Genomic DNA, 57,671 nt, shown 5'->3' on the forward strand with positions numbered 1-57,671 from the left:
ATGATTTCCTTTGCCTTTGGACCAGGTAACGGTGTTACGATTTTCGGTAATGCTTCTCTTAACATTTTGTTTCCTCCATAATATACTTCAAAATTATCAATTGTAAGTAACAATCTAATTTTATCCTACTTTGACCTGAAACGCAAGGTATATAGCAAATTTCTCATTTTTTAAAATGGTCTGAATACTTCTGTTTGCCCTTATTGCAGGACACCTTTGTTTTCCATGAATCTAATATTTGATTTAACGTCTCGTTTTCAAGAAATTCGGCTCAGGATTTGTCCATGCGGCTTTTGAGGCCATATTGGGCGATCTTTCGTGAGACAGTAGATTGATTGACTCCCAGCACTTCAGCCGCTTTGACCGTGGTGCCGTATTCGTCCAGCGCCATTTTGATCAGATCTTTTTCCAGTTCCTCGATAGCGGCATCCAGCCTGGTAATCTGATTGACTTTTACTTTTTTTTGAAATTCTTCTCCTTTAAAGACCGGCGGAAGATCATCAATGGTAATCGTCGGCTTGGGCGTGGTCAGAACCAGCCTTTCAATGGTATTTTCCAGCTGGCGGATATTGCCCGGCCACGGATATTCTTCCAATGCAGAAATGGCATTGTTGGAAAGCTGCATTTCTTTGTTGTAAGCAGCGCAGAACCGTTTGAAAAAATGTTTTGATAATAGGGGCACGTCTTCTTTTCTCTCCCGCAGAGGCGGAATGCTGATGGGAATCACGTTTAACCGATAATACAGATCCTCACGGAAATTTCCCAAAGCCACCTGCTCTTCCAGGTCTTTGTTGGTAGCCGCGATGACGCGGATATCCAGATCGATCTCCTGGGTGCCTCCCACTCGAATCAGCATTTTTTCCTGCAGCACATGCAGGAGTTTTACTTGCTGTTCAATGGGCAGTTCACTGATTTCATCTAAAAATAACGTACCGCCGCTGGCCGCCTCTACCAATCCAATTTTTCCGCCTTTATTGGCTCCTGTAAAAGAACCCTCTTCATAGCCGAACAACTCGGATTCTACGATAGACGGCGAAATCGTTCCGCAGTTGACTTTGACAAACGGCTGATTTTTGCGGTCGCTGAGGCTGTATATATACCGGGCAATCACTTCTTTTCCAGTTCCGGTCTCGCCGTTGATCAGCACCGTAGCCTTTGTAGGCGCAATCATTTTTACCAGAGTCTTAATCTCAAACATGGTGTCGTTGCAAGTTACGATCTTGTCTTCTTTCTCCCTGAGGATATTATCAAAGGCTTCGCTTTCGCCCAGCTCGGCGATCATTTTGCTGATCTTCATCTGTGTTGAATAGTCTCTGGTGACGGATATTACCTTTTCAATTTCTCCGTCCTTATTCAAAACAGGCGCGCTGACGGAAACCAGTTCTTCGCCGATTCGAGTCCGCTGTATGACCACCTGGGATTGCTTTGATTCCAGTACCTTAACGCTTACCGATGGGACAAATATACCCTCTCGCTCCACATCGTACACATTTTTGCCTACGAAATAATTGGACGATACCCCGCAGGTCTGGGAGATCTTCTCCCCTGCGAATTCAATGTTTCCTTTGCCGTCGGTCACCATCAGCGTATCGTCGCCGTATTCATTAAAAACGCTGATCAGCTCCCGGTTCAGTTCCAGCGTCTTTTGGGACAGATTTTCCACCCGGATTACATCTGTAAAGTCTACAATGAAGAACCAGATGTAATCCTCTTCAACCGCACAGTTGATTTTGACCGGCATGCCGTTAATCTCTGTGTTCAGCAGCTCCCCCTCCATCAGACGGCCAAGCTCTTCACTCTTTAAGATACTTTTAACGCTGCCGGCCTTCTCAGCCGGGTCCAGATCCAAGAGCATTTTCGCATTGTTGTTGATCATTAAGATTTTAAAACTTTTCTTTTCGCACAAAATCAGACCGTCGCTGCATCCGCAAATAAGCCCCACATACAGCCGATTCTCCACAATCGCCTTTTCAGCAGAGCCTTTTAGCTCAAATTCCTTTTCCATATTTGGTTCTCCTCGTTGTTTACACACCCACCCGTTCAAATGTACTACATTTTGCTTAAAATCACTACAATAATTCTGTAAAAATTCTTGTTTGCTTCCGAATAGTAAAAGAGCACTTGAAGCTTTATTACCCCAAGTGTCCTTTTACAAAAGATTAAAATGTCAGAACTAAAGTTGTTCTGTGACTTTGGCAAATACATGCACGTTTCTCTTTTCCAGCTCCCTGAAATAGATATCAGTATTCAGAACCTGTTCGCCGGTAAAGAAGCCTTTTTCTTTGACCTGCCCTCTTGCCAGCATTTTAGCGGTAATCGCCCCCGGAAAACCTACTGAGAAATGTCCGTTGGATAAACCCCAAGGATGGTGGTGGAGATCCGTCTCCACTTCATACGTGCATTTCTTCCCGTCCTTTGTGCCCGTAACAATGACACGCAAAAGTTTCATATCATCCGGCGTTCCCATCTTTGTTCCCGGTTTGGTCTCGAACACTTCCAGCAGAAAATCTCTAGGTGCGATCGCCGTGCCTTTTACGTTGATCTTTTCCTGACTGCCCAGTCCATTTTCGATGAGGAAACGCAGACGTTCTTCAAACAGTGTGGGCAGCGCCAGCTTAAAGGCTACGTTCTTAATGCCTTTGTCTTTATATGCAATGGGCATGGTAGCTACTTCCGAATGAATCATGTTATACAGATTCAATGTTCCGTAGGGCTCTGGAAAATCCACCGTCATTTTGCCGGAAAAAGGCGGCAGCTCCACATGCTCTCCGTCCTTATATTCAAAATTGTTCATTGTGAATTCTTCAATAATGGTGTTTAGAGCATAGGGCGGAACAAAGCCATATCCAGACGCACTGCGATTGATGATCGCATCCAGAATCAAAATATCCTCTACTGTATCCAAACGATCCGTCGCATATTTAGTCAATACGTTTACGATTCCCGGAGCGCTGCCGGATCCCACGATTCCGGTAATTCCCGCTCGTCTGAAATCCTCGTCTCGTCCCATCTGTTCCACCGCCCAGTGAAACAGGCCGCCGAAATCCGTGTAATTGGTCTTTGACTCGATGCAGGCGTCCATCACATCCATATTGAACACATGGGATGAACCGTTGATGACAACATCGTATTCTTCCAATGCTTGAGCCAGTGTCTGCGTATCCTTGAGATCGATTGCCTTTGTCTCAATCTTGGGCGAACCGACCAGTTCCTTTCTGGCCTTCAATGCCTCTTCATTGATATCGATCAATAAGACTTTTTCCACATCCTCCGTTTCTACAAAATCATAGATTGCAGATAAGCTCTGCCTTCCTGCTCCACCTGTTATTGCCGCTTTCATCGTTTTACCTCCTAAATTAATCTGCTCCTGCCGATCACTACGTTTAAATATTTGCACTTATTTGTAACGCAAACGGTGTGCCAAAAGCGAAAATATTTTTTATTATATTTCTGATCCCTTGTTTTTCAACGTTTTCCCGCCTCTTGACAGTCGGGCAATCTTTTGCCGTTCAGCTATGGTCTGCCGCCGCCATGCACCTGCGCATATTTTTTATGTTCTCTGGCATAGCGGCAGCCCCCTTCCTTCAAGCTTATTCTTCGTCCTCTTCTACCCGGAAGACCCCTCGTTTGATTTCTATCAAGTAGAGAACCAGACAAATAGGTCCGCAAACAAAATTAGCAATGATTAAAAAGTAGAATATGGGCGTATTTCCTACCGTAAACCCATACAAAATCAGCAGGCTTATGATTACGACGACAACCGAAAAAATATTTCCGATTCGATTATTTTTATCAGACATGACGTTCTCCTTTCTTTCTATGCTCCCAGCTTATCCTTTTCTTTTTGTGCCTTGTAAGTCATGGGGCAGGCGGTAAAGTAAACCACAAAGCTGATTACCCAGGTAAATACATTGGATGGTATTCCATAGGGTGCTTTTAAAGCAAACTCCCATATCGCATAGGCGACAATGCCGCAGAGTACTGCAATAAAACCTCCGTTGGCGGTCTTTCGCTTATAAAAGAACCCAGCTACAATGGGAATGAAGAACACCGCGACCTGGAATCCGCCTATGTAGTACCAGGCGTTGGCAATGCCGTCGCTCCAAAGATACGTCCCCAGGATAATGAACAATCCCACAAATACGATCATTACCCGGCTCAATTTGAGAACTGCCGCATCCTTCATACTCGGCTTTATTAAATCTTTGCACACATCCTTTGCCAAAATACCTGCACTGATTAAAATATCGGCGCTGGAGGTGGACATGACAGCCGCTACCAGGGCGGCTACAAAGAGCCCTCTCAAACCGGTGGGCAAAACGGTGAATACCGCGGCCCAGAATCCCTGGGAGATGGTCTCTGCTTCGGGGAACATGACAGATGCTGCCATACCGCCGAAGACCATGATTGCGCTGAAGGAGATTCCGATTCCCAACATAACCGAATAAGCGACTTTAATTTCGCCTCCGCCCTTAGCCGCACCGAATCTCTGATAACTCTGCGCATTGACATATAGGGCCGCAGCTCCAATTACCCATGCCACCACATCCAGGGCCGAGTTATGTCCCAAAGGCGTGAGCAGTACTGGGTCGGTAGCCGCAATGGAATCATAGACCGGCTGCAATCCGCCGAAATGGAGCAAGAGACCGAGCCCCAGTGCTCCGGCCGCAATGGTCATAACCGCGAACTGAATCATGTCGGTTACTGCCAGCGCCCACAGACCTGCCATTGCCGTGTAGAAAATAATTCCCACTCCCGCAATGACCACGGTGGCATAGATAGGAAGCCCGGATACCATATGGAGCACATCGCCCACCGCGAACAGCAGCGCCGCTGAATACAGCACGGAGAAAATCGGGACAATGGTAGACAAAGCTTTCGTTTTCTTATCGTAAAAGTATCCGACCAAATCCGGCAGCGTCACCACATAATCGGGAATCTTGTCCCTTGTAAAAGGTCCAATCCAGATAGCCAGAGGCAAACGCATCAACCCGGTTGGCACTACATAAATAAATAAAATAGAAATTCCCATGGTCCAGCCGCATTCAGCCAGACCGACGATGGTCCACGAGTCATACCACCCGGCCATGGCCACACCAATGAGGACGGGAATGGTCAGCCGGCGCGAAGCTACGAAAAAGCTCTTAAAGCTCTTGCTGGCCCTGCTGTGCATAACGAACCCCACACCCAGGACAGCCACAAAATAAACTACCAGTATGATCCAATCCAGCGATGACCACAATTCGTTAAAATCAATCATTTTTTTCTCCTTTCCTGAAAAAAGCTTTTACTGTTTTAACTATCCAGTCTTACCTTTAGTCCGCTAATATGTTCTGATGATAAGGCGTATTGATCCAAATAAGCGTATTTCACCATCTCTTTTCCCCTGGCAGCAACGACCATTTCAACCGCGGGACGATAGAATTCATTTTTCTTCCTTAGTTTAATTTCCGATCTCCCTCTGGAGATCCGCTGCAAATATTTATAACGTATCATGTCGTAGCATTTTTGTTCCATCTCCTGTTCCGTACAGTTTTTTTGCAAAAGTTCGAAAGGCTGGTCAAGCTCCGATAAATTATTGCTCTTTGTACGGAAACGTTCTTTTTCTACTAAATCAAAATGAAAACCGTGTACCTCGTTGGCGTCGAAAATGATCGCGATTTCTCCTTGTCTGTTGAGAAATTTTGTTTTTTGCGGCCCCTTTTGCATGGAATAGTAATAGATCAACATGTTGTAGGGCACTAATACCGGTCGGTACGAAACCATTTCATACGGAACCGGATTGAAAAGTCCCAAAAACTTCACATTGAGGCTTTTCATTTTTTCCGCGACAGCTTGGTCGATGGTTTTACTCCTTTCCGTAATTCGTACTGTTTTATTCTTCATATTGCGGCCCTCCTTTTCATCAAAACGGTTTGTGCTGTCTGCCTACCAAATAGAGCAATATCCGTGCCACTGCACTTTTTTCTCTATATTGGCGCATTTTTCAGCGCTCTTTATTTTTATTGCTGTTTTTTTATGAATTTTCAGTTATTTTTTATGCTCTCCCGCATATGGTTTTTGCAGCTGTGCATACGCTTAGCCCTCTTCATAGGTTTTTTGGAACAGCTCAATATATTTTTCTTTATTTACCGGTCTGGCATTACTGGGGGTGGATACATTTACCATGCAGACCTCCGCCAGCATATCGAATTTATCCGGCTCTACATATCCCAGAGAGCGCAAAGAGGGAATTTCAAGATCTTTTGAGAGCTGCCGGATCCATTGGGCACCGCACTGCGCGATTTCCCGATCAGATTTTCCTGTCGGATCGATCCCCAGCGCCAGGGCTGCATCCCTATGTTTTTTCACATCCGCAGGGATATTGTATTCAAATACCACCGGCAGAAAGATCGCATTGGCGACCCCATGGGGCGTATCGTAATATCCGCCGATTGCTTCTGCAAGGCAATGAACAGAGGCAATGTCAGAAAAGCCGAAAGCCAACCCGGCCAGCAAACTTCCCATCATCATCCCATACGCATGTTCATCGCCTTTTTGATACATCATATTTCTTAAATTGGCAGCGATCAGTTTAATGGCAGCCAGGGCAAAGGCATCCGTAATGGGACTGGCGCATTTGCAGGTATAAGCCTCTAAGGCGTGGGTTAAAGCATCAACCCCTGTAGAGGCGATGATCCCCTGCGGAAGCCCTTTCAAAAGCTGCGGATCAAGCAGAGCGATATCGGGCCGTATTTTATCGTCAAAAATACAGGTTTTCTTTTTCTCTGCATCCAGCGTCAAAACCGCAAAAGATGTGACCTCGCTTCCCGTTCCCGCTGTGGTGGGTATGCACATGAGGGGAATGGGTTTTTCCTTGACTTTATTGGGTTTGAGGATGTTGGCGATGGGTCCCTGATTGGTCACCAGACAAGCGATGGCTTTGGCGCTGTCCATACTGCTTCCGCCGCCCACGGCCAATACAAAGTCCACCTGTTCCGCAATGGCTATGTTTCCCGCCTCCACGCAATGGATATCCCTTGGGTTGGGCATGATTTGATCGAAGATCACGTAAGAGATTTTCGCTTTTTTTAAAGACGCTTCCACCCTTTCTGTAATGCCCGCTCTGCGGATCCCTTCGTCGGTGACGATCATGACTTTTTGGGCCCCCTGCTCTTTTACCAGTTCTCCTGCCCGGTCCACATACCCGTTTCCAAATTCGATTCTCGTCGATAAATTAAAACTTACTCCTTTCATAAGCACCTCCTGATTCGTCAGAAATATCGGACGATTATTTATAACGCAATGTTCATGCCAACCCGTTCGCCGCGGGCTGCAATGGAAGCTTGTCAGAAAAATGGTATAGGATTTGCATTATTTAATAACAAAGTCTAGATCATGAAGGAGGTACAATATGATTATCAAGCACACGTTTGCGTTCAACCATCGCACAAGAATTTGTTTTGGGCCTGGTATATGTTCAGAAACAGGAAAGGAAGTGGGCAGTTATGGGACCCGGGCATTGATCGTCACAGATCGCGGTGTACGCAATGCCGGTATCGTTGATAAAATTCAAATCAGCCTTAGACAAGCAGGCGTTGAGTATGCCGTTTATGACAAGATTCTTCCCAACCCCAGAGATACCAGCTGCGATGAAGCAGCGGAACTGGGTAAGGATTTTGGCGCTGATGTGATTCTCGGTATTGGCGGCGGCAGCAGTATGGACAGCGCCAAGGCGGTGAGCGTTCTCATGAGCAACGGCGGCAGCTGCTCCCATTGGGCAAAGGTCAGAAAATTTGACAAGGAGCTGTTTCCCGTCATCTGCGTACCAACAACTTGCGGAACTGGAAGCGAAGTAACTTTTGAAGCGGTCATTACCGCTACTGAGTTGGGCATGAAAGTCTCCATGTCCGATGGTTTTAAAATGGCTCCCAAAGTGGCGATCATGGACCCGGAGTTAACCATGACGGTACCGCCGCTGGTAACAGCTTCCACTGGTATGGATGCGCTTACTCATGCACTGGAAGCTTTTACTTGCACCTACTCGCATCCCATTTCTGATGGCATCGCCATGTATGCCATGAATAAAATCGCCGGCAGTATTGTCACGGCGACAAAAGAGGGGTCTAATTTGAAAGCCAGGGAAGATATGATGGTGGGAAGCCTGATGGCTGGAATTGCTTTTACCAACACCTTTCTTGGGGCTGTCCATTGCTTTTCTGAGCGGCTGGGTGGTTTTTACGATATCCCTCACGGTATCGCCAATTCCATCTTCCTGCCCTTTGTCACGGAATATAACATGCGTGCAGATTATGAAAAACATGCCATTGCAGCTAAATGCCTGGGGATTGAAACCTTTGGACTGTCCGATGAGGAAGCTGCCGCAGAAGGGGTCAGCAGACTCTTTGATTTAAATGATGTACTGGGCATTCCAAAATTCAGTGAGCTGGAGGTGGTTGATCCCAAGGACTTTGAAGAAATTGCCGCTCTGTGCGACTCCCACGCCTGCAAAAAAGCAAATCCGCGCCCCATCGGCCATAAGCAGTTCTTGGAAATCCTGCAGAAGGCCTATGACTTTTAGAAAGAGGAAGTCTGTTTTCTGCTTAGAGGACCATCAGCAAAAAGGTATCACCACTTTTGGCGATACCTTTTTCCTTTTGACAAAGTATTCGTTCCTTTTAACGGTGCGTTAAACGCCCTTTTTATGTTTAATGGATTTCACTTCTGGCGAAACAATATAGGGAGCATTTTGTAATTTCCGTTTGCCTTCTTTAAACTTGCTCCAAAAACTGATGTCCGCCTTAGGATTGACGTAATCAGCCTCAGCCTTCAGGGCGGCCCACCTTAATCAATTCAATTTCTTTTGCCCTGGTCAAAGCAGAAAGCCATTCATCCTCTGCTCCACTCTGCTCTACAATAAATACTTTCACCCTTTTTCCTCCTCATAAACAATTCTGCCGTCTACCATGGTCAGAAGCGGCTTAACATGGAACATTTGGTCTCTGTCATGGCAGATCTGAAAAATATTTTTATCCAGCACGACCATATCCGCCAGTTTGCCTGCCTCCAAAGTACCTAATCGCTCCTCCATTCCGGCGGCGAAAATGCCTCCGTATGTATAAGCCTTTACCGACTCCTCCACGCTCACCCGTTCTTTTGGATTCCATCCGCCCTGTGGCTGGAGCTGATTTGTCAATCGATTGACCGCACGAAAGATGCCTCTCCACGGATCCAGCGGTGCCACAGGGCTGTCCGTGCCGTAGGCCAAAACGCCTCCCCCTTTGCGGATCGATTCAAAAGGCCAGGAATAATTCATCCGGATTGGCCCTAATTTTTTGTGAAAAGGGTGCTCCACAAAATCATATTTGGGCAGATGCTCCGGCTGAACGGAGGCAATGACACCCAGTTCTCCGAACCTGGGTATATCTTCCGGCGTCGTAACTTCGATATGCTCGATGCAATGGCGCAGATCCTTTCTCCCGTACAAGTTTTGAGCAGTTTCAAAGCAGTCAAGGCAAAGACGCACCCCCGCATCACCGCAGGCATGAATACGCATTTGGACATCACCTTTATGAAAGGTTTTCACCAGCTCTAAAAATCGATCAGGATCGATCATGGGCGTTCCCTTTTCTTTCGGATTGTCCCAGTAGCCTTCCAGCATATACCCCGAGTCACCTTGGGGCGTTCCATCGATAAAGGCTTTCACGCCGCAGCATTTGAGCATCGAAGACGAATATTTGCGCTGCAGCTCATGAACCTCCTTGAGTGGCTTCTCAAGCTCCACATAGAAAAAAATTCTAGCATTAAGCCCACCGCTGTCCTCAAGGTACTTATACGCTTCCGGCCGAATGGGACAGACGCCTACGACATCCCCGAGAGAGGTGATACCACAGCGGTTGGCGGTTTTAATAAAGACCTTGGCGTAGTTGGCGACCTGTTCATCCGACATCCGCTCAAATATTTTTTTCTGAACCTCAAACATAGCCGTTTCATGGAGGTATCCGGCGGGGTTCCCCTCTTCATCTCTGCTGATCCTCCCATTGGGCGGGTCCGGCGTCTCCTTTGTTATATGGAAGATTTCCAGCGTCTTACTGTTGACCCATGCTCCGTGACACTCTTTATTCAATGCAAAGACCGGAACGTCGGGGAAATATTGGTCAAGAGCAGCCTTGCTCGGCTCTTTGCTGGTATTCCACAGAATGTCGTCCCAGGCGCCTCCCAGGACCCATTGTTCTTTTGTCTTACTTTTATTTCTTTCCCACAGCATCCGGGCGGCTTCCTCTTCAGAGGCTGCCGTTCGCAAATCGCCATCCAGCTCAATGGTTGCGCTGTTGATCAAGTGAACGTGAAAATCACAAAACCCCGGCAGCACCAAGTTATCCGTAAAATCGTAAACGTCCTCTGCTTTCATCAACTGTGGAAAATCTTCACGCTTTTCATAAGGAATCAGCTGATGGATCGAATTGCCGTCTATGCAGACATATCCATCGATCCACTGGCCTTCTTTGTTGGTATATATATATTTACTTCGGATTGTGATCATAATCAAATCCTCCTCACTTCTATTTGCCCTCCAGCATCATCTCTACTTGAGCCATCTTTCCCCGGGCCATCTCTTCTGTTATCAATACCTGGCCGCATTTGGGACAGCAGGGCATGACGTGGTTAAATTCCCTTCCTAAATAAGTAAATCTAACCGGTTTTTCAACCAGCCTCTGCCGGCACTTACAGCAGACCACTTCCATCTCTTCGTCCATCATCCTTCTCCTTCTTCAAACGCCATTCGATGACAATAAGCGTTGATCAGTTCATAGGAGGTCTCCTTCTCCACATATTCGGCCCAATAGGTCATAAATCCGATTTTCAAAGATCCCAGAGTATGCCCGTTGGTCTGATTGCGCATCTTATGCTCTGTCCTTTCACAATGAGAAATCACGTGAAACAGATCGTCCTCCAAAATATAATTGTGATCCAATTTTTGTTTCAATGCCTGGCTAATATCAATTGGTTTCCCTTTGACAAGACGGTCGGCGGTAAGGCCGGAATTTTCTTTTTGATCATCGCTTTTTTGCAGCTGATGTTTCAGCGCTTCCCGGTTTTGCCTCCGCTGCGTCTGTGTCGGTGCCGTGCGGTTCTGGCAGTTTAAAGAAAATACCAGATCCAGCACATGGACAGCATCTTTTCCCTCCGCGGCTAACAGATCTCTGCAGTTGCTGCAGTAGGTGATATACGGGACCGGACTCTGTGCCGCCCGCCTTTGTGTAACTTCCTTCGTGTACTGAGAATTGACAATCGCCGTATGGCCCCCATATCCGCAGCACCGGGCTCTGCTTTTTTCCGCAGGTATTGGCAAAAGCTCTGCACCTGCCCGTTCCGATAGACTGCGAACAGCCTGCTGGACGGCATCGTCGTGTCTGGCGCTGCAAGGATCAAAGACAGCATAGGACGCATGATTGAGCTGCTGTTTCATAGGAGTCCGCCATTTTTCCAGCAGCGTATAAACCATCTCTCCCTTCAGCCCTCCAATATGCTCCTCCATCATTTTTTTACAAGTGGCGCAGGCAAAAATCACCTTGGGCTGACCCAGCGCCTCCCACTTTTTCTGGAAATCCCCAAACATGCGGCCTTCCCTTTCCTCATCGCCTGACCAGAGAGCAGGTGCGCCGCAGCAGTCTACAAGCAGCGCCACCCGGCCCACATGGGAGCAAATCCGCTGATAGGTTTTTAAAACGTACTGAGGATCCGATGCTCCCAACTGACATCCAGGGAAAAACAGCCAGCTGGGGTTTTCCCTCCTGTCCCAAAGAAACACGCTGTTTTCCCGCGCATGGGTCATATCCCGCAGAAAGAAGTCATGGAATGCCCAAGGCATACGGCCTTTCTTATGAAGAATGCGCCGGGCTTCCAGCAAATATGACTGAAAATCGATGCCCTCCGGGCAGCATCTAACGCAGTATCCGCACTGACTGCAGGATGCAATCAGCTTGGTGGCCACCGTTATATCCGATAGCACCCCTTTCACTTGGGTTGTTCCCCTTACTTCTTCGATCATTTTAAGCGGGGATTTCCGATAATAACGGAGCAGATCGCAGTTTTTCTTACAGGCATCGCAGGAACACCGCAGACATCTGCCGGCTTCCTGCATGACCTGTTCTTTTTCGGCAGGGCCGTCTCCTGTGAGAAACGACCCCTGCCGCAGGATTTCTCCCAGATCGGGAAAAGGAATCGTTGTGGAAAACGATTTGTGTTCATGAGTCATTTTACCTGTTAAGAAATAGGTTTCGATGGCCACAGCACCCTCGATTCCCTGGGCAATGGCCTGGATTGTATCCGCTCCCAGGATGGAACCTCCTATGAAAACGCCTTCCTTTTCCTCAATCCCCAAATTTCTTCCATTCCTTCCGGTGGCTATATAGACCGCATCAAAGTTTTCCTCAGCCAGTTCTGGCAGCGACAGGATCTCAGAATTTAATCGCACATCCAGCTCTTCATACTGAAACTGTCTTTGTATATCGGTGAGAAATATGCTTTCCGGCAGCAGTTCCCACAGATGACCGCCCAAACGAGCATCCCGTTCAAACACCACAACTTGGTATTTTTTCAGGCAGAGCTTGAGCGCGCAGCTGAGGCCGCTGATCCCGCCGCCGATCACAGCTGCCCGTTTTCCCTTTAGCGGGACATTGTAGTCGATGGGGTCTAAGTTTTTCGTCAACCCGATCACAGCCTCTTCCAGCCGGCGCATATCAACAGCCGCATCAATTTCGTTTCTGGGGCATGCTCCCCGGCAGTACTCCGGGCAGAGGGCAGATACCACCAGCGGAAACGCCACTGAGTTTTGATAAAGCTTATAAGCGGCGCGGAAGTTGCCCCGCTGTATCTTGTTCATAAAATCCGGTACATCCAGGTGAAAGGGACAGGCTGCGGAGCAAAAAGACGGTTCGTTTTCTTTACAGGTCTTAACGTATTCTCTCATGGCCAGACGTCTCTAAAACTTTCCGGTATCGCGTATCTTTTGGATTTCATCGTACATGTCCGGACCCAAATAATATTTTTTAGGCGGTTCAACCTTTTTTCCGGCTGCGATGGCCTCAAGGCCGGCTTTCACCTTTTCCGGTTTTGCCGGAAGCTCGTAAATGCGCACGCCGCAGGCATTGCTTATGGCGTTGATCACTGCCATATGGCCGCTGGACTGAAAGGCTTCCGATGCTCCCGATGAGCCGAAGGGTCCGTTCTTTCTCCTGGTTCCCATATGGATCAGCTGAATGTCATCCGGAATATCTTTGATATATGGCACACCACAGGAGAATGGGTTGTTATGCTTCCTCACATCCAGATAATCTTCGCTGAGGGCGAATCCCATACTGTGGGATATACCGCCGTAGGCCTGGCCTTCTACTGCATGGATATTTCCAATCACTCCCACATCGTCGATACAGGTGAATTTGAGGATCGTAGTCTTTCCTGTCTCCGTATCGACTTCAACTTCCGCCATATATAGCGCATAAGTATAGTCGATGGACGGGTTTCCCTGGCCAGTAATTGGATCGGTCGGCACCAGACCAGGTACAGTGGCATTTTCATGCTGTCCCACATATTTGGTCGGAATTCCTTCTGCTGTCATTTCCTCATAAGTACGATACGTTCCATCCTCTTTGCGCATGGCTTTTATCAGTTTTTCTGCAGCAATGATCGTCGCTTTTCCGTTCATGTAGTGGGAACGGCTGCTGGCGGATGAACCGCTGTTGGGGCACACAGCGCTGTCGTTTTGTATTAGCCTGATCTGATCCAAGGTTACGCCCAGCGGCTTGAGCGCCTCTGCCGTTACCATCAGCGAACCAATATCGCCTCCCTGGCCCAAATCCTGCCAGGTATCATATTTTGTAAAGGTATTGTCCGGGTTCAATTCGATGGCTACGGTGCATTGATCAAAAGGATTATCGGTCACATTATAACCGCCCCAGGCCAGGCCGACGCCTCTTCGTTTCTGCGGCGTATCCTCAGCCCTGGCCTCTGCAACAGCCTTCTCATAAAGCGGTTTTAACCGTTTCATCATTTCTTCCATGGGGTAATCGACAAAATCAGATCCTGCCAGATTTTTGTCTCCTTTCCTGGCGATGTTTCTCCAGCGAATTTCAAAAGGATCCATGCCGATCTTTTCTGCCAGCATATCGATGACCGCTTCTCCCGCCGTATAAGCCTGGGGCGAGCCGTATCCCCGATATGCCGTGCCAAAGCCGTGGTTGGTAAAGGCAACCCGTGACAAGACTCTGGCGTTGGGAACAGAGTAGGGGAACAGAACAAAACGGATGACTTTGTTGGCCAGATCATCGCCCATTTCAGCATAAGCTCCGTGGTCAATACCGATATCAAACTCGGCGGCAGTAATCTTTCCGTTCTCGTCGCAGGCCAAGCGGGCATTGCTGTAAGCGGCGGACCGTTTTCCGCTGAAGTGCATGAATTCTTCGTAGGACATGGACAACGCAATCGGCATCTCTGTTGCCATGGCTGCTATCCCAGCCAGTGCAAAAGATGCAGCTGTAATGGACCAGCCAAAGCTGCCGCCTGCCGGATTCATAACCATGCGCACCCGTTCCGGCGGCAAACCGATGGATTGGGCAACATCGCTTTTATTCCAATAGATGGACTGGGATTTACAATGGATCGTCAAAACATCGTCCTCATCAAAGTACGCCTGTACAGTATCTCCTTCAATGGAAAGGTGAGGCTCTCTTGTGGAATAAAAACTGCCGCTCACTGCATACTCCCCTTCATCAATGAGCGTTTCCACATCCTCATCTCCCTTGACAAGGGGCCACTTTGCATAAATATTGGGGGATTCTTCATGGATGCGAATGGCATCGGGCATGGCCGCATCCAGATAGTTTACATACTCCGGCAGAGGTTCGATTTCGACCTTTACCTTCTCGGCCGCCGCTTTGGCTTGCTCTTTTGTTACAGCCGCCACCATGGCTGCCACATCGCCGTACATACGGATCCGATCTTCCGCTAGAATATGATGGGGCGCTTTCATGTTGGTGGAAAGGGGCGATGCTGTAAAGAGATCCATATGATTGGTGCCTTTTACATCTTTGCTGGTAATTACTTTGACAACGCCCGGCATCTTTTCCGCCTCTGTGCAGTCGATGCTAATGATGGCTCCATGACTTACTTTTCTCGGCTGAACCAGTGCTACATGCAAGGTGCCCGGAGGCATTTTCAGCTCCACGTCATCGCCGTAGTCCACCGTACCGCAGGCCTTACCCAATGCGGAAGGCCTTACAACAGGTTTTCCGTAGTATTCCTTAGTCTGGTCATCTGGCTTATACCAAATTTCCTCTATGGTCTTTTCACCCCGCATCACTTCTGCTGCCAGCATCACCGCATCTACCAGCTGTTTATATCCGGTGCAGCGGCAGACGTTTCGGTGTTTTTGGAACCAATCTCTGACTTCTTCCCGCGCAGGCGCTGGATTTTCTTTCAGCAGTCCATAGGCAGACACAATAAAGCCCGGTGTGCAGAATCCGCATTGAACGCCGCCGCAGTTAACCCAAGCTGCCTGAAGGGGATGGGGCTGGTTGGGCGTGCCGATTCCTTCTATCGTTGTCAGCTGACTGTATTCTTCCACTGTTTTGATCTTCTTTGTGCAGGAACGGATCACCTTCCCGTTGAGAATTACAGAACAAGCGCCGCAGACCCCGGTCCCGCACCCGACCTTTGTCCCAGTAAGACCCAGCCGGCGAATTACCGACGCCAGGGTATCCTTCTCTGGGTCACAAATAAACGTTCGATCCGCGCCATTCATGTTCAACGTCATTTTCTTTAATTTCATCATGAACAAATCCTCCTGTTCGCATCATAATAGCTAACCAGTATTCCTTTGATATCCTTTTTAATCCGCAATCTCTATGCCAATTTGAAAATGCTTATTTTCAACGATTTTCACTGATTCTTCAGACTTTCTATGCGCATGCGCATAATGCCTATGCGTCAACACCTGTTTCTCAAACGGCGAATCAGCTCTTCGTGCTTCGTTTTTGAAATCGGATAAAGCAGCACAAAGACAGCTGCCGTTAAAAATAAAATCCCTGGTACCACGGTCAGAGAAATCTGGATCCCCCATAGGGCGGTCCGGCTTTGCCGCAGCATATCGGGTTCATAGCCAAAGAAAAAAAGGACACCGGCCAGCAGCTGTGTAGCACAGGCATTGGATACTTTCAAAATGATTTTGGACAAAGAGAGAATCGTTGCTTCCCGGCGCCTGTGGTTTTGGTATTCATCCACTTCGCTGATATCGTAGAGCATGGGATAAATCAGCTGCCAATAGGCCGAACTGCCGATTGTAAAGGCGATTATATAAAGGCATAAAAAGAGCAGAGAGTTGATGCCGAATATACCAAAACCGATCGATAGAATACCGGCCCCAATGTAACATCCTGCCATGACGATCCGTTTATCACCTTTTTTGGTGCAGGCAGACAAGATTGGAGTCATGAGAATTCCAAAGCCGGTCATAACTGCAAACACAACGGATTTGCTCTCCTCTGAAATGCTTAGGTTATATTTCATAAAGTAGGCGATGCTGGAGCTGGAGAAAACATTGGCTATGCACACCAGCAGAGTCACGGCAAGGAGTAATCGCATCGGCTTTAATTGAAAAACTTCCCAATATTCTTTTATAACCGTCTTCTGCTGCTTTAGCTTCGGCGGCAAGCCGGTCGTTTTGCTGGAGAACCATCTGCATGTTGCAATCTGCGAAAGGGCGGAGAGAACGGCGATACCCAGTATGCTGGCCTGCCACGCCCTTTCCTGGCTCAAGCCCTCTGACTGAAGAAGCTTTACCAGTGGCAGCAATATGGCAATACTGGTCAGATTCCCCAACCCCATAAAAAATCTGGCGTAGCTTCGCAGGGATGTTCGTTCCCCTGAATCCGTCGTCATATCGGCCCCAAGAGCCTCATAGGGAATCATAAAAAAGGAGTGGGCTGTCATCAGCAGGGACATTACAACCGTATAGTAAATGCCGACAAACAGGGCGCTGCCTTTTACAACGGTAAACATCATCACCAGTGCAGCAGACATTGGCATAATGGAAGCCTTCATATACGGCAGCCGCCGGCCGCCGGCAAAGGAAAAGCGGTCGGAAAGATAGCCGATCAGTCCGATTGAAAAAGCGTTCCATATTGTGGAAATAAAAATGATATGGCCGGCCGCCAACGTTTCTACCCCTGCGATATCGGTCATAAAAAAGAGCGCATAAATCACCAATAAATTGTAAACTGCCGTATCGCCCAGTGAAGCGGCGCCATATCTGATTTTTTCTTTTAATGAAAACATTCTATCCTCTCCCCACACCTATATGTTCTACATATAGGAATTGCAAGTTCCATTCCACCACAATTATTGAAAAAACAAAAAATTTCGTCAATGGCACAAGAATTGCGTATTTCTTAGGGTAGATTGTGTCAATAATAAAAGGGAAGAAGATACTTCCATGCAAGTATGGGAAAGAATACTTTATCTTATAAGCTGGTTCTATGTTGACTTGCATAGCTGATATGCGGCCGTGCATTTCGACAGTCTGCCAGAGAAAAACATATTGGGGGATTTTTATGATTAATGAAAAGGAACATATTTCACATTTAATAAGAACGTTTATTGAAGAGATCATTCACCCTTACCGGGAACTGAATGTTCAGATGTCCGAGCAATGGATGCAGGCAGGAAGGGACGGCTTTGATTACAATGGTGTGATTCACGGCCTCCTTCATTTAAAAAAAGCGGCCGAGGAGCTGGCCCGTGATTCTGATAAGACGGATGTGCAGCCGGAGCAGCAAGCTCTATTCAACAAATGCGTCACCCTCTTCATCACAGCTGTGGAGCAGCAGATACAGACGCTTCGTACTCTGGGATATCAGGCTGCACAAACGATCGGCGCTGCTGCACAAGAACAAGACCAAAGCCAGCGCTATCTGGCTTCCATGAGCAAAAACCTGACAGCGCTGAAACAGAGTCTCAAAAAATAGGGATAGCCCCTTAGAAAATCAGAAAAAGCATACGCTGCCCAGCGCACTCACGCAAAAGGGCTGCTGCATGAAAAAGCAATTCATACAGCAGCCCTGTTTTCTATATTCTCTTAAAAATCTGTGCGAATCAATACCACATCAATCCGGTCAATATGTTATAACTTGCGAGCCAGGTTGAGCAAGTTTCACTTATTCTGCACCTCTCGGCAGCTCCGTATTAATCTGGTCAGAATAGTATACCTTGCAAGCCGCGTCGCAGCAAGATTCAGTAATTTTTACCCTGCGGCAACGCCGTATTCAATGGTAAAAATACTACACATTGATATCCAGCTCAGTGAGCTTACGGTACAAGGTTGCCCTGGAAAGGCCCAATTCTTTGGCAACTGTATCCTTCGCATTGCCGCTGCTGCCATACTTCTTAAGCTTACGGGTAATGATTTCTTTTTCGTATCGCTTGACCTGCTCCGACAGAGGCAGATTGGTATCCTGAAATTTCATGATGCTGTCCTCGTTGCGCAAAAGCCGGGTTGGGACTTCATCCATGCCAATAGTATCGCCGAAGGCCATGTTGGTTCCGTATTCCACTGCATTTTCCAATTCTCGGACGTTTCCCGGCCAGTCGTGATTGACGTAAAGCTCCTCAACTTCCTTGGTGAATCCGGTAATTTTGCGATTCATGAAAGTATTATATTTTTTCAAGAAATGGTACATCAAAAGCTTGATATCATCTCGCCGCTCTCTCAATGGAGGAATCATCAGCGGAATAACACTGAGCCTGTAATATAAGTCCTCACGGAACGTTCCCTCGCGGATCATACCTTCCAGGTCCTTATTGGTGGCCGCGATTACCCGAACATCAACAATAATATTTTTATTGCCGCCAACCCTTTCAAAGCGCATGTTCTGAAGAACATGGAGAATTTTAACCTGCAGGTGGGGCGGCATATCGCCGATTTCATCCAGAAAAATGGTTCCGCCGTTGGCCAATTCGAACTTTCCGGCCTTGCCTTTATCGCTGGCACCGGTAAAGGCGCCCTTTTCGTAGCCGAACAGTTCACTTTCCAGCAAATTTTCAGGAATGGCTCCGCAGTTGACCGTTACAAAGGGGCCTTCTCCTCTTGGGCTTGCATAATGGATGGCTTTGGCGAACATCTCTTTTCCCGTACCGCTCTCTCCAGTGATCAATACGGTGGAGTTGCCTTTGGCCGTAATCATAGCCTGCTTTTTGGCCCGTTTTATTTCGTCGCTGTTGCCGACAATATCGTCCAGAGTGTTTTTCAGTGCTCTGGTATTGATATTATAAACCAGTTTTTGTGCTTCTTCGATATCTCGGAAAGAGATGACCACTCCGCCTATGTCATCTCCTGACATGTAAGGCTTTGCCGTTACAATAAAATGCATCTGACCTCGGTCCGTCTTGAAAATCTCTTCGTTTTCCGTATAGCCCCGGCCGGTTTCTATGACCTCCAGTGCCGGTGTACCGAGCATAAACTCATTGATATGGGTTCCGATCAAATCTGCCTTGGTCGTTTTAAAAAGGGTGGCCGCCATATTATTGCAGTGTTTAATATATCCGCCTCTATCCAGCGCAAAGATGCCTTCGTGGGTGGTCTCCAAAACCGTAGACATCTCGTCCCTGGAGATTTCCACGTCCTCCAGTATCTCCTGCTGAGCAGCTTTCGCTGCTAAAAGGTCGGCCATCTTCTCAACAAAGGTAACCATGCTTCTTTTTTTATCCAGTAGAATCTCCCTCTGCTCTTCCGTAAAGGCTACCAGTCCGATGACTCCTATGATATTTTCACCCATTTTAATGGGCGTACAGATCTCTGACAGTTCTCCGAAATGGGTCTGTCCGCTGCCCATGTCATCGTAGTTTTCTTCTGCTTTTGCATCTTCTATGTATTCTGTTACGCCGCTTCTGAGAACTCTGGCATACAGATAATTGCTATCCAGTCGGCCGCTTTCTTCCTTTTGGCCGATCATCGCAGCGTAAATGCCCGTTCCGCCTAAAATCGTCAAATCCGTATCGACGATCTCAACTTCCACACCAATGGCGATACTAATAGCCTCCGCCACCTGGGTGACACTATTGGAAATTTGTTTTAATATGGACATCGCTCTCTCCTTTATCATTTACGTATAGCTCCACCAATATTATACCATGGAAGTTAAGATTTTAATATGGTTTTTAAGATTTTTTCTCATTCATAATACGATTGAATATTCACAACAAAGAAAATCTTCGGCCTATGCAGTATGAATATCCCCCAAAGGCCCCGTTGAGGCCAGAGTCAGGGATAAGTCGGTTCCTAAAAGGGGCGGCTGTAGGCATTGAAAAAGCGCAGCCAATATTTATCGCAAATGAACGATTTTAGCTGTGCTTAATCCTTTCGATCAATTTTGACTTTCCGTATGAATGTCCATATGGTTATCATCTTCTTCCGTTACCGCAGATCCGAGATTTACCGAATATTTCTCCAATTCTAAGACAATATTATTGATCTCGGCCATCTTTTCAGGAGACATTTTCTCACTTACGGCAAGATGGGTGTTGTACAAAATTCCTTCCAGTCTCCTGTGGATATCGGAAATATTCTTTTTCATATTTTCCATGGCTTCGCTGTCCATCGCATCCTGTATGGCCTGTTCTTTATTGACGATTTCGTCCTTTTCCAGAATGAATTCTGAATTTCCGGAAATAACGATGGGTTCATACCCCAGCTTCTCCTTTACGGTTTTGGCAAAATCATCTTTTGATTCCTGTTCGCCGTGTACCAAAAAGATATGTTTGGGCTCCCTCTGAAAACCACTGAGCCAGGTTAGCAGTCCATCCCGATCCGCATGTCCTGAGAAACCTTCCAGATTATAGATTTCAGCGTTTACCTTGATCTCCTCGCCGAAGAGGGTTACTTCCTTCTCACCTTCCACCAGCCTCCGTCCCAGAGTTCCCTCCGCCTGATAACCGACAAAAATCACGCTGGCCCTGGCATCCCAAAGGTTATGCTTAAGATGGTGGCGTATCCGGCCGGCGTCGCACATGCCGCTGGCGGATATGATCACTTTTGGATGACGGTCATTATTTAAATATACCGACTCTTCCGTGCTGCGCGTAAACTTGAGATTTTTAAAATCCAGAGGGTTATCCCCTGCAGTAATAATTTCTTTCATTTCTTCGTCAAAGACCTGAGCATTTTTACGAAATACTTCGGTAGCAGTCGTGGCCATTGGGCTATCCACGTAGACCATCAGATTTTCCAAATCCCGGCGATAATCTTCATTGTTGTAAAACCGGCTGAACTCGTAAATCAGCTCCTGAGTCCGGCCTACAGCAAAGGACGGAATTACCGTTGTTCCGCCTCGTCTGGCCGTCTTGACCACAATGTCCATCAAGGTTTTTACATCCATGGAATTTTCCGGGTGGAGCCGGTTTCCGTAGGTCGTTTCCATGATCACATAATCTGCTTTTTTGATAATCGTCGGGTCCCTGAGAATGGGCCGGTCCATTACGCCCAGATCGCCGGAAAAAACGATTTTGGAAACATTATCTCCTTCTGTCACCCATAGTTCAGTAATGGCGGAACCCAAAATGTGTCCGGCATCGTTGAATACGATCCGCATCTCCGGATTCAACTCCACCAGCTGGTCATAGAGCACCGGTTTGACATATTTGAGGGACTCTTCCGCATCGCGCACTGTATAGAGCGGTTCCACCGGCGGCCGCCCTGCCCGTTCATTTTTACGGTTTTTCCATTCCGTTTCTTTTTCATGTATGTACCCGCTGTCCCGAAGCATGACTTCCAGCAAATCGGCCGTAGCATCCGTGCAATAGATATCGCCGCGAAATCCCCGCTTCACTAAAAGAGGCAGCCGGCCGCAATGGTCGATATGGGCATGACTGAGTACCACATAATCGATCTCAGAAGGATCAAAAGGAAAGGGCTCATGGTTCATTGCCTCCATAGCTTTTCCTCCCTGGAATTGGCCGCAGTCCAAAAGGATTTTATGGTTTTCTGTCGTAATCAGATGGCAGGATCCAGTTACGCCTGATGCTGCTCCGCAAAATTGTATTTTCATAAGTGAGACCTCCCTTATATTTGTACTGTTCTATAGATTGTTTCCATTATACACCCATAGAGGGGTCCCGGGGAACAGAAAGATTCTGTATGGCAAAATCTTCCGCCCCATCTCTTTACGCAGACAATACAAAACAGCCCCTGGACGAAATCCAAAAGGCTGTTTTGTAATGTTGAAAAGGTAAGATAATTGCTATAATAAGAATCCGAATGCAATAAACAGGATCACTGCCATAGCTGCTGAAATCGCCGCATATGGAAGCTGTGACAGGGCATGATCCAGATTTTCCATTTTACATGCCTGGGATGTGAGTGCTGTGCAGTCGGAATAAAAACACGCGTGGCTTCCAAAGGTTCCTCCGGAAAGAATGGCTCCCAGCACCAAAAGTTCATTGGTCCCGATGGCTGCCGCAAGGGGTATCAGAATAGGTACCGTAATAGCTGGAATTCCCCAGTTGCTTCCTGTTACAAATGCCAGTCCCGCAACGACGACAAAGGCGATGGCGGGAAAGAGTCCGGCACTCATATAAGGCAGAACCGCGTTGATTACATAAGCGGGCAGGCCGATTTCATCCAGCCCGGTCTTCATGGTCAGTGCGCAGACGATGATAAACAACATGGGTGTCATAGATGCAAAACCGTTGACAAAGGAATCGCCGAATTCGGTGAAAGTCAAAGTTTTCGTCGGCAGATACATGATCAACGCTACCAGAATGGCTGCGATCAGCCCGTACAGAACTTCTCCTGTGACGACAGCCACTGCAATGAGAACGATCATCGGGATCAGAAAATTCATAACTTTTCCGTCCTGAGTGTCCAGTTCTTCTTGGCTCATAACTTTCTCTGATAGGTTGAACTTTTCACTCTGCTGAGAATAGACATTGCCGCCTTCCGCAACTCTTTGGTATGCTTTTTTCATGGTGCCCAGTTTGGGAATGATACCGTAGATTGCCAGCGGAACTACGATCAGAGCCGTAATTGCATAGAAGATAAACGGCATGGCGTGTATGTAGATAGACATCCCTTCGCCGTACTGCTGCAGTTCTTTTTGGTCGGAGAAGATTCCTGCGAAGAAAATCGCCCAGGTGGATAAAGGCAGTAATACGCACACTGGCGCCCCCGTGGAAGCTGTCACGTAAGCAAACATCTCTCTGGGGATTTTCTGCCTGTCGCAAACGCCTCTCATGGCCGAGGTCAGGGTCATAATATTGAGAGCATCGTCCATAAATACAATAATGCCTAAGAAAAAAGTAGTAATTAAAGATTTTTCCGGCTTATTGGCCAGCTTCGCCACAATTTTCGAAAATCCAAAAGTACCTCTTGATTTTTCGAAAAGCATGACCAGGCTTCCAAACAAGCCCATGGTGACAAGCATTGACGCATTGTCAGAAATGGTAAAATATAATGCTTCCAAATAAGGCGGGATAAATCCAATCCCATGCGCTACTACAAAGGCCAGCACGCCGCCGATGATGAGCGGTTCAATGGTTCTTTTGGTCAATAGTGCCATCACAATTACGATCAGCGGCGGCACTAATGTGAGTAATCCATAATCTACAGCCTGTTCCAAGTTCTTCACCTCGTTTCATTGCCGCCTGCCGGCGGTTTTCAGTTCCGCCGGCAGACTCACCTTACAAAGAACGCTTAACGCTATCCTTCGATGCACTGTTCCTTCCACTTATATGGATAACCGGTATCCATCATTCTCTTGAGGAAATCTTCTGGATCCAGCTGGTCTGAGAAAATAATTCCCTTATCCATTTCCACCTGGCCCAGCATAACGGTTCCAATCGCCAGCGGCAGCGCTACATAAACCAGCGCGGTTCCGTAGAGCTTTTTCAATTCAGGACCAGGAGCATTCATCTTCGGGCAATTTGCTTTGTATGTCATCTTCTTTCCGTCTTTTTCTCCAGAAACTTCAACGATCAGTTCAATAAAGGCCGTTTTGTCCGCTTCTGCAAGCTGCTCATCGGTGGCGCCGAAAATGTTATTCTGTGGAGGCGGCACCATGGCTGTTACCACATCGATGGGAGCCACTTCCGTATCGCCTACTTTGACCTTTTCCTGTGAGCAGAGTCCGGATGCGTAGAAGATTGCCGGCTGGTACATTAAATAATATTTAAAGTCCAGCTCTTTTACGCCTTCAAATGTGGACGGCATACTGTATATTTCTTCGTGAGAGTGATGGGTTACGGGAAGGGTTCCTACCGGTTCGGGGAAATCGCACATTTCAATTCCGCCGAACGGAGGATATAGTACGTACTTTCCGCCTTCCAGTGCATAGGTCGGGCTGGCGCAGTCAACCAGAGCCTGCTTTGGCGACCATCCTGGATTCCAAGGCCTCAGTACCCAGTCGAAGGGAGCTTCGCCCGGCAGTACAGTCGCTTTACCAATTCTCATTTTAATGCTGTCCACCTGGTCCAGCTTGTTGGCAAATCTTCTAGCCAATACGTTGGTCATGCCCGGTGCGAATCCGCAGCCGAAAAGCGCGGTTAGTCCGGCTTCTTTAAATTCTTTGCAAAGGGTCAAATCTTCGATGGCTCTTCCCTCCAGGAATTCATCCCAGTACGGATCGTCAAAGGCAGTATTGATGTAATTGGCTTTTGCTTTTAACGCACCCTTCATGACATATGTAACCATCCACGGCATTACCATGTCTACCACAACGTCCACGCCTTCTGCGGCTCGTGCTACATCATCCGGATCCGTGGCGTTGACAGCACCTGTTTTTACCTTCGGGCTTCCGATCTGTTTTGCCACTGCCTGCGCGGTCTCTTCCTTCAAATCTACCAGGCGAATCTCTTCAACTGCATCTTGTCTTGCGAGAATGGATGCGCATGCTCCACCCTGTCCACCAGCACCTACGATTAATACTTTCATTCTCTGTTCCTCCTTTATCCATCGATTATATTTAAGATGAAAATTTATGATTGTATCGCGATGCCTATATATAACGCAAGTGCCGTGCCATCTTTTTTTTAGTTTTATAAAACGTTGCAATTCCAACGCTTATTTAGCCTTCCCTATTCCATTTTTATAAAAAACGCCCATTGGAGGGATGAAAAAAGCAGGGTTTTGTTTCATTAATGAAACATTTTCCTGCTTTCCCATAAAACCCCTCTTATTGGTTTCACATTTGAAACAAACGGTTTTAATTTTGAAACTTTTATTCAATTTGGTACTTTTTTAATCTCCTTGACAAAGTGGATTTGTTCATCTGCAATGCTCGGGCTACGTCGCTGGCCCTCCTGTATTTGTTCATCATCGACTCCAGGATATATTTTTCGTATTCTTCCATCAGCTGTTCCATGCTTTTGCCGCTGGCAATGGCATCCGTTGAAACTGTAGACTCAACTGGAATACCGATGGCCCGTTCCACTTGGAATTTGGTAATCGTTTCTCCGTCAAAGCTGATCATGATACGTTCGATAACGTTCTCAAGCTCACGGATATTGCCCGGCCATTGAAAGCGCTGCAAGAGCTCCATCGCTTCCTCCGTAATGATTTTCTCTAGTTTATATTCCTTATTAAACTGGCGGACAAAGTACATCGCCAGCGCCTTAATATCTTTTTTCCTTCCCCTCAGAGGCAATAGTTCCAGCGGCATGATGTTGAGCCGATAATACAGATCCCCTCGGAAAGCTCCCTCCTCAATGGCTTTCTTTAAGTCACGGTTAGTCGCTGCGATTAACCGGATATCCAGGGAAATCGTTTTCGATCCGCCAACCCGCATCAGTTCCCGTTCCTGCAATACCCGCAGCAGTTTGGACTGAAGATGAATGGGCAGCTCACCGATTTCATCCAAAAAAAGAGTTCCTTTGTTGGCCATCTCAAACAGGCCCATCTTCCCATTTTTATCAGCTCCGGTAAAGGCTCCGCCTTCATAACCGAACAGCTCCGATTCCATCAGATGCTCAGGAATGGCGGCGCAGTTGACTTTAATGAAAGGTTTTCCCACCCGCTTGCTGTTTTGGTAGATAAAATTGGCGAAAACTTCTTTTCCGGTCCCCGACTCTCCCGTCAAAAGGACGGTTGCATCCATCTTGGCGATGCGCCTGGCTTTTTCCGCAAGCTGTTTGGAAGCTTCGTCTTCTGCGATCATATTGCCCCACATAACGATGTTCTGGCGTTTTAAATATTCTACCTCTTCTTTAATTTTCACATTATCGTTATCCCGCTCTTTTAAGAGCTCCTTCAAAGTCAGGGTTTCTGTGATATCCCGTTCCGTACATATGACCAGCTCGATCTTGTCGTTGTGATACAAGGGCGTTCCGGTTACATATACTTTATCCCCGTCTCCCAGGCTCTGAATGATCTCTTCTTCCTTGCCGCTCTTCAAGGTTTTCAGGGTGATGGAATCGGCGATAAAGCCCATTTCTTCCAGCTCCTTCATGTTTTTTCCAAGAACTTCACCTCTGGTCAGGCCGCCGGTCTTGCAGGACTCATCATTGAGAAAAAGGGTTTTCCCTTTTCCATCCGTAATATAGACGCCAACCTTCAGGCAATTTAAAATATCCAAGAACTCCCGATAATGATCTTTTATAAACTTCTTATACATGGTGAAATACTCCTTAGCTTTTTCTGTGCCTGATTTGTACAAGTGCAGCTTTCGTGCCAGTAAGAGGATCTATCTTTTATTTCCCGTTTCGTTTTGTCAGTGGCGACAGATTCACTCAAGGTATCGTTTGACAGTTGCTTCCGGTATCCCAGTCATTTCAACAATTTTTTCCGGGATCATGCCGCTTCGTGCTATGTTGCAGACAATTTCTCTTTCCTTTTCCTCGGCCCGCTCATCTGCCAGTTTCTTGGCCCGCTCCTCCACCAGTTTCTCGGCTCGCTCCTCCACCAGTTCTTCCGCCTTCTCCTCCGCACGAATATCAATAAATTCTTCTTCGGTCAAATACAATGTTAACATATTTTCCACCTCGCTTCCGTGTTGCTCTAAAAAAGATTTTAGAATCCCTTTTCCCGTACAACTCCATATTGCATGACGAATCGCTTCATCCCGATCCATCCCTTTTTTACGCATATTCCCTCTTACTTCTTCTATAAAGTACGAATATTCCCTCAGCGTTCTGCTGCGCAGCAGGATGGGATGTTGTTTATGATAATTGATATTAATGATTTTAACCATAATCTGGCCATAGAGCGAGCCTTCTTTCCGGAGAAACGCTTCCGACAAATACTGAATCGTTTCAGTGGGGCGCTCCTCCTGGCCATTGTAAAGCACAAACAGGTGCGGTGTAGGAATTTGATAGAGTTTCTTTTGATAGGCCTTCCTGTTATCCAGTATCTTTTCATAGGTTCTTGCCAAATACACCATCTCGCGCAGAGGCATATTTTCACTCCATGACGATTGGTGCTCCACAACGGAAAGCAACGCCGCAGAATATTGAAAAGCCAAATCATTCACCTTTTGGTTATAAATCGCATCTTCCAGCGTCACGATTTCCAGTTTCTCTGTTTGTGCGTAATTCGTCTCTTCCAACGCATTAAACAGTTCTAACGCCTCCTCTTTTTCGCTGAACAACAGACGGAAGATCCGATCCTTAAAATCCCGGCTGGTACGGTAGTACGCCGTATCTTCTTTTATTATAAAATTTGCATGATCCAATTGCAATACATACTCTTCTAATTGTTCCATCATTCTCTCCTTAGAGTTTATTTATACCATTATATGTCATTTGTAAAAATATGTAAAGTCAATTTTTGATATGTTTCATTTTATCTCTCATGATCTGGGGCCGGGGCTGCAATTATCTCTGCACTGACATAATATCCAACTGGCCGAAACCGTTGAAATTTTACACTAATTTCAGCCAACCTATCAAAATTAGTGTAAACGGCCCAGCTGGCTGGTAACTGGACCGGTCGGCTGGTCAAGTCCGAGGATCAAAACGGCCGTTTCACCGCACCCAGGCAGCGTCAGACAAAAAGGCCGGCCGCGAATGTCCATTTTCGCAGCCAGCCCTTCCTTATTATTCCGGCGAATCTGCCCGCCGTGTTCGATTTATCTGTCTTTCAGCTTATCGCCAGCTCTTTTGCTCGCTTTTGCCATATTGATAATATCTTTTCCGCCCAGGATGGCCAACATAAAGATCATGAGTCCGCCGACGATGAAGGATACCCATACCATGGCCATACCCAGCCCCTGATTTGCAAAGCCCAGGGAAAGAACATAGTGTCCCAGGAAAATAACCGCGATTACAACCCAGAATACCTTCCAGCCGGTCGTATTGGCGCAAAGCCATCCAAAGATGCCGCCTCTCTGCGGTTTATCTTCTTCTGCGATCAGCTTGCTGGCCTTCATTTCTTCGCCGAGAACCTTATAGCTGGTCGCTTTTGCCATCTCGTAATCAGGCTTGGTAGCCAGGCTGACAATGATCATCAAAGGAATGGAAATTGCCACGCCCACATGTACCGCATGCAGACCGAATACCAGGCCGCCCGGGCTTCCTGTCGTCGCCCACGCATACATTGCCCAGCAAAGAGCTACAGCTCCGCCTCCAATCGTAGCGGCCAGAGCACCCGCTGTCGTGGAACGTTTCCAGAACCAAGCGCTCATGGTCGTGGCAAAGAGGCCGGAAAGTCCGATCGCCTGAGCCAAAGCCCACAGAGGAACCAAAATCGGCAGCCACAGAGCGCTGGCAATACCGATGGCCACAACAATTACCAAAGAAACTCTGCTGGCAAACAGAACCTGTTTGTCCGTAGCCTTCTTATTGATAATCTTCTGATAAATATCTCTGGTGAGGATGGTTACACCATTCATCGCAAAGGATGAACCGCACGAGATAATGGTCATCATCAATCCGGTGAGAATTAGCACGCCTACAGCCGTATTGGAGAAATTAATGGTAAACCATGCATACAGGGAGTCGCCTGCCAGACCGTCGGGCATGGTGAATTTGCCGATGGTCACACCCACCAGAATCGCCATACCGCTGAGGAACGGGAGCACGTTGTAATAGGATCCGCCCAGTACAGCCAGCATTCCGTTGGAGCTTACTCTCGGAGATTCTCCCACATATGCCCACATATACATCCACGGATCAGCCAGATAGAAGAGGCCCAGCGTTAGCGCATATACGGTAAAGGTAGATGTGTCGATGGCCCAGAAGTTGGTAAAGCTCTTAGGCAGTACATCATAGAAGGCCACAGTCACCGTATTGGGATCTCCAATCACTTTGAATGCTACAAGAGCGAAAAGTATAATTCCTGCCGCCTGAAGAATGGATTGGAACCACTGTGTGATCAGTGCGGAGTATTGCCCTGCCGTAATCAGATACAGCAGAATGATGATTGAAGAAACGACTACGCCGAATTCGGTGCTGGTGCCGAAGACGACCTTCATGGAAACGGAAATCGCTAAGAACTGCATACCGGTCAGGATTGCCGGTCTCGTCAGCGAAACAATTGCAGAAGGTACACGGAGCTTTTCGCCGTACCTGGCACAAATGAAGTCTGAGATCGTGACAGCATTGGTCTTTCGTCCGAAATAGTTCAGCCTTCTTGAGAATAAAATAATGAAAATTACGCTGCCGGTAACAACGAACAGGGATGCCCACATTTCTGAGATACCGGAGTTAAAGCCGTTTCCTACATAACCGGAAACGCTGGCGCCTCCCACGTAGCCGCCCAGATAAGCGGTAGCCAGCAGCCAGAACGGCGCTTTTCTTCCTGCCAGCAGGAAGTCGTCGGAGGTCGTGGCAAGCCGTTTGAACCACATACCGGCGCCGATGAAAGCGATGACCAGTATGATCAGTACCACGATGGAAATTGTAACGATAGTGTTCATTTTGTCTCCTTTCTATTTTATCTATATTTTGCCATAACGTCTTCATTGAGATGGATCGGCGGTTCATAATCATCCGGCAGCAGACATTTATAAGTACGCCCTTCCATCCTTTCATCAAATTCCGCCTTCGCTCTGCTCAGCAGATCAGGATCGCACAGCAGATCGGCCGCTGATAAGGAAATAACCTTGGCCGCGGTGTCCATGCTCTTTTGCCCCATGGTATCCGCCGCGCATCTGGCAACGCCCCAGTGATGCCATCCGCAGTTTTCCATGCCCATCGCGATCCACGGCGAAGCATAGGGAGCATTCCAGCTGAATTCCGAAGTATCGCAGACAACCGTATATCCGCCTTCAAATGGGGAGATTTCTTTCGGCAGTCCGGTTTCCGGCGCCCCCAGTTCTCTTTGAATCGCCTTGGCCTTTTCATGTTCTTCTTCGGTAAAGGCCGGCGGACCGACCAACTGCATATTCTTATGTACCGCTTCTGCCAGCGCCTTATTGGGGATTTTGTGGTGAGTAGCGGTAATCAGCTCGGTTTCCACTTCTGTTTCTGTTGCCAGCGCCGCGCCTTCCGCGCACTTGGTAATCCGGCCCAGGGCGTTCTGCGCATCTTCTGTAGTGATGAACCTGCCAATATACCAGGCAGTAGTCACATCTGGGACAACGCTTGGGAATTCCGGACCAGTATTGGTCAGTGTATAGTTGATGGTATTGGCCGCATCCGGCGGGCATCCTGGATAGATGTGTTCCCGCATCAACTCCACGCCATGAGCCTGAAGCATGGCCGCATCCAGAGCGCTTCTTCCATGCCACGGAGAGTTGCCATGGGAAGTTCTCCCCTTAAAATGATATTTCACGCTGAAATACGCGCAGCAGCTGTCATAATTGGCCTTGGTGTAGGACCATGGATGCCAGTCCAGAAAAGCATCAAATCCCTCAAAGCAGCCGGCCTTTCCCATGAAAGGTTTTCCTAAGCACAGCTCTTCGGCGGGAGTTCCCAGGACTTTGACAGTTCCGCCAAGACCGAATTCCTCCATTGCATTTTTGATGGCAATAGCTGCTTTTGCGCCTCCTGCTCCCAGCAGATTGTGGCCGCAGCCCTGTCCCGGTGCGCCTTCAACAACCGGCTCCTTAGTCAGAGGTTCCGCCTTCTGGGAAAGTCCTGGAAGAGCATCATATTCCGCATTGATGCCAATCACGGGACGGCCTTCTCCATAAGATGCGATGAAAGCAGTAGGCATGCCCGCAGCGCCCCTCTCCACCTGGAATCCGTTTTCCTCCAGCAGGTCCATCAGCACAGCCGATGACTTGAATTCCTGCATGGACAGTTCCGGTGTATTCCAGATTTTCTGTTCCGCTTCATAGAAGCGTTCTGTGTTCTCTTCGTTCCATTTGATCAAAAAATCTTTGATCTTATTTAATTCACTCACTTGACGACTCCTTTCTTTTTCAATTCACACCCATATATAACCGCAATATATGTGCCAAATACGATCGGTGCAGTTTTCAGATTCTTGAGAATTGACAGAAAACCAATGGCTTGAGGATTTTATAAAAAGCGGGCAGCCTCAAAAAATACCGTAAACTTTTATCATTTTTAAGTCAGAATCGACTTTTTAAGTCATGATGACTTAAATCGTTTCCTTGTCCAATTTAACCAGGACGTCGGCAGTCAGTTCCGTTCCCGCCACTAAATCTTCCCACTTGGTGTTCTCCTGAGGACAGTGGCTCATTCCTTTGATGCTGGGGACGAAGATCATTCCCGTGGGGATGATTTCACTGATAAATACGGCGTCATGGCCGGCCCCTGAAATAATCCGCATAGCGGGCAGATTCTTTTCGTTGGCCGCTTCTTCCACGCAGCCAACAATCGTCTCATTAAAGACGGCCGGTTTAGCCCGCCAGTATTGCTCGATTTGAACGGAAACACCAAATTCATCACAAGTCTTCTGGATAATATCTTTCGTCTGCTGTTCCAGTTCTGCCATACCCTCATCGGTGTGGTAGCGCAGGTCAATACTGAAGTATACGGTTCCCGGAACGATATTCTTGCTGGCCGGCTGAGCATTTATGATGCCGTTTGTAATGACAGCCGGTTCTCCAAAGTCAATGCAGTTTTTGCGAATGCGGGAAATGGCTTCTGCGGCGGCGACCAATGCATCCTTTCTATGGGACATGGGCGTTGTTCCTGCATGGTTTGCTTCTCCGGAAATGGTTATGTCAAGTCCAGTGATTCCCAGTGCACCGGTTACGATTCCGCACGAAAGGCCCTTGGCATCCAAAACCGGTCCTTGTTCAATATGGGGCTCCAAATAAGCTTTGGCCTTTGTCAGTCGGTTTTCTTTCTCTCCCTGATAACCGATTCGCTTCAGTTCATCTTCATAGCGAACCCCCTCTGTATCTTCCCGGTCGTATACCCACTGAGGATCAAACACACCTGCGTTTACCCCGCTGGCTAGCATAGGCGGAACAAATCTTGCGCCTTCCTCATTGGTCCAATCAGCAAGAATTAAATCACTGTCCAGCTCAAGACCGCTTTCTTTGATGGAGAGGATGGCTTCCAATCCGGCCATGACGCCGAAAAATCCGTCGTATTTCCCTCCGTTGGGCTGAGTATCCATATGGGAGCCCACGCAGATTGGCAGCGCCTTTTCATCCGTTCCCTTCATCACGCCGTATACGGTTCCCATATCGTCGATGCGCACCGACATTCCAGCTTCCTCCATCCATGAGACTAATAAATCGCGCGCCTCACGATCGGCATCCGACAGGGCAAGCCTCATCATTCCGTCCTCCTCGGTTACAGCTATTGCGTTAATTCGATCCATTCGCTGTCTAAGTCTCTCCTCGTTTATTCGCATTGTTTTAAGTCTCTCCTTTCCAAATTTGATATTTGCCCCCTATATTCCGCAACATCCATGCCAGGTTGCATTTGGAAAACGCGGCAGTATTCTGAAAATACGAAAAAATAAAGGCTAGAAAGAATTAAAAAAGAACCGTGCTAAAGGTTTGAATTCCTTCAGGCGGCCCCATATAAGTCTAAATCGAATTACGCGATTCAGCCTTGACTTTCCTTTATGTACTTTTTAATTCTGCGATAGGCCGTCGACTGGCTTATGCCCAGGACCTCAGCTACTTTATAACTGCTCTTATAGCGCTCGTAAGCTTTAATAATGATATCCTTTTCCACCTCTTCCACTGTTTTATTGAGGGCATCTTTTCTGCCGTCTTCCTGGCTGCGTTCATCCTGATCCAGGGCCAGCACCCAGCCGGATTCATTGGTCACGACCAATCGTTCAATATAATTTTCAAGTTCGCGCACATTGCCTTTCCAATCGTGATTCATGATAAAATTCATGGTTTCTTCGTCCAACTTCATCTTTTTATTATACTTTTTCATGTACATGTCCAGGAAATGCTGAGTGATCACGCCCAAATCATCCCGTCTTTCCCGCAGCGGCGGAATGTAAATGGGGATGACATTGATTCGGTAATAGAGATCGGATCGAAAGGTTCCCCGTTCCACTTCCAACTCCAAAGCCCGGTTACTGGCAGCAATGATTCTGGTATCGATGGGAATTTCTCTGGTACCCCCTACCCGGGTCAATTTTTTGGTCTGCAAAAAATGAAGGATTTTAACCTGGAGCATCAAAGGCAGCTCACTAATTTCGTCGAGAAACAGCGTTCCGCCGTCGCTCAGCTCGATCAGTCCCGGCTTTCCTTTTTTATCAGCTCCAGTGAATGCTCCGCTCTCGTAGCCGAATAGCTCTGACTCCAGGAGGTTTTCCGGTATGGCTCCGCAGTTGATGCTGACCATCCGTTTTACGGAGCGATTGCTGGTTTCATGGATATAGGAGGCCAGCACGCCTTTGCCCACACCGGTTTCTCCGGTTATCAGCACATTGGATTCCGTGTTTTTAATCACATCCGCCAATCCCAGAACCTCTTTCATGGCTTTGCTCTCAGCGATGATTTCTTTTTTCTCTACCTTCTGTTTTTCGCACTTTTCTTTGCCTCGCATATATCGGGTCAAAGAATTCATCTCGTCCAGCTTGACCGCATTGGTAACAACCCGGAAGAGCGTACCATTTTCATCAAATACCGGTACGCCGGTCACGGCCATACGCTTTACATCACGGATATCCTGCAGTACAGAAATCGGCCGCTTTTCCTTGAGGGTCAGCAAACACACAGAAGGCCGGAAAATCCCGTCCCCATCCAGGTCAGCCACGTTTTTGCCCAAGACTTCATGCCGGTTCATTTTCACCATTTTCTCATAAGATTTATTAACCCTGAGGCATTCGCCGTCTGCATCGCAGACAAAGAAACTGTTGGGAGATTCTTCAAAAATGAGGTTCAACTCTTTGCTCGACTGAAAGATGACCTCCAGTGCGGCTAGCAGCTCGTCCTCTGTCTGAGGGCTCTTTTTCATCCTGGAAGTCTCGTACTGGGCAATTCCCACGTTTTCCAGCGCTTTCATGTAAAGCTCCACTTTGGCTTTGATTTTTTCAAACAAGCTTTGATCCATATGTTCCATAATCGTATCTCCTTTGGGTCCCATGCTAAACGAGGATCCTATTTTTGTCAAGAACCACAGCCAAAAACAGGAAAACACCTCCGGAGAGGTGTAATCCCGTTGTGTATGGTAACTTTGTGTGAAGATTACTCGTAGTGATGTTTGAGAGTGATATCCGCCGGTTTTCTGCCGTCTTTCCACTTGATTTCTCCCGGTGTAATACATTCCTGAACCGGGCATACGTTGATACACAGGTGGCATCCTACGCAGTTGTCGTTCAGTTCGGGTCTTCTTTTCTCTTCATTCCAGTCAATGGCCTGATGAGCGCCGTCATAACAGGAGATATAACATCTGCCGCAGCCAATGCATTTATCTTCATTGAAATCAGGCAGGATTTTGAAGTCACGGTTCAGCTCTTCCGCAGGGATGATATTCGGCAGTGCGCAGCCGATAAATTCATCCAGTTTATTGTAACCCCTCTCGTCCATAAAGTGCATGAGGCCGCTCGCCATATCTTCAACAATCCGATATCCGTACTGCATGATGGCAGTGGTAACCTGAACGTTTCTGCATCCCAAAGCCAGGAATTCAGCCGCATCTCTCCAGGTTTCAATACCTCCGATTCCAGAAATCTCCAGATCTTTCAACTTTTCATTCTGGAGCATTTGAGCGATGAATCTGAGCGCGATGGGCTTAACAGCTGCGCCGGAGTAGCCGGAAATCGAAGACTTTCCGTTTACAACAGGCATTGCCGTCATATTCTCAAAGTCAATGTTGGTAATCGACTTGATGGTATTGATCGCCGATACAGAGGCCGCTCCGCCTTCAATAGCTGCGATTGCAGGTTCTTCCATGTTCTTGCAGTTGGGTGTCATCTTGGCGATGAACGGGATTTTTGTAGTCTCGGAAACCGCTTTGGAATAAGATCTTACCAGTTCAAGATTGGTTCCTACGTCAGAACCCATATCGTGGCTGGTCATCTGCGGGCAGGAGAAGTTTCCTTCGATTAAATCCGCTTCCGCCTGTTCCGCCATCTTAGCCAAATCTCTCCATTCCTGTTCGTTGCTTCCCATGATGGAAGCAACCATGATTTTTTCCGGATAAGCTCTCTTGAGCTTACGCATATTCTCAAAGTTCAATTCAGTAGGCTTGTCGGAAATCTGTTCCATGTTTTTAAAGCCGACCCATGGTAGGCCCTCTTTATTCACATTGTCAAATCTGGGGGAGCATTCGTCAGCAACGAAGATACCTACGGTCTTATAAAACACGCCGCCCCAGCCTGCTTCAAAACTCTTTGCAACCATCTCGTAATTACTTCCAACCGGTGAGCTTGAAAGGAAGAACGGATTTTCGCATTCAACACCTAAATAGTTTATAGATAAATCTTTTTTAACTGCCATCCTACTTCACTCCTTTCTTCTCAAGATATGCAATCATAGAGGCTGCGGCATCTTTTCCCGCCGCTACTGCTTCTACAACTGTCTTGCCGCCGTTTACAATGTCTCCGGCCGCAAAATACTTGTCGGCGCTGGTAATGCCGTCCTCGCCGGCATCAATCGTGCCTTTTTCCGTAACTTTGACAGGAGCGATCTTCGTCATATCCTGTGGACCCTGGCCGGTTGCAAATACAATGGTATCCGCGGAAACCTGCATCTGAGCCGCATCGTCTCTGAATCCTTTGAATACGGCAGTTTCAACTTTGCCGTTTCCTTTTACCGCTGCCGGCGCCATACCGGTGGTAATACCGATACCCAACTCCAGCGCGTACTGGAATTCCGACATATTGCCGGGAGCCTCTTCCAGTGTTCTTCTGTAAACGATCTTCACATCGTCCGCTCCCAGAAGTTTTGCGGTTACGGCGCAGTCAACCGTAACATCGCCGCCGCCTACAACGACGACTTTCTTTCCCGGATCGAAGCCTTCGCCCTTGGTTCTGGCTTCCTTCAGGAAATCAGCTGCCGCGTAAACGCCTTTCAGGTCTTTTCCTTCGATATCCGGAATCCGGATGCCCCACAAACCGGCACCGATGAATACGGCATCATAATCTGCAACATCTGCTTCTTTTACTTCTTTTCCAAATTCAAACTTAACACCCAGACCTTCTACCTGTGCGATATCGTGGTCAACGACAGCCTGAGGCAGTCTGCTGGGAACGATTCCGTATGTAAGCACGCCGCCGGCCTTGGCTTCTCTTTCCAGGATTGTCACCTGATATCCGGCTTTGGCCAGTTCTGCGGCACAGGCCAGAGATGCTGGTCCTGCTCCTACGCAGGCAACCTTTGCCGCCTTCTTTTCATCAGGCGCATTCAGTATTTTCATACCGAACGTCTTTTCTTGATCAATGGCATATCTCTGCAGCTTTCCGATTTCAATCGGTCTGTCGATGCCGCATCTCGAGCAAGCTTCCTCGCAAAGCTTGTCATATGGGCAAACTCTTGCGCAGGTTCCGCCTAAAACATTGTTTTCTCGAATCGTTTCAGCTGCGCCTTTGACGTTTCTGAATCTGATCGAGCGAATGAACTTTGCAGGGTCAGTTCCTGCCGGGCAGCTCTGGCTGCATGGTGCGTCGTGACACAACAGGCATCTTGCGGCTTCTTCCATAGCGGTTCTATGGCTAAATCCACAAACAGCTTCTGCGGTGTACTTTGCTTCTACTACTTTACTCAATTTACATTCCTCCTTACCGCGTCGCTTCTTTCCTTTTGGAAAAAAAGCTGCATCATCAAATGGCTTTTAGGGTCAGTGAAAATGCAGCTTATCCATTCAGGGGAGCTTGACAAAAGCTCCCTCCATTATCCTCTGTAGTGACGAATCGTCACTATTCAAAGTCTTCGTCCGCTTTCAGAATCGCATTCAGCAGTACGGTAGCGCCGCTGGTGCAGTGTTCTGGTTTTGCGTATTCCGGTTCGCAATGGGACAGTCCGTCTTTTGTCTGGATGAAAATCATCGTTGTCGGCAGCATATATGCTACGAACTGTGCATCATGGCCTGCGCCGGAATGGATCATCTGATGGGAAATGTCTGCATCTTCAGCTGCAGATTTTACATAGCCGACCAATTTTTCGTTCCAATAAACGGTGTCGCGCTTCCAATTTTCTCTGATTTCGCAGTCACAGCCAGCCCATTTCATAGTGGCGATCTTCTTCACGATCTCCATAACCTGCTCGCGGACCTTTGGATCTTCGTGGCGGACATCCAGTGAGAATTCCACTTCGTCCGGGATTACAGTATGTACGCATGGATGGCAGTAGATTTCGCCTGTGGTGTAAACCAGTTCTGGTCTGCCCAGCTTGTCGATCTCATCATGGAGATAGCACAGGGCCTGGGAAGCCGCATAGAGAGCATCATGTCTCTTGCTCATGGGGAAAGTTCCCGCATGAGCCGCAAATCCGGTGAACTTCAGGGAGTAGTTGAACATGCCCAGTACACAGTCAACAACGCCGATATCATTTCCCGCTTCTTCCAGGATCGGTCCCTGTTCAATATGCGCTTCGAAGTTGCACAGATATTTGTCAGGGCTGAGACGATATTTGGCATCGCCTTTATAGCCGGATGCATCCAGAGCTTCGCCGAAGGTTTTGGCGCTGCCTTCATGCTCTTCCATTGCCTTGGATTTCATCATGTTTTCATATTTAAAGTTCTTTGCAATTTCAGGAGGCAGGTAGTCGTTGCATACAATACCGGAAACCATCATCGCCGGCGGATACAGAGAGCCTTCTTCGTTAGTCCAGATCATTGCCGTAAGCGGATGTTTGTGGGGAATGTTGTTTTCGGCAACGGTTTCCAAAACTTCCATTGCACTCATTACACCCAGGATACCATCGTAGTTGCCGCCGTTTTTAACGGAATCCACATGGGAACCAGTTACAATTCTCTTGGCGCCCGGATCGGTTCCCGGCAGAGTCGCATAAATGTTGGCCACATCATCAATTTCGATTTCCGCGCCGATGGCCTTCATTCTTTTGATGAACTCTTCTCTTGCCAGTTTCGCTTCCGGTGACAGCGAATATCTAGTAATTCCACCGTGTCCGGCATCACCATATTTACTGAATGTCTTGATTTTATCAGTCATTCTGTCCAAACTACAAGTATACATAATCTTCGTCCTCCTTTTTATATTTAAAAAAATTAGTTACCATACCTTCACAATGCAACAAGTTTCTGTAACCGGTTACATTTAATAATATACCATATTTTCAGAAAATTGCAAGAGTTTTTTACCAATCCAATTTTAATTTTTTTGCCGGACAGATACAGGTACACAAACCGCAGCCGGTGCAAAGCTCCTGATCTACACAAATTTGATCGTCTTTTTTGGAAATCGCGTGATACATGCACGCATGGATACAGATGCCGCAATCAGCCGTACACGGCACGCTGATAGCAGTGCTGGTCGCCGGCTCGATTTTGATCTCATCAAATGATTTGAGATTTCGCAGCGCTTTTCCTTTTATTCTGGAAATGTTGCCGATCTTCTTTTCCTCCAACCACTGATTGAGATCGGTTATGATTTTGGTCAGGGCCTCGGGGCCGTTGATCATCACGGCTGTTCCCACCTGCACGGCGGATGCTCCCAACATGATGTATTCCAAAGCATTGCGGTAATCCGTAATGCCGCCGATACCGCAGATGGGAATATCTACCGTCTGGGCGATGGTGGCTACGGAAGCCAGCCCCAGAGGGCGAATCGGCCCTCCCGAATATCCGCCATATGTAGCCAGAGATGGTTTTCCCGTTTCAATATCCACGCTGAGAATGCAGCGAATGGTATTGATGGCGCTGACGCCGCTGGCACCTGCGTTTTTAGCGGCTTTGGCTACCGCGGAGATATTGGTTGTATTCTGGGAAAGCTTGACGATTACCGGCAATTTTACGTTGGATACAACCTCCTTGGTCATTTCAAAAACGGTTTCCGGATGGGAAGCCATGACTTCCAAAGATTCCCACATAGGATTGGATACGCTGATTTCAATGGCATCGGCTCCGAACTTTTCCATTTTTGTAGCCAAATAGGCCAGTTCCGACGGCGTATGGGCGGAAATGCTGGCGATCACCACGCCGCCGCCGCTCTTTGCGATCTCCATTTCCCGTTCCCAGCCTTCAATTTGTATATCGCTGTAAAGTCTTATATTCTGAGCTCCCATGCCATCGTAAGCAATCCGTGGTCGTACATCCAGCAGGGTATCGCTGACTACGCTCTCTGTCACCACAGCCCCCGCTCCTGCTTTGATCAGGCGGCGAATGCTTTCACCATCCCTGCTCCAGGGACCCGCCGCTGCCATAATCGGATTTTCCATTCTCAGACCTAAAAATTCTGTCTTCATCATTAAAACATTTCTCCAATTCTTTCTTTATGGCCGCTGGACTTTCGAATCTTCAGCTTAGACTGAAGCAGGATCGTCTTCGGCTCCGTCTCTGGTTCCTCTTCGCCTTCTATAATATCAAATAGCAGACGCGCACCGTATACTCCCATTTTATGCAGCGGTACTTCTACGGTAGTCAGCTTTGGTTCTACCAGATTTGACATTCTAACATTGTCAAAACCCATTACTGCCATATCATCGGGAATCTTGAGGCCTTTATCTTTAATAGCATCCATGGCACCAAAGGCGATATAGTCGCTGCTGGCAAAAACCGCTCTCGGGGGATCGGCAAGTTCTGCCAGTTTTTTCGCCCCAAGGTAACCGCCTTCGATGGTGTTTTCTACCTCCCGCAGATAGTCCCGGACAAAGGGCAGTTCCGCTTCCTTGAGCGCTTGCTTATATCCGGCTATTTTATACTCATTCTCGATCTGAGGTTCGGTCCCATAAAGCATAGCTATTTTTTCATGACCGCTTTCCAGCAGATGGTTCACTGCTTTTTTTGCTGACTGTTTGCAGTCGATGCTTACCACGTGCAGCCCCAGACTATTTTTATGCTCTCCGATGAGCACCACCGGAATTTTTTGCTCCTGCACCAGCTGAAAGTCTTTTTTTCCCAAAGAAGAACAAATAAAGATGATGCCGTCTACCCTTCTTTTTATCAGCTGATCCAGATATCGTTTTTCTTTGGCTGCATCGTGCTCCACGTTGCACATTAAGGCGATATATTCCTTTTGATGCGCCACATCCTCTACACCTTTAGCGATCTCCATATGTACGGAATTCAATATATGGGGTATCATAAGGCCGATGGTCCCAGTCTTATTAAAATTCAGGCCCCGTGCGAACCAGTTGGGTGTATATTCTGTCTCCGCAATGATCTTTTCGATTTTTTCTCTGGTCTTCGGCGCCACGTTTTCCGGGTGATTCAGTACCCGGGAAACCGTCGCCACAGAAACACCAGCCTGTTTTGCAATATGTCTGATATTCATAGCGCCCTCTTCAATCATTAATATTTTGTCCAATTCAATCATACGCTGCGCGGCCTGACCGGGCCGGCACCGTACATGTCAGTCCTCACCTTTTCAGAAGGCTTATCTGGTGCTCATTTTCAGTTTTCCGTTTTTTTGGTTCCTATATAATTCGGCACCGCCCTTGAAGCTCTCATCTCCTTATGACAAAAAGGCCTGGACACCGCCAAGCCTCTACATTTCGAATCTCTGCCTGTCAGAATCCCAGTAAAAAGATCCCGCTCTTGCAGAATGAAAGCAGTTTCGGTCTCATCTCGGCGGCTATCATCCGAATATTCTTCTCTAAAATGCTCACCCACATATATTTTCAGAATATTACTACTATAATTATCGCACTTTATGAAACCGTTTTCAACATTAAACTTTGTTTTTTTTAAGTTTTTTTGTGACTAGTTACATCTTTAATAGCTCGTCTGCCGCTCCCAACGCTGCCACAGCTCCGTCAGCAGCAGCAGTCACAATCTGCCGTACCCCTTTGGTTCTCAAATCCCCTGCTATAAAAACACCCGGCACATTAGTACGACAATCTTCTCCAGCAATTACATAGCCTTCCTGAGTCAATTCCACCTGTCCTTCCAAAAAACTGCTGTCAGCTTCATATCCAATGGCAACAAAAACCGCACTGGTCCGTAGGATCTCCCCATTATCCAGCACCGCTTCTTCAACAACCGTTTCGCCTTGAATCTCAGCTACATTGACACCATACATCACCGATATATTGTCTTTTTTCTCCACTCCGGATTTGAGCGTTTCTTCTCCATTTAAACTGTCCTTGCGGCAGACAATGGTAATATGATTGCAGTAGGCTGCCATATACAGGGCATCTTCCATAGCCGTATTACCTCCGCCCACCACGACCACATCCTTATCGGTGAAAAAGCGCCCGTCGCAGATGGCGCAGTAGGAAACGCCTTTTCCAGCCAGCTCATCTTCACCTGGGCAGCCCAGCTTTCTCCTCTTGAGTCCGGCCGCGATAATCAGTTTTTGTGCCTGATATTGATTGGCTCCCGTCTCTATGATTTTATGCTCCGCATCGATTTTTTTAACTTCTTCCAGTTTGATTACGCCGCCCAAAGAGGTCAGCTGCTCATACATTTTTTCCGCAAAATCCGGCCCTGTTACCGATGGTACGGCGGGATAATTTTCAATCTCCGCCGAAAGAATGGTCTGTCCGCCAAAGGAAGCTTTATCGAATATCAAAGTTTTCAATCCCGAGCGAATCGCATAAATGCCTGCGGAAAGCCCGGCTGGTCCCGCACCTATAATAATCACATCATACATTGTTTTTTCCTCCTCATTCATCCCTTGTGTTTTTTATTATACCCATTACCAAAAACTTTTAACGTTTTTCTGCCTTGACATTCTAATCGCCTTCTGTTAATATTGTTAGAGTTCTAACAAAAGGAACAAATTTTATGAAAAATATAGGCAAAATGATTCATGTCATTGATGTGAAATTAAAGAGAAAAATCGACCGTCTTGCAGACGAATACAATCTGACGTTAATCCAGTTCATCGCTATGGAGCATATTTTTATAGCCTCCAAAAAGGGAGATGTATTCCAGCGTGATCTGGAAGCGGCATTGGATGTGCGGCGCTCAACTATTTCCAATGTGTTGGGAATTCTGGAGAACAAAGGATACATTCGCCGGGAAAGCGTTGCCTGCGATGCACGGCTGAAAAAATTGGTTCTAACTTCGGCCGGCGAGTCTACCTTCATTGAGTTTGAACAAAGGCTGGCTCAGGATGAAGCACAGGATTTTCAGGTATTTACAGATGACGAGATGGAAACACTGCTGCGTCTTTTAAAACGCTTGTCCGAAACGATTAAATGAATGTACTTGCAGATACATTCATTTTCTTTTCATTGATATAGTTCGATATCTAACTTATTTATAAAGGGGGAATTTTTAAAATGTCTGATGCAACACTTCAAAAAACCGAAAATAAAATGGGGATTATGCCCGTTAACAAATTACTGATTACTATGGCTCTGCCGATGATTATTTCCATGTTGGTGCAAGCCCTGTATAATGTAGTGGATAGTATCTTCGTAGCCATGATCAACGAGAACGCTTTGACCGCCGTGTCCCTGGCCTTTCCCATCCAGAATCTGCTCATCGCTGTGGGCAGCGGGGTAGGCGTGGGCATCAATGCACTACTTTCCAGAGCTCTGGGGCAGAGGGATCAGCCGAGAGTCAATAAAGTAGCCATGCAGGGGCTTTTACTCATCGCTATCTGTTATTTGGTGTTTCTGCTCTTTTCCTTTACCGGGGTCAACATCTTCATGAGGGCCCAGACAGATATTGCCCAGATCCTCGATTACGGAAACATCTACCTGCAGATCTGCTGCGCCATGTCCTTCGGGCTCTTCTTTCAGTTCACCTTTGAGCGTCTCCTTCAATCCACCGGACGTACCTTTTATACCATGATCACACAGGGTATCGGTGCTGTTATCAATATCATCCTTGATCCGATCCTGATCTTCGGTCTTTTGGGAATGCCGAAAATGGGAGTGGCCGGGGCTGCTCTAGCTACGGTTTTAGGGCAGATCGCAGCTGCCTGCCTTGCTTTGTTTTTTAATTATAAGAAAAACCATGATGTTACGCTGAGCTTCAGCTGTCTTCGCCCGGACCGGCACATTCTCTTCAGTATCTTGTACATTGGAATTCCGTCTATTTTGATGATGGCTATAAGTTCGGTCATGACCTTCGGCCTCAACAAAATCCTGATTGCGTTCAGTTCCACAGCTGTGGCGGTTTTCGGGGTCTACTTTAAACTTCAAAGCTTTGTCTTCATGCCCATTTTCGGCCTCAACAACGGCATGGTACCCATCGTCGCTTATAATTACGGCGCCGGTAAAGAAGACCGTATTCATCGCACCATTCGCTACGCGGCCTGTTATGCCATCGGCATCATGTGCCTGGGGGTAATCCTCTTTCAGGCTATACCCGGCCCGCTGCTCCATTTGTTCAGCGCGTCTGAGCATATGATGTCCATGGGCATTCCGGCCCTGCGGATCATTTCCATCCATTTTGTATTCGCCGGATTTTCCATCATCGCCAGTTCCGTATGCCAGGCACTGGGGATGAGCGTATACAGTTTGATCGTATCCCTGATCCGCCAGCTGATCGTGCTGCTGCCGGCCGCTTATTTGCTCTCCCTGTCGGGAAATATCAATGCGGTATGGTGGGCCTTCCCCATCGCCGAACTGGTATCCGTCTTATTGTGCGCACTCTTCCTGAAGAAAACATTGGCAAAGGTCAAGCGCTCTCTCCATGGATAGCTCCAAAATAAAAACAGCGGATATGCCGTTCTCCGGCATGCCCGCTGTTTTCTTTTTTACTGATTTACAGCTTCGTCTTCCCAACTGAGGATTTCGCCGGAAACCGCATCGATTTCAAAATCGTATTCCCGGTTGTTATAGACGATTTCACCCTCGTATTCCTGACGGCCATCGTCTTTGTCCAGCTTGAATTTGGTAATATGGGATTCCTTGGCGCCCTCAACTTTCTTAAGGGCAATTACCTTGGCCTTCTGTTCACCGATCAGATTCTGCTGGCTTTCAGAAGTCGCCGCTTGTGTAGTCTGTTCGCTGGAAGGCGGCTGGGTCTGCTGGGCAGCTTTATCGTCGTCTCCGGAAGAGCATCCGGCAATCATCAATACTGCTACAACCGCAGCTAACAGCAATGTAACTTTTTTTCTCATAATTCCATCTCCTCTCTTGCTTCTATTGTGTACCATTATGGTACATTCTATAAATGAAAGGAGCATTAAAATTTTCTTTTATTTTGCGCCGGTCAAATCAGAAGCCAGATCGAGCAGAAACTGTGCTCCCAGAATCAAATCTTCCTTTTTGGTATCTTCCTCTGGTACGTGACTTCTGCCGCCAATACTGGGTACAAAGATCATTCCTGTTCTAGCATGGTTTGCGATCATACAGGCATCGTGTACCGCGCCGCTGTCCATCACTTGATGAGGAATTCTTTTCTTTTCCGCCAGCCCTTTCATAGTCTCAATCAGCCCAGTGTCAAGGCTGAGGGGCTTGGATGACGATGTTCTTGTTATCTGGCAGTCCACGCCTCTTTGGCTGCAAATTTCTTTGAACGCTGCTATAATGTGTTCCATATAGGTCTGAATTTTTTTGTTGTCCCGATCCCTGACCTCCAGCGTAAACCATGCTTTTTCCGGAATCACGTTACTGCAATCCGGCTCCGCGTGGATTCGTCCCACGGTCACCACGCTTGTCCCATCGGGCCCGACCATCTCTTCTGCGGCCAGAATGCACTGGGCGGCTGCGCAAAGGGCATCTTTGCGATCGACCATAGGCGTTGCTCCCGCATGGTTTCCCACGCCTTTTATTTCAACCTCAATGACCTGCATGCCGAAAATAACATCAACGATGCCAAGAGGCAGGCCCTTTCTCTCCAATACCGGGCCCTGCTCAATATGCAGCTCCAGCATAGCTTCAATTTGGGCGAAATCCCATTGGACAGCTTCAAGCTCCGTCGGGGAAGGGTCACCCAAAATGGTTCTCAAGGAAACGCCCTGGTCGTTCTTCAACTTGTCCAGATCCGGGCCGCTGTAGCTGCCGATAATAAATTTGCTGCCGGTCATGGTGGAGCCGAAGTTGGATCCCTCTTCCTCGGCAAAGATCACCAGTTCCAGATTGCGGTTAAGCTGGCAGTCCTTCAAAGCCCGCAGAACCGCAAGTCCTCCTGTGACGCCGTAGATTCCGTCCAGCCAGCCGCCGTTTCTCACTGTGTCCACATGGGATCCAATTACGACCCGCTTGCACTCCGGCTTGTTCTGGGGCATATGAATGCGTACGTTTTTCAGCGCGTCCGTTTCGATCCGGCAGCCCAGAGCCTTTGCCTGTTCAAAGAGATATTCCCTGGCCTTTTTATCCTGCGTCCCATAAGAAAATCTGGTAACGCCGCTGCCTGGCGTATCGGTAAAGTCCCTCAATACAAGCAGGTCCTGCAGCAGTCGCTTCCCATCAATCTTCATAAGCTGCGCCATAAGGTTTTCCAGGCACGAATCTGCCCTGTCCTTTCTGTCCCACATAGGTGCCGTTATCGACGATCTTCATGCCTCTGAGGAATACGGTCTCCGGACGGCCTTTCTGCTCGAATCCTTCGAATGGGCTGTAATCAACGCCTTCCAGGTTATTTTGGGCGCTCATGATTCCCCGGTATTCCGGATCAAAGACAACCAGGTCGGCATCGTAGCCCACATCGATGTGGCCTTTGGTTTCCAAACCGTTGATTTTCGCCGGCATGGTGGAGAAGAGATCGACCAGTCTTGTTCTGGAAATTTTTCCTTCGCAAACGCCGTAGGTCCAGAGAATGTTCAGCCGGTTCTGCAGGCTCGGTGCTCCGTTGGGGATATCGGCAAAGGACTTGCCTTCGCCAAAGCCCATATGTTTTTGCTCTGCGAAGTCAAAGCCGCAGTGGTCGGAGCTGATGGCGTTGAGCCATTTTCTGTCCACAGCCTGCCATAGCGCCTGACGATGCTCCGCCGTACGCAGTGCCGGCGAACAGACATATTTTGCTCCTTCAAAGTTGGGCCGCGCCAGATCTTCCGTATCCAGCACCAGATAGTGGGAGCAGGTTTCTCCGAAGACAGCTTGTCCCCGATTATATGCCTGTTTGATTTCCTCCAGCGCTTCCTTACAAGTTACGTGGACCACATAAAGCGGTGCTCCCGCCAGCTCGGCCAGATAGATGGCTCTTCTGGTGGCTTCCGCTTCTACAACCGGTGGTCTGGACACAGCATGGTAGTACGGCTCCGTCTTTCCTTCCGCGATGAGCTGTTTGGTGAGGACATCGATCATATCCGCGTTTTCCGCATGGACCATGATTGTAACGCCGGCCTCTTTTCCCTTGCGCAGCGCCTTTAAAATGGCATCGTCATCCGCATGGAAGAACATGCCTTTATATGCCATGAACAGTTTCATAGTCGGATATCCCGCTTCTGCCAGCTTGGGAATCTCTTCGATCACTTCGTCTCTTGGATCGGTCATAACGCTGTGAAAACCGTAGTCCACCATGGCGATCCCATCGGCGTCGGAAGCCTTGTATGCTTCCAGGGTTTCGATCAGCCCTTTTCCTTTTTCCTGATTAACGAATTCAATTAAGGTGGTGGTTCCGCCTACCGCGGCAGCGTTGGAGGTCTCGAAGCCCCGCACTTTACTGCCATTGTAGGTAAAGGAGAAATGTACATGCTGGTCAACTCCTCCGGGCAGAACATATTTACCGGTAGCGTCGACAACTTCGTCATCCGGCCGATGCCCCAGCTTGGCGCCGATGGCAATGATCTTTCCGCCGGCTATATACACGTCGCCTTTGAATTCATTTTCTGCAGTAACGATCGTCCCGTTCTTAATTAATACTCCCATAGTCGGTTCCTCCTTTTTCATCATAATCATATTTTATCATGGAATTTTTAAGAAAGGTAGCGTTTTCTAAAAATTCCAAAAAAAGAGAGGTCCTGATGATCTCAGTTTTTTGCCTCCTTTACCGCTAATTCCACCAGGCAGTGCATTGGGCCCCGCAAGTTTGCTGCTTCTATGAGTCCGGCCAGCTTCCTGCTGCTGATGTTCCGGCCATTTTCCAGCCACAGGGTGAGCATTCCGATTTGGGCGCTGGCAATGTATTCCATCTGCCTTCTTTTCTTTTGATGCTGCTATTGGGATACGGCATTTTTGTCTGTATCGGCATGTGCATCGGCATTTATATCAAGTCAACGCTGACTGCTTTTCTGATATCCCTAGTCACTGCTCTGACGCTATGGGTCGGGGGGCGGCGGCTTTGGCTCCCTCTCGTATTTTGGGAGCGTGGCAAATCTCTTGGGCGATATCAACCCTGTGACCTATGCCATCGAAATCGTGCGCTGGTGCTATTTTAACGGCACAATCGACCGGACCGCGGATTTTGGAGCCTTATGTCTTTCCTTTATTCTGGCATTTGTGCTGATTACGATTTCCTACATCAGATGAATCCGCAGCGAGGAGGTGGAAAGATGAAACTGTTTACTGCTGAATTTAAAAAATTATTGCTGCTTTTCAGGGCGGATCCAAAGTCCATCGCAGCAGGTGTCATTGCGCCAACCATCATCCTGATCATATTTGCCCTGACCTTTGGGAACTTTTCATCCCTCAGGCTGGCTTATGTAAATGAAGATCCCGGCACATACGGAAAAGTACTTGAAAAATCCATTTTCAGCCAAATTTCACCATTGGGAGACAAACCATATTTTGAAGAAGTCAAAGAGGGTCGTGAAGCGGCCATGGACTTGTATCAACAGGGAAAGGTCAACGGTGTGGTCCTTGTGAGCGGAGATTTCAGCGGCAAATTGGAAGGCGGCGGCAACGCGGATATTTCCTATTTCTTTAATAACTACAATTCGGATATGGCAAAGAACCTGCGCTTATATCTCAACGAAGGAATTCTGGACTTTTACCGGGCCACGGATAAAAATCTGCAAGTGGAAGTGGAAGAAATCCTCAATGTGGAAACCCAGTTGGATTGGTTTCATATTATTGCGGTGGCGGTATTCCTCCTTGCCTTTTTATTAGGGTCCATGTTCAATGTTTTGTATTTGCTGTACAAGGAAAAAACCTACAATACCTTGTTTGAATATCAATTGTCGCCCCGAAGCATAATGACCGCGGCCGTGATCTTATGGTTTCTTTCCGGTGCGACAGGCTCCATTAAATATACCACCGGCCTGTTGAAAAGCGCTGCCCTCTGCATTCCAAACACCTATGGATTAAGCCAGATCAGAGGCGAAGTTTTTTCCATGGATCCGTCGGTCTGCGGCATGCTGAGTTTTCGGGAAGGCTGGCTGATTATGATTGGGTATCTGGTAGTATCTGTGTTCGCCGCAGCTTACGTGTATCGAAAAAGGCTTGCCTGTGTGGTCAAATAAAAAAATTTACAAAAAAGCCCGGCAATAAACTTGCCGGGCCCTCCACTTAAACGATCTCTTTTATTCCGCGTCCTCAACCGTAACTTTTTTCATCACCTGCGGTTCAGCCGGCTTATCGTTAAAACCGGTTTTCACGCTGACAATTTTGTCGGCCGCTTCCATACCTTCGGTAATCTTGCCGAAAGCCGCATACTGGCCGTCCAGGTGGGGCGCAGGGGCTACCATGATAAAGAACTGGGAACCCGCCGAGTTGGGATCCATGGCTCTGGCCATGGACAGAACGCCCCGCTCATGGGCCAGATCATTGGTAAAGCCGTTGCCTGTAAATTCTCCCTTAATGGTGTACCCGGGACCGCCCATACCTGTTCCGTCCGGGCAGCCGCCCTGGATCATGAAGCCGGGAATGACCCTGTGGAAGGTCAGTCCGTCATAGAATCCTTCTCCCGCCAGCTTTTCAAAGTTGGCAACTGTTTCCGGCGCCACGTCAGGATAAAGTTCACCCTTCATCACATCGCCGTTTTCCATTTCAATTTTTACAAGTTTCATATTCATTCTCCTTTATCAACTCGGTCCGCGGGCAGCCAAGGCCCGCCTTATCAAGTTCTTATTTTAAAAGCATTATAGCCATAATAATCTTCTTCCAGGAATCTCCACAGCTCATCTTTCAGGTACTCCGGATACAGCACCTCCAAATGGCACATTTCTTCCCGGGACATAAAGCGCACTTCTCTCAGCACCTGTGAGTTTTCATCGAATTCCGGGTCAGATCCCAGTTCTAAATTGCCTCCCACCAGCTGGGCCAGAAAGAAATTGACAAAGCGCTGGCCCCGTTTTTCCGAAACCTCTTCCACATGCCAGATCAGTTTTCCCATCTCCACCTGCAGGCCGGTTTCTTCCAGGACTTCCCGCACACCGGCCTGGCTGGAGGTCTCTCCTTCTTCAATGCCGCCGCCGGGCACCATCCAGATGTCCCTGCCTTCGTGATGCTGCCGCACCATGAGAACTCGTTTTTGATCATCCAGTATAATTACTCTTACGCCGCCTACCCACATACTACTGCTCCTACTACTGCCATTAAAATCGTAATTTTAATGGGACTCACTTTGAACTTCCCCGCCAGAATCAAGGTCACCGCAAAAATGACGCAGGGAATCGGATTGATATAAGATCCGGGATTTGTAAATATTTTTGTGGAAAAGAGTTCCCCATTGACCAGTGAAGTTTCGGCCACAAAGATGGCTGCCGCCCCAATGAGCCCCACCGTTACCGGCCGAATGCCCAGGAACGCACCTTCCAGCCCTTTGCTTTCTTTGAACTTTTCCATAAACTTCATGACGATCAGAATCAGCACGAAGGAAGGCAGGCACACGCCCAGGGTAGCGATCATCGCTCCCGGAAGGCCCGCGTAGTTAAGGCCCACGTAAGTGGCCGCGTTAACGGCGATGGGACCGGGCGTTACTTGGGAAAGGGCCACCAAGTTGGAAAATTCATGAGCCGACATGATCCCGAAATCCTGGACGCTCTGAAAGATCAAAGGCAGCATGGCGAGCCCGCCGCCAAAGCTGAACAAACCGATGCGAAAGAACATGGAAAACAGATACGCATAAATCATTTTTCTGCCCTCCTGTGTTCACGGATAATCAGATAGAGAATTCCGGCTGCCGCTCCGGCAATAATCGCCCAAAGAGCGGTGATTCGAAATATTGCGATGGCCGCAAAGGCTGCGATCGCCGCGATCCAGGTAAAGGGATCCTTTAAAACCTGTTTCCCCAGCCTGCAGGCCGATACGATGACCAGGCCGCAGACAGCCGCTTTGATTCCCGTAAAGGCTCCGTCTATATATTTGTTTTGCCCGACCGTACCCAGCAGCGTCACTACGAGGACAATAATCAGAAAGGACGGCAGAATCACGCCCAGGGTCGCTGCCAATGAACCTGTAATCCCATAGCGGCGTCTGCCGATGTAGGTGGCGCTGTTGATGGCGATCACACCGGGCATGGCTTGGCTGACCGCCAGACAATCGATCATATCCTCAGCATCCATCCATTTTTTATCCTCTACCGCCACCTTCTGAATCAATGGCAGCATAGCCATTCCGCCGCCGATGGTGAAAAGGCCGATCTTAAAAAATTCCCAGAAGAGACTTGCGTGTTCTTTAATTGCCGTCTTTTTGCTCTTCGTCATCACTTTCCTCAATCCGTTTTACTTTTGCCAAATGCCAGTTCATTTTAATGGCGATCAGCCGCACTGCAAGGGTCACGCCAAAGCAGATATACATGGCCAGGCGAACCTGATTCAGATAATAGTAAGCCCCCATGAAGGCGGCTGCCCCGATGATGCACGCCACCGCATAGACTTCTTTTCTGAACACAAAAGGAATCCTTTTGGCGAAAACATCCCGCAGAATGCCGCCGCCGGTTCCTGTGAGCACCGCTAAGGTTATGACCACGAAAGGCGTATAGACTTCATGGACCAAAGCGGCCTCAGCGCCGATGGCGGTAAAGGCAGCCAGACCGATGGCATCAAAAAACAAAACAATGTGCTGATGTCTGACAAATTTTTTATAGAACAGAATCACCACTGCCGCAGTACCGATGCTGATGAGCACGTACAGCGGGTTTGCCAACGCCAAAGGCAGAGGCAGATTAATGAGGATATCCCGCAGAATGCCGCCGCCCACCGATGTGATAATCGCTAGAAAAGCGATTCCGTAATAGTCCAGCTCTTTTTCAATGGCAACCAGGGCCCCGGAAACAGCAAATGCTACAGTACCGATGATCTCCATCAAAGAAAGAAACTCCATTTATTTCTCCTTGTTCACGATTTCGATTGCCCGCTGAACTCCTTCTTCCGCGGAAATCTCTTCCTTGTCTGCATCTCTTCTCAACTTATATTCGATCATGCCGTCTGCTGCGCCTCTTCCTACGGTGATCCGAACCGGAATACCCAGAAGATCCGCATCTTTAAATTTGACGCCGGGGCGTTCTTTCCGATCATCCAGCAGCACTTCCACCCCTGCGGCTTCCAATTCGCCGCTGATGCGTTCCGCCAGCTCCATCTGTGTCTCATCGTTTTCTTTCATCACGGTGATGATCACATGATAAGGAGCGACGGACATGGGCCAGATAATTCCATTTTCATCGTGATGCTGTTCGACAACGGCCGCCAGGGTTCTGGTCACGCCGATGCCGTAGCAGCCCATTACAATCAGCTGATCCTGCTGGTTCTCGTCTTTATAAGTAGCGCCCATGGACTCGCTGTACTTGGTTCCCAGTTTAAAAACCTGGCCCACCTCAATACCGCGGGCATGTTTGATCGGCGCACCGCATACCGGGCATGGATCGCCCGCTTTCAGGGTCTTGATATCGGTTATGATATCCGCTTTATAATCTCTGCCATAGTTGACGTTTTTCAAATGGTGATCCACTTTGCAGGCACCGGCGCAGAGGTTCTTCAGCCCCGGCAGCTCACTGTCAACGACAATGGTACAATCGTGAAGCTTTGTCGGTCCGGTAAATCCGCCTACGCAGCCCGTGGCATCACCCATTTTTTCCTCGTCTGCAAACTCAATCGAATGCTCCGGAATCTTGAGTGCGTTGATCAGCTTGGTCATGTTCAGTTCTCTGTCTCCTCTGACAAACGCTGCCACATAACCGTTTTCTTTTCCCTCTTCATCATAGGTAACAAAGAGCAGAGCCTTGATGGTCTCCTCCTGTTTGATGCCTAGAAAATCGGCCACTTCTTCAATGGTCTTGGTTCCCGGGGTATGAACTTCTTCCATGGGCAGCTCCGTTTCCGAGAAAGCCGGCGCATCCACACATGCAGCTCGTTCCACGGTCGCTGCCATCTGGCATTTTTCACAGTAAGCGATCTCGCTTTCGCCCACCTCGGAGAGAGCCGTGAATTCATGGGAATTGCTTCCGCCGATGGCTCCCGTATCCGCTTCAACCGGACGGAAGGTCAGGCCGCAGCGGGTGAAAATTTTCTCATAAGCTTCATACATCTCTTCATAGCTTTTATCGAGTCCCGCCTGGTCCTTATCAAAGGAATAGGCGTCCTTCATGATGAATTCTCTGCTTCTCATCAGTCCGAAACGAGGGCGGGCTTCATCCCGGTATTTGGTCTGAATCTGGTATAAATTCAGAGGCAGCTGACGGTAGGAAGAAACATCGCTGCGTATGATATCCGTAAAGATTTCTTCATGGGTCGGCCCCAGACAAAAGTCCCTGCCGTTGCGGTCTTTCAGTCTCCAAAGCTCCGGTCCATAGGCGTACCATCTGCCGGATTCTTCCCAGAGTTCGGCCGGCTGTACGGCCGACATATGGATTTCCTGTCCTCCGGCCCGATCCATCTCTTGGCGTATAATCTCTTCTATTTTACGAAGGGATCTCCATCCAAGAGGCATAAACCCGTAGACACCGGAAACCAGTTTGCGTATCATACCGGTTCGAAGCAGCAGAATATGGCTCGGTATTTCGGCCTCGTTGGGTACTTCTCTCAAGGTTTTCAAATGCATGTTCGATAGTCTCATTTTCTTGCGTTATCTCCTTTTTGTGTTATCTATAAAGCAGGCAGACCGCCTGCGCCGCAATGCCTTCTTCCCGTCCGACAAACCCCAGCTTTTCGGTGGTCGTCCCTTTGATGTTTATCTTGCTTTTGTCGATTTCCAGCGCTTCCCCAATCTTTTCGGTCATATCGTCAATGTACGATTTGATCTTGGGACGCTCCGCCATCACGGTAATGTCCACATTGCTGATCCCGTAGAATTCCTCGTCGATGAGCTTTTTCACCTTTTCCAGGAGTCTCATACTGGAAATGTCCTTATATTGGGGATCGTTATCGGGAAAGTGTCTGCCGATATCTCCCAGAGCGGCAGCGCCCAACAGGGCGTCCATCAAAGCGTGAATCAGCACATCCGCATCCGAATGGCCAAGCAGCCCCTTTTCAAAGGGAATCTCAACGCCGCCCAGGATCAAGGGCCTTCCTTCCGTCAGACGATGCACGTCAAAGCCTGTTCCTATTCTGCTTTCCATAGGCATATCCTCTTTCGTCGTAATTTTTATATTGTCATACTGACCCATCACCAGCTCAACGGGCTGTCCGATCCGTTCCACCAGGCTGGCATCATCCGTACCGTAGTAGCCATCGGAAAATGCCTGCTCATAAGCCTCCATTAAAATGGATTTTTTGAAGCCCTGGGGCGTTTGGACTGAATACAGGTTCTTGCGTTCAACGTTATAGCTGCTCTCGCCTTCACCTCTGCGAATGCTGTTCTTAACCGGGACACAGGCAATGGCAGCGCCTACGCCGGCAGCTGCCTGGACCACATAATCGATGGTTTCCTGACTGACAAAAGGCCTTGCTCCATCATGGACCAGCACGTATTCCACGCCGGGCCGGCAGCGATTTACCTCCTGCAGTGCTTGGTATACGGAATCCTGCCGTTCCTTTCCGCCCTCGACGACGGACACCACCTTATCCAGCCTATAGTCCTCTTTCATTTGCAGGCAGTACGGTATGTAATCCTTATTAGTAACAATAAAAATATAGTCGATATAGGGAGCGCTGCAAAAGGCATGCAGCGTTTTCAGCAAGATCGGTTCGCCTCCAATTTTCAGGTACTGCTTAGGAACGTCGCTGCCCATACGTCTGCCCAGCCCGGCAGCTGCGATAATAGCGGCGATTTTTTTATTGTTGTACATTTGCGGTCTCCTACTATTTTACGCGGGGTTTGGCAAAGATCATTCTTCCGGCTGATGTCTGCAGCACGCTGGTGACTAACACCTTGATCGTCTTTCCGATATAGCGTCTGCCTTCTTCTACGACAATCATCGTTCCGTCGTCCAAATATGCGACGGCCTGGTTGTTCTCTTTTCCTTCTTTTACAAGGAACAGTGTCATTTCTTCTCCCGGCAGTACCACCGGCTTGAGAGTATTTGCCAGTTCATTGATATTCAGCACATCCACGCCCTTAATTCCAGCTACTTTGTTCAGATTAAAATCGTTTGTAACTACCTTGCCGTTCATGATCTGGGCCAGCTTCAAAAGCTTTACGTCCACTTCCGGAATTTCATCCAGAGCTTTTTCTGATGCCGTATTATAAATTTCGATGCCATAATCGCCTTGAATTTTATTTAGGATGTCCAACCCGCGGCGTCCGCGATTTCGTTTCAATGAATCCGATGAATCGGCAATGTGCCGCAGCTCAACGAGTACAAATTCAGGAATTACAATCGGTCCTTCAATGAATCCGGTCTTCATAATATCGGCGATCCTGCCGTCGATAATCACGCTGGTATCAAAAATCTTGGGCGTAGCATCATGCTTCCCCTTGCCCTTTCCTCCCGAGCTTCCAGCTTTTTTGGATGTGAACCAGGCTGCACGGATGTCCGGCCCCTTTCTGGTGGCAATGACAACGCCTAAAAATCCCAAGACAAAATAGGTAATAATGTTCAAAACCACATCCAGGATCGGGTTCATAACTCCCACGTAAATTCTGCTGATCAGGTAGGCAATAATTAATCCTGCGATCAGTCCTACCGTGCCCATGACAATATCATTGGTAGAAATTTTCTGCAGATCCGTCTCAATGTTATCTGCAACCTTGCTGCTCTGTTTTCCCAGCGTAGGTGTCAACCTGAAAAATATTAATCCAAAGATAAGTACGAATAAAGCAGCCACGCAGAGTTCCTGCGTGCTGGACAGGTTGATTTTTTCCCCGTAATCGGACAGTCCAACTAGAAACTTAGCCAATAAAAATACACCATAGCCTACTATGGCGCCTACGATCGAAAAAACAACTCGCATTAATTTTTTCAGCATCCCTTCACCTCCTTTCCCCATATTCGGTTACATGTTCGGTATAGCCTCTTTGTTCACAAGCGGCCCGCAGGCCTTATTAACGGAGCCTGTAGATTATACAGCTTCGTCAATAAGAACGTCGGCCTTGGCCGTATCCATGCCCCCTGCCAGAACCATTTCGCTCAGCAGGATCTGTCTTGCATTGGTAAGCATCTTTTTCTCTCCCGTAGACAGCTTTTTCTTTCGGTCCGTACGAGTCAGGTTTCTTACAACCTCTGCTACCTCGACCGCGTTACCGGTCTTTAATTTTTCCATGTTTTCGCGGTACCGCCGATTCCAGTTATGCGGCATTTCTGAAGATACGTCGGCCAATACGGAAAGAATCGTCTGGATCTCTTCCGCACTGATGATATATCTTACGCCAATCTCATCACTGGTATCCACCGGTATCATGATCTTCATGTCACCGCAAGGCACATTCAGGACATAGTACTCTCTGTGTTCGCCCAGGATTTCTTTTTCTTCGATTTTCTCGATGATCCCGGCACCATGCATTGGATATACAATTTTATCACCTATGGTATACATACTACTTACCTCCAGTCTATACCTAATATTAAGTATAAGTCACCTTTTACAGGTATGTCAAGTAAATAAATTGTTAATTTTATCATAAGGATTTTTGACTGTCAACTAAAAATTTAATCAAAATTTCCAGATGTTTTAAAATAATTATGATACAATAACTACATACCTATCACACAAAAGTCACATAATGACGCTATTGTGTAGAATAGGAATTCAGAATCGGGGAGGAGACTGTCTATGTCAAAAATTTTAGTTGTGGATGATGAACAGAAAATACGAGAGGTTATTCGAGAATACTCGGAATTCAACGGATTTGAGGTTACAGAGGCCGCTGACGGTATGACTGCTGTGGGTCTTTGCAAGCTCAACGATTATGATTTGATCATCATGGATATCATGATGCCCAAGCTTGACGGATTCACCGCCTGCAAGGAGATCAAAAAGATTAAGGATATTCCTATTATCATGCTTTCCGCCAGAAGCGAGGAGTACGATAAGTTGTTCGGCTTTGAGCTGGGGATCGACGATTACGTGGTCAAACCCTTCAGCCCCAAGGAACTGATGGCCAGGGTCAATGCCGTGCTTTCAAGACGTCAGGGCGGCTCTCAGACACAGCCCCAGGTTTTGGAATTTGAGGGGCTATGCATTAACATCGCGGCCAGAACCGTCACCGTGGACGGGGAAAAAATTGAATTGACGCCTAAGGAATATGACCTTTTGTTCTATCTGGTGGAGAACAGAAACATTGCCCTGTCCAGGGACAAACTGCTGTCCGACATTTGGGGATACGACTTTTTCGGCGATGACCGCACCATCGACACCCACATCAAAAATCTCAGAAACAATCTTGGAAAATATCGTGACTACATCGTCACGCTCAGGGGAGTAGGTTATAAATTTGAAGTTTAAGATCGATGTAAACAGTATAAAATTTAAAGTATGTTTATACTTTATCATATTTGCCGTTTTGCTCATGCTGGTGCTCTGGTTCCTGCAGGTTTTATTTCTCAACACCTTCTATGTGACCATGAAAAAGGCCAAGACAGAAAAAGTGGTCACCACCATTGAGGAGGCGTATGAAAAGGATGATTTGAGCGCCTTTTATACCAATATGAACAATTTGGCTGATTCGGTGGATATGACCATCTATATCACCCAACTAGGCGGCGCGCCGTTTTTTGCTTCCTTCCGCGATAATTATCCCCGGGATTACAGCTACGAAATGCAGCGGGTGCGGGAAGAGATGGAGCTGAAACATCAGACTTCCGTTCAGCTTCCCATCGGCAAAGGAAAAGATTCCAAAAGAATGCTGGCCTGCGGAACATTACTTTTAGCCGAGGCTGACAAGCCGGATTTAATTGCCTATGTGTTTTCTCCGCTGTGGCCGGTTTCGACCACCATCGAAATATTGACCAACCAGCTGGCCTACGTCACCGCCATATCTCTGGCCCTGGCCCTGATCCTAGCCATCTACCTGGCCACCCGTATCACTACGCCGATCCGGAATATTACCAATTCAGCCGGAAAACTGGCTCAGGGACAATACGGCGTCGTTTTCAAAGGGGGCCAC

The 57,671-nt window shown here is 47.8% G+C and carries 49 protein-coding genes and 1 pseudogene (1 of these 50 running past the window's edge); 8 read left to right on the forward strand and 42 right to left on the reverse strand.

From position 1 onward, the window contains the following. Positions 1 to 271: 271 nt before the first annotated feature. The 6 genes from LG211_RS13055 to LG211_RS13080 form a co-directional block, all read right to left on the reverse strand. The gene (locus tag LG211_RS13055; RefSeq protein ID WP_148398372.1) at positions 272 to 2,005 is read right to left on the reverse strand and encodes a sigma-54 interaction domain-containing protein; all 1,734 of its coding nucleotides are present in this window, start codon (positions 2,003 to 2,005) and stop codon (positions 272 to 274) included. A 168-nt stretch (positions 2,006 to 2,173) separates the two neighbouring features. Then, positions 2,174 to 3,340, reverse strand: a complete 1,167-nt coding sequence (locus LG211_RS13060) for a saccharopine dehydrogenase family protein (protein ID WP_148398374.1) — start codon at positions 3,338 to 3,340, stop codon at positions 2,174 to 2,176. A gap of 250 nt (positions 3,341 to 3,590) precedes the next feature. After that, entirely contained in the window at positions 3,591 to 3,800 is a 210-nt protein-coding gene (locus tag LG211_RS13065; protein WP_148398376.1) for a hypothetical protein, read from the reverse strand. 17 nt (positions 3,801 to 3,817) lie between these two features. Further along, complete coding sequence (locus LG211_RS13070) at positions 3,818 to 5,260, reverse strand: sodium:solute symporter family protein (RefSeq protein ID WP_148398378.1); 1,443 nt, start codon at positions 5,258 to 5,260, stop codon at positions 3,818 to 3,820. Between the two features lie 35 nt (positions 5,261 to 5,295). Continuing rightward, complete coding sequence (locus tag LG211_RS13075) at positions 5,296 to 5,886, reverse strand: hypothetical protein (protein WP_148398380.1); 591 nt, start codon at positions 5,884 to 5,886, stop codon at positions 5,296 to 5,298. A gap of 192 nt (positions 5,887 to 6,078) precedes the next feature. Continuing rightward, positions 6,079 to 7,236, reverse strand: coding sequence for an iron-containing alcohol dehydrogenase (locus LG211_RS13080; protein ID WP_253021020.1), 1,158 nt, complete (start codon positions 7,234 to 7,236; stop codon positions 6,079 to 6,081). Between the two features lie 157 nt (positions 7,237 to 7,393). Between LG211_RS13080 and LG211_RS13085 the strand changes: the two genes are divergently transcribed. Next, the gene (locus LG211_RS13085; protein WP_269477717.1) at positions 7,394 to 8,560 is read left to right on the forward strand and encodes an iron-containing alcohol dehydrogenase; all 1,167 of its coding nucleotides are present in this window, start codon (positions 7,394 to 7,396) and stop codon (positions 8,558 to 8,560) included. Between the two features lie 345 nt (positions 8,561 to 8,905). Here LG211_RS13085 and LG211_RS13090 read toward each other — a convergent pair whose 3' ends face one another. The 5 genes from LG211_RS13090 to LG211_RS13110 form a co-directional block, all read right to left on the reverse strand. Then, a complete protein-coding gene (locus LG211_RS13090) occupies positions 8,906 to 10,522 on the reverse strand; it encodes an amidohydrolase (protein ID WP_253021018.1) in 1,617 nt (538 codons plus the stop codon). A gap of 19 nt (positions 10,523 to 10,541) precedes the next feature. Further along, positions 10,542 to 10,739: a DVU_1557 family redox protein gene (locus LG211_RS13095; RefSeq protein WP_148398388.1), complete on the reverse strand. Its 198-nt coding sequence runs from the start codon at positions 10,737 to 10,739 to the stop codon at positions 10,542 to 10,544. Next, positions 10,736 to 12,952 carry a pyridine nucleotide-disulfide oxidoreductase/dicluster-binding protein gene (locus LG211_RS13100; RefSeq protein WP_253021017.1) on the reverse strand — a complete coding sequence of 739 codons (2,217 nt, stop codon included), beginning with the start codon at positions 12,950 to 12,952 and terminating at the stop codon, positions 10,736 to 10,738. Before LG211_RS13100 ends, LG211_RS13095 begins: the two co-directional genes overlap by 4 nt. 12 nt (positions 12,953 to 12,964) lie before the next feature. Beyond that, positions 12,965 to 15,811: a molybdopterin-dependent oxidoreductase gene (locus LG211_RS13105; protein ID WP_253021016.1), complete on the reverse strand. Its 2,847-nt coding sequence runs from the start codon at positions 15,809 to 15,811 to the stop codon at positions 12,965 to 12,967. A 155-nt stretch (positions 15,812 to 15,966) separates the two neighbouring features. Beyond that, positions 15,967 to 17,313: an MFS transporter gene (locus LG211_RS13110; RefSeq protein WP_148398392.1), complete on the reverse strand. Its 1,347-nt coding sequence runs from the start codon at positions 17,311 to 17,313 to the stop codon at positions 15,967 to 15,969. Between the two features lie 275 nt (positions 17,314 to 17,588). On the opposite strand from LG211_RS13110, the gene LG211_RS13115 reads away from it, so the two are divergent. Continuing rightward, positions 17,589 to 18,002 (forward strand): hypothetical protein, encoded by a 414-nt coding sequence (locus LG211_RS13115; RefSeq protein ID WP_253021015.1) that lies wholly within the window; start codon positions 17,589 to 17,591, stop codon positions 18,000 to 18,002. 312 nt (positions 18,003 to 18,314) lie between these two features. On the opposite strand, the gene LG211_RS13120 is transcribed toward LG211_RS13115, so the two are convergent. The 17 genes from LG211_RS13120 to LG211_RS13200 all read right to left on the reverse strand — a co-directional run bounded on the left by LG211_RS13120 (position 18,315) and on the right by LG211_RS13200 (position 42,061). After that, on the reverse strand, positions 18,315 to 20,117 hold the full coding sequence (locus LG211_RS13120) for a sigma-54-dependent Fis family transcriptional regulator (RefSeq protein WP_148398396.1): 1,803 nt from the start codon (positions 20,115 to 20,117) through the stop codon (positions 18,315 to 18,317). Between the two features lie 279 nt (positions 20,118 to 20,396). Then, a complete protein-coding gene (locus LG211_RS13125) occupies positions 20,397 to 22,076 on the reverse strand; it encodes an MBL fold metallo-hydrolase RNA specificity domain-containing protein (protein WP_148398398.1) in 1,680 nt (559 codons plus the stop codon). A gap of 192 nt (positions 22,077 to 22,268) precedes the next feature. After that, entirely contained in the window at positions 22,269 to 23,645 is a 1,377-nt protein-coding gene (locus LG211_RS13130) for a Na+/H+ antiporter NhaC family protein (protein WP_269477718.1), read from the reverse strand. A gap of 80 nt (positions 23,646 to 23,725) precedes the next feature. Further along, positions 23,726 to 24,955 carry a saccharopine dehydrogenase family protein gene (locus LG211_RS13135; protein ID WP_148398401.1) on the reverse strand — a complete coding sequence of 410 codons (1,230 nt, stop codon included), beginning with the start codon at positions 24,953 to 24,955 and terminating at the stop codon, positions 23,726 to 23,728. Between the two features lie 129 nt (positions 24,956 to 25,084). Next, positions 25,085 to 25,186 carry a YqaE/Pmp3 family membrane protein gene (locus tag LG211_RS13140; RefSeq protein ID WP_148398403.1) on the reverse strand — a complete coding sequence of 34 codons (102 nt, stop codon included), beginning with the start codon at positions 25,184 to 25,186 and terminating at the stop codon, positions 25,085 to 25,087. 55 nt (positions 25,187 to 25,241) lie between these two features. Then, positions 25,242 to 26,633, reverse strand: a complete 1,392-nt coding sequence (locus LG211_RS13145) for a sigma-54 interaction domain-containing protein (protein ID WP_148398405.1) — start codon at positions 26,631 to 26,633, stop codon at positions 25,242 to 25,244. Between the two features lie 111 nt (positions 26,634 to 26,744). Then, entirely contained in the window at positions 26,745 to 27,722 is a 978-nt protein-coding gene (locus LG211_RS13150) for an Rpn family recombination-promoting nuclease/putative transposase (protein ID WP_269477719.1), read from the reverse strand. A gap of 363 nt (positions 27,723 to 28,085) precedes the next feature. Continuing rightward, a complete protein-coding gene (locus LG211_RS13155; RefSeq protein WP_148398409.1) occupies positions 28,086 to 29,873 on the reverse strand; it encodes a sodium:solute symporter family protein in 1,788 nt (595 codons plus the stop codon). A gap of 17 nt (positions 29,874 to 29,890) precedes the next feature. Beyond that, complete coding sequence (locus tag LG211_RS13160; protein WP_148398411.1) at positions 29,891 to 31,303, reverse strand: amidohydrolase; 1,413 nt, start codon at positions 31,301 to 31,303, stop codon at positions 29,891 to 29,893. A gap of 201 nt (positions 31,304 to 31,504) precedes the next feature. Continuing rightward, entirely contained in the window at positions 31,505 to 32,734 is a 1,230-nt protein-coding gene (locus LG211_RS13165; RefSeq protein WP_269477720.1) for a Zn-dependent hydrolase, read from the reverse strand. A 197-nt stretch (positions 32,735 to 32,931) separates the two neighbouring features. Further along, positions 32,932 to 34,410, reverse strand: a complete 1,479-nt coding sequence (locus tag LG211_RS13170; protein WP_253021011.1) for a sigma-54 interaction domain-containing protein — start codon at positions 34,408 to 34,410, stop codon at positions 32,932 to 32,934. Between the two features lie 125 nt (positions 34,411 to 34,535). Further along, entirely contained in the window at positions 34,536 to 35,789 is a 1,254-nt protein-coding gene (preA, locus tag LG211_RS13175; protein ID WP_148398417.1) for an NAD-dependent dihydropyrimidine dehydrogenase subunit PreA, read from the reverse strand. A 1-nt stretch (position 35,790) separates the two neighbouring features. Continuing rightward, on the reverse strand, positions 35,791 to 37,056 hold the full coding sequence (locus tag LG211_RS13180) for an FAD-dependent oxidoreductase (protein ID WP_148398419.1): 1,266 nt from the start codon (positions 37,054 to 37,056) through the stop codon (positions 35,791 to 35,793). Positions 37,057 to 37,207: 151 nt separating this feature from the next. Continuing rightward, complete coding sequence (locus LG211_RS13185) at positions 37,208 to 38,485, reverse strand: Zn-dependent hydrolase (RefSeq protein WP_148398421.1); 1,278 nt, start codon at positions 38,483 to 38,485, stop codon at positions 37,208 to 37,210. 121 nt (positions 38,486 to 38,606) lie between these two features. Beyond that, positions 38,607 to 39,716 (reverse strand): nitronate monooxygenase, encoded by a 1,110-nt coding sequence (locus LG211_RS13190; RefSeq protein WP_269477721.1) that lies wholly within the window; start codon positions 39,714 to 39,716, stop codon positions 38,607 to 38,609. Beyond that, on the reverse strand, positions 39,716 to 40,741 hold the full coding sequence (locus LG211_RS13195) for a LacI family DNA-binding transcriptional regulator (RefSeq protein ID WP_269477722.1): 1,026 nt from the start codon (positions 40,739 to 40,741) through the stop codon (positions 39,716 to 39,718). The genes LG211_RS13190 and LG211_RS13195 overlap by 1 nt, the downstream gene beginning before the upstream one ends. A 432-nt stretch (positions 40,742 to 41,173) precedes the next feature. After that, a complete protein-coding gene (locus LG211_RS13200) occupies positions 41,174 to 42,061 on the reverse strand; it encodes an NAD(P)/FAD-dependent oxidoreductase (RefSeq protein ID WP_253021009.1) in 888 nt (295 codons plus the stop codon). Positions 42,062 to 42,195: 134 nt separating this feature from the next. Between LG211_RS13200 and LG211_RS13205 the strand changes: the two genes are divergently transcribed. Next, positions 42,196 to 42,615 carry a MarR family winged helix-turn-helix transcriptional regulator gene (locus LG211_RS13205; RefSeq protein ID WP_148398429.1) on the forward strand — a complete coding sequence of 140 codons (420 nt, stop codon included), beginning with the start codon at positions 42,196 to 42,198 and terminating at the stop codon, positions 42,613 to 42,615. Positions 42,616 to 42,695: 80 nt separating this feature from the next. Continuing rightward, on the forward strand, positions 42,696 to 44,066 hold the full coding sequence (locus tag LG211_RS13210) for an MATE family efflux transporter (RefSeq protein ID WP_148398431.1): 1,371 nt from the start codon (positions 42,696 to 42,698) through the stop codon (positions 44,064 to 44,066). Positions 44,067 to 44,122: 56 nt separating this feature from the next. Here the strand turns inward: LG211_RS13210 and LG211_RS13215 are convergent, their stop codons facing one another. The 4 genes from LG211_RS13215 to LG211_RS13230 form a co-directional block, all read right to left on the reverse strand. Beyond that, on the reverse strand, positions 44,123 to 44,488 hold the full coding sequence (locus tag LG211_RS13215) for a PepSY domain-containing protein (protein WP_269477723.1): 366 nt from the start codon (positions 44,486 to 44,488) through the stop codon (positions 44,123 to 44,125). A gap of 78 nt (positions 44,489 to 44,566) precedes the next feature. After that, the gene (locus LG211_RS13220) at positions 44,567 to 45,802 is read right to left on the reverse strand and encodes a M20 family metallo-hydrolase (RefSeq protein ID WP_269477724.1); all 1,236 of its coding nucleotides are present in this window, start codon (positions 45,800 to 45,802) and stop codon (positions 44,567 to 44,569) included. After that, on the reverse strand, positions 45,780 to 47,180 hold the full coding sequence (gene hydA / locus LG211_RS13225; protein WP_269477725.1) for a dihydropyrimidinase: 1,401 nt from the start codon (positions 47,178 to 47,180) through the stop codon (positions 45,780 to 45,782). Before hydA ends, LG211_RS13220 begins: the two co-directional genes overlap by 23 nt. Before the next feature lie 101 nt (positions 47,181 to 47,281). Further along, positions 47,282 to 47,443 carry a TetR-like C-terminal domain-containing protein gene (locus LG211_RS13230; RefSeq protein WP_269477726.1) on the reverse strand — a complete coding sequence of 54 codons (162 nt, stop codon included), beginning with the start codon at positions 47,441 to 47,443 and terminating at the stop codon, positions 47,282 to 47,284. 187 nt (positions 47,444 to 47,630) lie between these two features. On the opposite strand from LG211_RS13230, the gene LG211_RS13235 reads away from it, so the two are divergent. Next, a complete protein-coding gene (locus LG211_RS13235) occupies positions 47,631 to 47,780 on the forward strand; it encodes a hypothetical protein (RefSeq protein WP_253021002.1) in 150 nt (49 codons plus the stop codon). Positions 47,781 to 47,803: 23 nt separating this feature from the next. Next, on the forward strand, positions 47,804 to 48,712 hold the full coding sequence (locus tag LG211_RS13240; protein ID WP_253021001.1) for an ABC transporter permease: 909 nt from the start codon (positions 47,804 to 47,806) through the stop codon (positions 48,710 to 48,712). 60 nt (positions 48,713 to 48,772) lie between these two features. Here the strand turns inward: LG211_RS13240 and LG211_RS13245 are convergent, their stop codons facing one another. The 10 genes and pseudogenes from LG211_RS13245 to LG211_RS13285 form a co-directional block, all read right to left on the reverse strand. Next, complete coding sequence (locus LG211_RS13245; protein WP_415270834.1) at positions 48,773 to 49,258, reverse strand: peptidylprolyl isomerase; 486 nt, start codon at positions 49,256 to 49,258, stop codon at positions 48,773 to 48,775. A gap of 50 nt (positions 49,259 to 49,308) precedes the next feature. After that, positions 49,309 to 49,764, reverse strand: coding sequence for an NUDIX domain-containing protein (locus LG211_RS13250; protein ID WP_148397518.1), 456 nt, complete (start codon positions 49,762 to 49,764; stop codon positions 49,309 to 49,311). After that, complete coding sequence (locus LG211_RS13255; protein WP_148397519.1) at positions 49,755 to 50,324, reverse strand: chromate transporter; 570 nt, start codon at positions 50,322 to 50,324, stop codon at positions 49,755 to 49,757. Before LG211_RS13255 ends, LG211_RS13250 begins: the two co-directional genes overlap by 10 nt. After that, the gene (locus LG211_RS13260) at positions 50,321 to 50,896 is read right to left on the reverse strand and encodes a chromate transporter (protein ID WP_269477727.1); all 576 of its coding nucleotides are present in this window, start codon (positions 50,894 to 50,896) and stop codon (positions 50,321 to 50,323) included. The genes LG211_RS13255 and LG211_RS13260 overlap by 4 nt, the downstream gene beginning before the upstream one ends. Beyond that, positions 50,868 to 51,515: a trimeric intracellular cation channel family protein gene (locus tag LG211_RS13265; RefSeq protein WP_148397521.1), complete on the reverse strand. Its 648-nt coding sequence runs from the start codon at positions 51,513 to 51,515 to the stop codon at positions 50,868 to 50,870. The genes LG211_RS13260 and LG211_RS13265 overlap by 29 nt, the downstream gene beginning before the upstream one ends. Then, positions 51,516 to 53,243 (reverse strand): proline--tRNA ligase, encoded by a 1,728-nt coding sequence (locus LG211_RS13270; protein WP_253021000.1) that lies wholly within the window; start codon positions 53,241 to 53,243, stop codon positions 51,516 to 51,518. It lies immediately after the preceding gene. Between the two features lie 25 nt (positions 53,244 to 53,268). Continuing rightward, positions 53,269 to 53,751, reverse strand: coding sequence for a 2-C-methyl-D-erythritol 2,4-cyclodiphosphate synthase (gene ispF, locus LG211_RS20245; protein WP_465250803.1), 483 nt, complete (start codon positions 53,749 to 53,751; stop codon positions 53,269 to 53,271). A 3-nt stretch (positions 53,752 to 53,754) separates the two neighbouring features. Next, positions 53,755 to 54,414 (reverse strand): annotated as a pseudogene (gene ispD, locus LG211_RS20250) (2-C-methyl-D-erythritol 4-phosphate cytidylyltransferase); the annotation flags it as partial. A gap of 13 nt (positions 54,415 to 54,427) precedes the next feature. Further along, positions 54,428 to 55,534: a PIN/TRAM domain-containing protein gene (locus LG211_RS13280; RefSeq protein WP_148397524.1), complete on the reverse strand. Its 1,107-nt coding sequence runs from the start codon at positions 55,532 to 55,534 to the stop codon at positions 54,428 to 54,430. Positions 55,535 to 55,627: 93 nt separating this feature from the next. Further along, positions 55,628 to 56,101: a CarD family transcriptional regulator gene (locus tag LG211_RS13285; RefSeq protein WP_148397525.1), complete on the reverse strand. Its 474-nt coding sequence runs from the start codon at positions 56,099 to 56,101 to the stop codon at positions 55,628 to 55,630. A gap of 237 nt (positions 56,102 to 56,338) precedes the next feature. Between LG211_RS13285 and LG211_RS13290 the strand changes: the two genes are divergently transcribed. Further along, on the forward strand, positions 56,339 to 57,010 hold the full coding sequence (locus LG211_RS13290; protein ID WP_148397526.1) for a response regulator transcription factor: 672 nt from the start codon (positions 56,339 to 56,341) through the stop codon (positions 57,008 to 57,010). Continuing rightward, positions 57,000 to 57,671, forward strand: the beginning of a protein-coding gene (locus LG211_RS13295) for a sensor histidine kinase (RefSeq protein ID WP_148397527.1). The gene runs 750 nt beyond the window's last position; the window shows 672 of its 1,422 coding nt (coding positions 1-672); its start codon is at positions 57,000 to 57,002; its stop codon lies off the right edge, out of view. The genes LG211_RS13290 and LG211_RS13295 overlap by 11 nt, the downstream gene beginning before the upstream one ends.

The sequence above is a fragment of the Hominibacterium faecale genome (assembly GCF_020734085.1).
Taxonomy (GTDB): Bacteria; Bacillota; Clostridia; order Peptostreptococcales; family Anaerovoracaceae; genus Hominibacterium; species Hominibacterium faecale.

What these genes read in the sequence shown, in the direction of transcription:
- LG211_RS13055 (WP_148398372.1), bottom strand. Translation starts at nt 2,005, where the DNA reads ATGGAAAAGGAATTTGAGCTAAAAGGCTCTGCTGAAAAGGCGATTGTG.
- LG211_RS13060 (WP_148398374.1), bottom strand. Translation starts at nt 3,340, where the DNA reads ATGAAAGCGGCAATAACAGGTGGAGCAGGAAGGCAGAGCTTATCTGCA.
- LG211_RS13065 (WP_148398376.1), bottom strand. Translation starts at nt 3,800, where the DNA reads ATGTCTGATAAAAATAATCGAATCGGAAATATTTTTTCGGTTGTCGTC.
- LG211_RS13070 (WP_148398378.1), bottom strand. Translation starts at nt 5,260, where the DNA reads ATGATTGATTTTAACGAATTGTGGTCATCGCTGGATTGGATCATACTG.
- LG211_RS13075 (WP_148398380.1), bottom strand. Translation starts at nt 5,886, where the DNA reads ATGAAGAATAAAACAGTACGAATTACGGAAAGGAGTAAAACCATCGAC.
- LG211_RS13080 (WP_253021020.1), bottom strand. Translation starts at nt 7,236, where the DNA reads ATGAAAGGAGTAAGTTTTAATTTATCGACGAGAATCGAATTTGGAAAC.
- LG211_RS13085 (WP_269477717.1), top strand. Translation starts at nt 7,394, where the DNA reads ATGATTATCAAGCACACGTTTGCGTTCAACCATCGCACAAGAATTTGT.
- LG211_RS13090 (WP_253021018.1), bottom strand. Translation starts at nt 10,522, where the DNA reads ATGATCACAATCCGAAGTAAATATATATATACCAACAAAGAAGGCCAG.
- LG211_RS13095 (WP_148398388.1), bottom strand. Translation starts at nt 10,739, where the DNA reads ATGATGGACGAAGAGATGGAAGTGGTCTGCTGTAAGTGCCGGCAGAGG.
- LG211_RS13100 (WP_253021017.1), bottom strand. Translation starts at nt 12,952, where the DNA reads ATGAGAGAATACGTTAAGACCTGTAAAGAAAACGAACCGTCTTTTTGC.
- LG211_RS13105 (WP_253021016.1), bottom strand. Translation starts at nt 15,811, where the DNA reads ATGATGAAATTAAAGAAAATGACGTTGAACATGAATGGCGCGGATCGA.
- LG211_RS13110 (WP_148398392.1), bottom strand. Translation starts at nt 17,313, where the DNA reads ATGTTTTCATTAAAAGAAAAAATCAGATATGGCGCCGCTTCACTGGGC.
- LG211_RS13115 (WP_253021015.1), top strand. Translation starts at nt 17,589, where the DNA reads ATGATTAATGAAAAGGAACATATTTCACATTTAATAAGAACGTTTATT.
- LG211_RS13120 (WP_148398396.1), bottom strand. Translation starts at nt 20,117, where the DNA reads ATGTCCATATTAAAACAAATTTCCAATAGTGTCACCCAGGTGGCGGAG.
- LG211_RS13125 (WP_148398398.1), bottom strand. Translation starts at nt 22,076, where the DNA reads ATGAAAATACAATTTTGCGGAGCAGCATCAGGCGTAACTGGATCCTGC.
- LG211_RS13135 (WP_148398401.1), bottom strand. Translation starts at nt 24,955, where the DNA reads ATGAAAGTATTAATCGTAGGTGCTGGTGGACAGGGTGGAGCATGCGCA.
- LG211_RS13140 (WP_148398403.1), bottom strand. Translation starts at nt 25,186, where the DNA reads ATGGGAAAGCAGGAAAATGTTTCATTAATGAAACAAAACCCTGCTTTT.
- LG211_RS13145 (WP_148398405.1), bottom strand. Translation starts at nt 26,633, where the DNA reads ATGTATAAGAAGTTTATAAAAGATCATTATCGGGAGTTCTTGGATATT.
- LG211_RS13150 (WP_269477719.1), bottom strand. Translation starts at nt 27,722, where the DNA reads ATGATGGAACAATTAGAAGAGTATGTATTGCAATTGGATCATGCAAAT.
- LG211_RS13155 (WP_148398409.1), bottom strand. Translation starts at nt 29,873, where the DNA reads ATGAACACTATCGTTACAATTTCCATCGTGGTACTGATCATACTGGTC.
- LG211_RS13165 (WP_269477720.1), bottom strand. Translation starts at nt 32,734, where the DNA reads ATGCGAATAAACGAGGAGAGACTTAGACAGCGAATGGATCGAATTAAC.
- LG211_RS13170 (WP_253021011.1), bottom strand. Translation starts at nt 34,410, where the DNA reads ATGGAACATATGGATCAAAGCTTGTTTGAAAAAATCAAAGCCAAAGTG.
- preA (WP_148398417.1), bottom strand. Translation starts at nt 35,789, where the DNA reads ATGGCAGTTAAAAAAGATTTATCTATAAACTATTTAGGTGTTGAATGC.
- LG211_RS13185 (WP_148398421.1), bottom strand. Translation starts at nt 38,485, where the DNA reads ATGTATACTTGTAGTTTGGACAGAATGACTGATAAAATCAAGACATTC.
- LG211_RS13190 (WP_269477721.1), bottom strand. Translation starts at nt 39,716, where the DNA reads ATGATGAAGACAGAATTTTTAGGTCTGAGAATGGAAAATCCGATTATG.
- LG211_RS13195 (WP_269477722.1), bottom strand. Translation starts at nt 40,741, where the DNA reads ATGAATATCAGACATATTGCAAAACAGGCTGGTGTTTCTGTGGCGACG.
- LG211_RS13200 (WP_253021009.1), bottom strand. Translation starts at nt 42,061, where the DNA reads ATGTATGATGTGATTATTATAGGTGCGGGACCAGCCGGGCTTTCCGCA.
- LG211_RS13205 (WP_148398429.1), top strand. Translation starts at nt 42,196, where the DNA reads ATGAAAAATATAGGCAAAATGATTCATGTCATTGATGTGAAATTAAAG.
- LG211_RS13210 (WP_148398431.1), top strand. Translation starts at nt 42,696, where the DNA reads ATGTCTGATGCAACACTTCAAAAAACCGAAAATAAAATGGGGATTATG.
- LG211_RS13215 (WP_269477723.1), bottom strand. Translation starts at nt 44,488, where the DNA reads ATGAGAAAAAAAGTTACATTGCTGTTAGCTGCGGTTGTAGCAGTATTG.
- LG211_RS13220 (WP_269477724.1), bottom strand. Translation starts at nt 45,802, where the DNA reads ATGGCGCAGCTTATGAAGATTGATGGGAAGCGACTGCTGCAGGACCTG.
- hydA (WP_269477725.1), bottom strand. Translation starts at nt 47,180, where the DNA reads ATGGGAGTATTAATTAAGAACGGGACGATCGTTACTGCAGAAAATGAA.
- LG211_RS13230 (WP_269477726.1), bottom strand. Translation starts at nt 47,443, where the DNA reads ATGGAATACATTGCCAGCGCCCAAATCGGAATGCTCACCCTGTGGCTG.
- LG211_RS13240 (WP_253021001.1), top strand. Translation starts at nt 47,804, where the DNA reads ATGAAACTGTTTACTGCTGAATTTAAAAAATTATTGCTGCTTTTCAGG.
- LG211_RS13245 (WP_415270834.1), bottom strand. Translation starts at nt 49,258, where the DNA reads ATGAAACTTGTAAAAATTGAAATGGAAAACGGCGATGTGATGAAGGGT.
- LG211_RS13250 (WP_148397518.1), bottom strand. Translation starts at nt 49,764, where the DNA reads ATGTGGGTAGGCGGCGTAAGAGTAATTATACTGGATGATCAAAAACGA.
- LG211_RS13255 (WP_148397519.1), bottom strand. Translation starts at nt 50,324, where the DNA reads ATGATTTATGCGTATCTGTTTTCCATGTTCTTTCGCATCGGTTTGTTC.
- LG211_RS13260 (WP_269477727.1), bottom strand. Translation starts at nt 50,896, where the DNA reads ATGACGAAGAGCAAAAAGACGGCAATTAAAGAACACGCAAGTCTCTTC.
- LG211_RS13265 (WP_148397521.1), bottom strand. Translation starts at nt 51,515, where the DNA reads ATGGAGTTTCTTTCTTTGATGGAGATCATCGGTACTGTAGCATTTGCT.
- LG211_RS13270 (WP_253021000.1), bottom strand. Translation starts at nt 53,243, where the DNA reads ATGAGACTATCGAACATGCATTTGAAAACCTTGAGAGAAGTACCCAAC.
- ispF (WP_465250803.1), bottom strand. Translation starts at nt 53,751, where the DNA reads ATGCCTATGGAAAGCAGAATAGGAACAGGCTTTGACGTGCATCGTCTG.
- LG211_RS13280 (WP_148397524.1), bottom strand. Translation starts at nt 55,534, where the DNA reads ATGCTGAAAAAATTAATGCGAGTTGTTTTTTCGATCGTAGGCGCCATA.
- LG211_RS13285 (WP_148397525.1), bottom strand. Translation starts at nt 56,101, where the DNA reads ATGTATACCATAGGTGATAAAATTGTATATCCAATGCATGGTGCCGGG.
- LG211_RS13290 (WP_148397526.1), top strand. Translation starts at nt 56,339, where the DNA reads ATGTCAAAAATTTTAGTTGTGGATGATGAACAGAAAATACGAGAGGTT.